General features: G+C 38.8%; 58 protein-coding genes (1 of these 58 running past the window's edge). 31 read left to right on the forward strand and 27 right to left on the reverse strand.

What is annotated here, in order from left to right:
* The first annotated feature begins 322 nt into the window (after positions 1–322).
* The 6 genes from FJR09_RS05635 (at position 323) to FJR09_RS05660 (ending at position 3,690) form a co-directional block, all read left to right on the forward strand.
* On the forward strand, positions 323–523 hold the full coding sequence (locus FJR09_RS05635; protein WP_015081078.1) for a type II toxin-antitoxin system HicB family antitoxin: 201 nt from the start codon (positions 323–325) through the stop codon (positions 521–523).
* Positions 520–729 (forward strand): type II toxin-antitoxin system HicA family toxin, encoded by a 210-nt coding sequence (locus tag FJR09_RS05640; protein ID WP_015081077.1) that lies wholly within the window; start codon positions 520–522, stop codon positions 727–729. Before FJR09_RS05635 ends, FJR09_RS05640 begins: the two co-directional genes overlap by 4 nt.
* A gap of 599 nt (positions 730–1,328) precedes the next feature.
* A complete protein-coding gene (locus FJR09_RS05645) occupies positions 1,329–2,108 on the forward strand; it encodes a hypothetical protein (RefSeq protein ID WP_015081076.1) in 780 nt (259 codons plus the stop codon).
* A complete protein-coding gene (mazF, locus tag FJR09_RS05650; RefSeq protein ID WP_051155201.1) occupies positions 2,062–2,454 on the forward strand; it encodes an endoribonuclease MazF in 393 nt (130 codons plus the stop codon). The genes FJR09_RS05645 and mazF overlap by 47 nt, the downstream gene beginning before the upstream one ends.
* 478 nt (positions 2,455–2,932) lie before the next feature.
* Positions 2,933–3,223 (forward strand): hypothetical protein, encoded by a 291-nt coding sequence (locus FJR09_RS05655; RefSeq protein WP_168653498.1) that lies wholly within the window; start codon positions 2,933–2,935, stop codon positions 3,221–3,223.
* Positions 3,220–3,690 (forward strand): PIN domain-containing protein, encoded by a 471-nt coding sequence (locus FJR09_RS05660; protein WP_168653499.1) that lies wholly within the window; start codon positions 3,220–3,222, stop codon positions 3,688–3,690. The genes FJR09_RS05655 and FJR09_RS05660 overlap by 4 nt, the downstream gene beginning before the upstream one ends.
* Here the strand turns inward: FJR09_RS05660 and FJR09_RS05665 are convergent.
* The 5 genes from FJR09_RS05665 to FJR09_RS05685 form a co-directional block, all read right to left on the reverse strand.
* Positions 3,680–4,273 carry a GTPase gene (locus FJR09_RS05665; RefSeq protein WP_168653500.1) on the reverse strand — a complete coding sequence of 198 codons (594 nt, stop codon included), beginning with the start codon at positions 4,271–4,273 and terminating at the stop codon, positions 3,680–3,682. The two genes, FJR09_RS05660 and FJR09_RS05665, sit on opposite strands and share 11 nt — an antisense overlap.
* A complete protein-coding gene (locus tag FJR09_RS05670) occupies positions 4,266–5,444 on the reverse strand; it encodes a GTPase (protein WP_174782915.1) in 1,179 nt (392 codons plus the stop codon). Before FJR09_RS05670 ends, FJR09_RS05665 begins: the two co-directional genes overlap by 8 nt.
* A 252-nt stretch (positions 5,445–5,696) precedes the next feature.
* Positions 5,697–7,100, reverse strand: a complete 1,404-nt coding sequence (locus tag FJR09_RS05675; protein WP_168653501.1) for an NAD(P)(+) transhydrogenase (Re/Si-specific) subunit beta — start codon at positions 7,098–7,100, stop codon at positions 5,697–5,699.
* Positions 7,097–7,390, reverse strand: a complete 294-nt coding sequence (locus tag FJR09_RS05680) for an NAD(P) transhydrogenase subunit alpha (protein ID WP_015081070.1) — start codon at positions 7,388–7,390, stop codon at positions 7,097–7,099. Before FJR09_RS05680 ends, FJR09_RS05675 begins: the two co-directional genes overlap by 4 nt.
* A gap of 212 nt (positions 7,391–7,602) precedes the next feature.
* Positions 7,603–8,757: a Re/Si-specific NAD(P)(+) transhydrogenase subunit alpha gene (locus FJR09_RS05685; protein ID WP_015081069.1), complete on the reverse strand. Its 1,155-nt coding sequence runs from the start codon at positions 8,755–8,757 to the stop codon at positions 7,603–7,605.
* Positions 8,758–9,319: 562 nt separating this feature from the next.
* Here FJR09_RS05685 and FJR09_RS05690 point away from each other — a divergent pair.
* The gene (locus tag FJR09_RS05690) at positions 9,320–9,832 is read left to right on the forward strand and encodes a DUF2808 domain-containing protein (protein ID WP_015081068.1); all 513 of its coding nucleotides are present in this window, start codon (positions 9,320–9,322) and stop codon (positions 9,830–9,832) included.
* Here the strand turns inward: FJR09_RS05690 and FJR09_RS05695 are convergent.
* The gene (locus FJR09_RS05695; RefSeq protein ID WP_168654034.1) at positions 9,825–10,043 is read right to left on the reverse strand and encodes a hypothetical protein; all 219 of its coding nucleotides are present in this window, start codon (positions 10,041–10,043) and stop codon (positions 9,825–9,827) included. The two genes, FJR09_RS05690 and FJR09_RS05695, sit on opposite strands and share 8 nt — an antisense overlap.
* Positions 9,946–10,296, reverse strand: coding sequence for a hypothetical protein (locus FJR09_RS26105; protein ID WP_371725127.1), 351 nt, complete (start codon positions 10,294–10,296; stop codon positions 9,946–9,948). The genes FJR09_RS05695 and FJR09_RS26105 overlap by 98 nt, the downstream gene beginning before the upstream one ends.
* A 167-nt stretch (positions 10,297–10,463) precedes the next feature.
* On the opposite strand from FJR09_RS26105, the gene rpmH reads away from it, so the two are divergent.
* From rpmH to FJR09_RS05745, 8 genes are all read left to right on the forward strand, one after another.
* A complete protein-coding gene (gene rpmH / locus FJR09_RS05710; protein ID WP_015081067.1) occupies positions 10,464–10,598 on the forward strand; it encodes a 50S ribosomal protein L34 in 135 nt (44 codons plus the stop codon).
* A gap of 27 nt (positions 10,599–10,625) precedes the next feature.
* Positions 10,626–11,015, forward strand: coding sequence for a ribonuclease P protein component (gene rnpA, locus FJR09_RS05715; RefSeq protein WP_015081066.1), 390 nt, complete (start codon positions 10,626–10,628; stop codon positions 11,013–11,015).
* Positions 11,002–11,388: a PH domain-containing protein gene (locus FJR09_RS05720; protein ID WP_015081065.1), complete on the forward strand. Its 387-nt coding sequence runs from the start codon at positions 11,002–11,004 to the stop codon at positions 11,386–11,388. The genes rnpA and FJR09_RS05720 overlap by 14 nt, the downstream gene beginning before the upstream one ends.
* 231 nt (positions 11,389–11,619) lie before the next feature.
* Complete coding sequence (gene yidC, locus FJR09_RS05725; protein ID WP_015081064.1) at positions 11,620–12,765, forward strand: membrane protein insertase YidC; 1,146 nt, start codon at positions 11,620–11,622, stop codon at positions 12,763–12,765.
* A gap of 2 nt (positions 12,766–12,767) precedes the next feature.
* Positions 12,768–13,283 (forward strand): R3H domain-containing nucleic acid-binding protein, encoded by a 516-nt coding sequence (locus FJR09_RS05730; protein ID WP_015081063.1) that lies wholly within the window; start codon positions 12,768–12,770, stop codon positions 13,281–13,283.
* Positions 13,284–13,383: 100 nt separating this feature from the next.
* On the forward strand, positions 13,384–13,887 hold the full coding sequence (locus FJR09_RS05735) for a DUF177 domain-containing protein (protein WP_015081062.1): 504 nt from the start codon (positions 13,384–13,386) through the stop codon (positions 13,885–13,887).
* 290 nt (positions 13,888–14,177) lie between these two features.
* Positions 14,178–14,477 (forward strand): type II toxin-antitoxin system HigB family toxin, encoded by a 300-nt coding sequence (locus FJR09_RS05740; RefSeq protein ID WP_015081061.1) that lies wholly within the window; start codon positions 14,178–14,180, stop codon positions 14,475–14,477.
* Positions 14,461–14,862 (forward strand): type II toxin-antitoxin system HigA family antitoxin, encoded by a 402-nt coding sequence (locus FJR09_RS05745; protein ID WP_015081060.1) that lies wholly within the window; start codon positions 14,461–14,463, stop codon positions 14,860–14,862. Before FJR09_RS05740 ends, FJR09_RS05745 begins: the two co-directional genes overlap by 17 nt.
* 280 nt (positions 14,863–15,142) lie before the next feature.
* Here FJR09_RS05745 and miaA read toward each other — a convergent pair whose 3' ends face one another.
* Entirely contained in the window at positions 15,143–16,033 is an 891-nt protein-coding gene (gene miaA / locus FJR09_RS05750; RefSeq protein ID WP_015081059.1) for a tRNA (adenosine(37)-N6)-dimethylallyltransferase MiaA, read from the reverse strand.
* Between the two features lie 7 nt (positions 16,034–16,040).
* On the opposite strand from miaA, the gene FJR09_RS25010 reads away from it, so the two are divergent.
* The 4 genes from FJR09_RS25010 (at position 16,041) to rpoD (ending at position 22,128) form a co-directional block, all read left to right on the forward strand.
* A complete protein-coding gene (locus FJR09_RS25010) occupies positions 16,041–16,181 on the forward strand; it encodes a hypothetical protein (protein WP_235081862.1) in 141 nt (46 codons plus the stop codon).
* Positions 16,126–16,299: a hypothetical protein gene (locus tag FJR09_RS05755; protein WP_015081058.1), complete on the forward strand. Its 174-nt coding sequence runs from the start codon at positions 16,126–16,128 to the stop codon at positions 16,297–16,299. The genes FJR09_RS25010 and FJR09_RS05755 overlap by 56 nt, the downstream gene beginning before the upstream one ends.
* Before the next feature lie 241 nt (positions 16,300–16,540).
* Positions 16,541–19,783, forward strand: coding sequence for a DNA topoisomerase (ATP-hydrolyzing) subunit B (gene gyrB, locus FJR09_RS05760; RefSeq protein ID WP_168653459.1), 3,243 nt, complete (start codon positions 16,541–16,543; stop codon positions 19,781–19,783).
* A 1,169-nt stretch (positions 19,784–20,952) separates the two neighbouring features.
* Positions 20,953–22,128 (forward strand): RNA polymerase sigma factor RpoD, encoded by a 1,176-nt coding sequence (gene rpoD / locus FJR09_RS05765; RefSeq protein WP_015081056.1) that lies wholly within the window; start codon positions 20,953–20,955, stop codon positions 22,126–22,128.
* A gap of 37 nt (positions 22,129–22,165) precedes the next feature.
* On the opposite strand, the gene FJR09_RS25780 is transcribed toward rpoD, so the two are convergent.
* From FJR09_RS25780 to FJR09_RS05800, 8 genes are all read right to left on the reverse strand, one after another.
* Positions 22,166–22,288 carry a hypothetical protein gene (locus FJR09_RS25780; protein WP_256369731.1) on the reverse strand — a complete coding sequence of 41 codons (123 nt, stop codon included), beginning with the start codon at positions 22,286–22,288 and terminating at the stop codon, positions 22,166–22,168.
* Between the two features lie 539 nt (positions 22,289–22,827).
* Positions 22,828–23,739, reverse strand: coding sequence for a lipopolysaccharide assembly protein LapB (locus FJR09_RS05770; RefSeq protein ID WP_015081055.1), 912 nt, complete (start codon positions 23,737–23,739; stop codon positions 22,828–22,830).
* A gap of 209 nt (positions 23,740–23,948) precedes the next feature.
* On the reverse strand, positions 23,949–25,232 hold the full coding sequence (gene iscB / locus FJR09_RS05775; RefSeq protein WP_015081054.1) for an RNA-guided endonuclease IscB: 1,284 nt from the start codon (positions 25,230–25,232) through the stop codon (positions 23,949–23,951).
* 233 nt (positions 25,233–25,465) lie between these two features.
* Entirely contained in the window at positions 25,466–25,897 is a 432-nt protein-coding gene (locus FJR09_RS05780; protein WP_168651676.1) for a PIN domain-containing protein, read from the reverse strand.
* Positions 25,887–26,144: a ribbon-helix-helix domain-containing protein gene (locus tag FJR09_RS05785; protein WP_015081052.1), complete on the reverse strand. Its 258-nt coding sequence runs from the start codon at positions 26,142–26,144 to the stop codon at positions 25,887–25,889. The genes FJR09_RS05780 and FJR09_RS05785 overlap by 11 nt, the downstream gene beginning before the upstream one ends.
* A gap of 441 nt (positions 26,145–26,585) precedes the next feature.
* A complete protein-coding gene (gene ilvB / locus FJR09_RS05790) occupies positions 26,586–28,478 on the reverse strand; it encodes a biosynthetic-type acetolactate synthase large subunit (RefSeq protein WP_148764448.1) in 1,893 nt (630 codons plus the stop codon).
* Between the two features lie 134 nt (positions 28,479–28,612).
* Complete coding sequence (locus FJR09_RS05795) at positions 28,613–29,869, reverse strand: MFS transporter (RefSeq protein ID WP_168653460.1); 1,257 nt, start codon at positions 29,867–29,869, stop codon at positions 28,613–28,615.
* A gap of 28 nt (positions 29,870–29,897) precedes the next feature.
* The gene (locus tag FJR09_RS05800; protein WP_168653461.1) at positions 29,898–30,458 is read right to left on the reverse strand and encodes a hypothetical protein; all 561 of its coding nucleotides are present in this window, start codon (positions 30,456–30,458) and stop codon (positions 29,898–29,900) included.
* Between the two features lie 209 nt (positions 30,459–30,667).
* On the opposite strand from FJR09_RS05800, the gene FJR09_RS05805 reads away from it, so the two are divergent.
* The gene (locus FJR09_RS05805; protein WP_015081048.1) at positions 30,668–31,648 is read left to right on the forward strand and encodes an aldo/keto reductase; all 981 of its coding nucleotides are present in this window, start codon (positions 30,668–30,670) and stop codon (positions 31,646–31,648) included.
* 86 nt (positions 31,649–31,734) lie between these two features.
* On the opposite strand, the gene FJR09_RS05810 is transcribed toward FJR09_RS05805, so the two are convergent.
* Positions 31,735–32,889, reverse strand: coding sequence for a hypothetical protein (locus FJR09_RS05810; protein WP_015081047.1), 1,155 nt, complete (start codon positions 32,887–32,889; stop codon positions 31,735–31,737).
* A complete protein-coding gene (locus FJR09_RS05815; protein WP_015081046.1) occupies positions 32,886–33,920 on the reverse strand; it encodes a site-specific DNA-methyltransferase in 1,035 nt (344 codons plus the stop codon). The genes FJR09_RS05810 and FJR09_RS05815 overlap by 4 nt, the downstream gene beginning before the upstream one ends.
* Positions 33,921–34,136: 216 nt before the next feature.
* Between FJR09_RS05815 and FJR09_RS05820 the strand changes: the two genes are divergently transcribed.
* From FJR09_RS05820 to FJR09_RS05830, 3 genes are all read left to right on the forward strand, one after another.
* Positions 34,137–35,012, forward strand: a complete 876-nt coding sequence (locus FJR09_RS05820; protein WP_015081045.1) for a hypothetical protein — start codon at positions 34,137–34,139, stop codon at positions 35,010–35,012.
* Between the two features lie 147 nt (positions 35,013–35,159).
* Positions 35,160–36,377, forward strand: a complete 1,218-nt coding sequence (locus FJR09_RS05825; RefSeq protein WP_015081044.1) for a DUF4336 domain-containing protein — start codon at positions 35,160–35,162, stop codon at positions 36,375–36,377.
* 300 nt (positions 36,378–36,677) lie between these two features.
* Complete coding sequence (locus tag FJR09_RS05830; RefSeq protein ID WP_168634012.1) at positions 36,678–37,259, forward strand: Uma2 family endonuclease; 582 nt, start codon at positions 36,678–36,680, stop codon at positions 37,257–37,259.
* Between the two features lie 606 nt (positions 37,260–37,865).
* Here FJR09_RS05830 and FJR09_RS05835 read toward each other — a convergent pair.
* The 3 genes from FJR09_RS05835 to FJR09_RS05845 all read right to left on the reverse strand — a co-directional run bounded on the left by FJR09_RS05835 (position 37,866) and on the right by FJR09_RS05845 (position 41,418).
* Positions 37,866–38,666 carry a hypothetical protein gene (locus FJR09_RS05835; RefSeq protein ID WP_015081042.1) on the reverse strand — a complete coding sequence of 267 codons (801 nt, stop codon included), beginning with the start codon at positions 38,664–38,666 and terminating at the stop codon, positions 37,866–37,868.
* Positions 38,638–39,132, reverse strand: coding sequence for a hypothetical protein (locus FJR09_RS05840; RefSeq protein WP_148279066.1), 495 nt, complete (start codon positions 39,130–39,132; stop codon positions 38,638–38,640). Before FJR09_RS05840 ends, FJR09_RS05835 begins: the two co-directional genes overlap by 29 nt.
* Before the next feature lie 207 nt (positions 39,133–39,339).
* Complete coding sequence (locus FJR09_RS05845; protein ID WP_168653462.1) at positions 39,340–41,418, reverse strand: NAD(P)H-quinone oxidoreductase subunit 5; 2,079 nt, start codon at positions 41,416–41,418, stop codon at positions 39,340–39,342.
* Positions 41,419–41,608: 190 nt separating this feature from the next.
* On the opposite strand from FJR09_RS05845, the gene FJR09_RS05850 reads away from it, so the two are divergent.
* Positions 41,609–41,857, forward strand: coding sequence for a hypothetical protein (locus tag FJR09_RS05850; RefSeq protein WP_254433044.1), 249 nt, complete (start codon positions 41,609–41,611; stop codon positions 41,855–41,857).
* A 66-nt stretch (positions 41,858–41,923) separates the two neighbouring features.
* Here FJR09_RS05850 and FJR09_RS05855 read toward each other — a convergent pair whose 3' ends face one another.
* Entirely contained in the window at positions 41,924–42,325 is a 402-nt protein-coding gene (locus FJR09_RS05855; protein WP_148764424.1) for a co-chaperone YbbN, read from the reverse strand.
* Between the two features lie 452 nt (positions 42,326–42,777).
* The gene (locus FJR09_RS05860) at positions 42,778–43,494 is read right to left on the reverse strand and encodes an NnrU family protein (protein WP_015081038.1); all 717 of its coding nucleotides are present in this window, start codon (positions 43,492–43,494) and stop codon (positions 42,778–42,780) included.
* A gap of 377 nt (positions 43,495–43,871) precedes the next feature.
* On the opposite strand from FJR09_RS05860, the gene FJR09_RS05865 reads away from it, so the two are divergent.
* The 3 genes from FJR09_RS05865 to FJR09_RS05875 all read left to right on the forward strand — a co-directional run bounded on the left by FJR09_RS05865 (position 43,872) and on the right by FJR09_RS05875 (position 46,672).
* A complete protein-coding gene (locus FJR09_RS05865; RefSeq protein WP_168653803.1) occupies positions 43,872–44,888 on the forward strand; it encodes a LysR family transcriptional regulator in 1,017 nt (338 codons plus the stop codon).
* A gap of 78 nt (positions 44,889–44,966) precedes the next feature.
* Positions 44,967–45,551: a 4-Cys prefix domain-containing protein gene (locus FJR09_RS05870; protein ID WP_015081036.1), complete on the forward strand. Its 585-nt coding sequence runs from the start codon at positions 44,967–44,969 to the stop codon at positions 45,549–45,551.
* 47 nt (positions 45,552–45,598) lie between these two features.
* Positions 45,599–46,672 (forward strand): PstS family phosphate ABC transporter substrate-binding protein, encoded by a 1,074-nt coding sequence (locus tag FJR09_RS05875; protein WP_168653802.1) that lies wholly within the window; start codon positions 45,599–45,601, stop codon positions 46,670–46,672.
* A gap of 443 nt (positions 46,673–47,115) precedes the next feature.
* On the opposite strand, the gene FJR09_RS05880 is transcribed toward FJR09_RS05875, so the two are convergent.
* The gene (locus FJR09_RS05880) at positions 47,116–47,835 is read right to left on the reverse strand and encodes a Crp/Fnr family transcriptional regulator (RefSeq protein ID WP_015081034.1); all 720 of its coding nucleotides are present in this window, start codon (positions 47,833–47,835) and stop codon (positions 47,116–47,118) included.
* A gap of 374 nt (positions 47,836–48,209) precedes the next feature.
* On the opposite strand from FJR09_RS05880, the gene FJR09_RS05885 reads away from it, so the two are divergent.
* Positions 48,210–49,022 carry a DALR anticodon-binding domain-containing protein gene (locus FJR09_RS05885; RefSeq protein WP_148279124.1) on the forward strand — a complete coding sequence of 271 codons (813 nt, stop codon included), beginning with the start codon at positions 48,210–48,212 and terminating at the stop codon, positions 49,020–49,022.
* 212 nt (positions 49,023–49,234) lie between these two features.
* Here FJR09_RS05885 and FJR09_RS05890 read toward each other — a convergent pair whose 3' ends face one another.
* Positions 49,235–50,089 (reverse strand): Cof-type HAD-IIB family hydrolase, encoded by an 855-nt coding sequence (locus FJR09_RS05890; protein ID WP_015081032.1) that lies wholly within the window; start codon positions 50,087–50,089, stop codon positions 49,235–49,237.
* Positions 50,090–50,889: 800 nt separating this feature from the next.
* Between FJR09_RS05890 and FJR09_RS05895 the strand changes: the two genes are divergently transcribed.
* Positions 50,890–51,324, forward strand: coding sequence for a hypothetical protein (locus tag FJR09_RS05895; protein WP_015081031.1), 435 nt, complete (start codon positions 50,890–50,892; stop codon positions 51,322–51,324).
* Positions 51,325–51,388: 64 nt separating this feature from the next.
* On the opposite strand, the gene FJR09_RS05900 is transcribed toward FJR09_RS05895, so the two are convergent.
* Positions 51,389–52,408, reverse strand: a complete 1,020-nt coding sequence (locus FJR09_RS05900; protein ID WP_015081030.1) for a tRNA-dihydrouridine synthase — start codon at positions 52,406–52,408, stop codon at positions 51,389–51,391.
* Positions 52,409–52,525: 117 nt separating this feature from the next.
* On the opposite strand from FJR09_RS05900, the gene polA reads away from it, so the two are divergent.
* Both polA and FJR09_RS05910 read left to right on the forward strand, forming a co-directional pair.
* Entirely contained in the window at positions 52,526–55,429 is a 2,904-nt protein-coding gene (polA, locus tag FJR09_RS05905; protein WP_168653801.1) for a DNA polymerase I, read from the forward strand.
* Between the two features lie 121 nt (positions 55,430–55,550).
* Entirely contained in the window at positions 55,551–56,684 is a 1,134-nt protein-coding gene (locus FJR09_RS05910) for a saccharopine dehydrogenase-like oxidoreductase (RefSeq protein WP_371260351.1), read from the forward strand.
* A 426-nt stretch (positions 56,685–57,110) separates the two neighbouring features.
* Here the strand turns inward: FJR09_RS05910 and FJR09_RS05915 are convergent, their stop codons facing one another.
* On the reverse strand, positions 57,111–57,671 hold the end of the coding sequence (locus tag FJR09_RS05915; RefSeq protein WP_168653800.1) for a type II secretion system F family protein. The gene runs 663 nt beyond the window's last position; only the last 561 of its 1,224 coding nucleotides appear in the window; its start codon lies off the right edge, out of view; its stop codon occupies positions 57,111–57,113.

Genomic DNA, 57,671 nt, shown 5'->3' on the forward strand with positions numbered 1-57,671 from the left:
CTTTAGTAGTCAAATGAAAATTAAGGTCTATATTTTTACTGTCTTAATTGCGTATTTATGTTTAACCAGCTATGCTGCTTATCATACTTGTATGTGTACTACAAATTGAAGTGCGGAATGTGGGTTAGAAGTTGAATATTGGGAAGAAATTCGTACTGCTTTGGATGTGGTTTTGGGTTTTGGGGTTTAAGTTGAGCGAACTGACAAGTCAGCGCTTCGCTATCGCACTCCCTCAACTCCCCAAAAGCGATTATTCATCTTTATTAAACTGATACGTCTGACTCCCCCTGCGGTAAAATATCCTTAGTTCAAGGAATTGACTATGAAAATAAAAGCAATTATTTGGGAAGAAGATGGTGTATGGTGTGGTTCTGTACCAGCTTTACCAGGGTGTCATACCTGGGGTGAAAGTTATGAACATTTATTAGAAATGTTGAAAGATGCTGTTCAAGGTTGGTTAGAAGTTGCTAGTCAGCAAGAAGAAATTGAACCAGAAAAACAATTAATTGAGTTATCTTTATGAAATCCGTTTCTGGTAAATCTCTGTGTAAGATTGTGGAACGCTATGGATGGAATCTAAAAAGGATTACAGGTAGTCATCATATCTATGTTAAGGAAGGTATGAGTGTGATTCTTTCTATACCTGTTCATGGAAATCGTGATCTACCTATGGGTACACTGAAAAGTATTTTGAAAGATGCTGGTTTAACTGAAGAAGATTTAGATTAATTTCGCTATCGCACTCCATCAACCTCCCCAAACAGCGAACTGACAAGTCAGTGCTTGCGCTATCGCATCCCCTCAACTCCCAAACAGCGAACTGACAAGTCAGCGCTTGCGCTATCGCATCCCTTCAACTCCCCAAACAGCGAACTGACAAGTCAGCGCTTGCGCTATCGCATCCCTTCAACTCCCCAAACAGCGAACTGACAAGTCAGCGCTTGCGCTATCGCATCCCTTCAACTCCCCAAACAGCGAACTGACAAGTCAGCGCTTGCGCTATCGCACTCCCTCAACTTCTCTTTTTAACGAACCAAAGAGACACAGTGTATTGCACTCATCACCAAAACAATTACGTTTCAGCAAAGACTGCTCGCATCTAATTACGTTTTTACTGTACTTCTTCACAGAGTAAATTACAGTATGCTATCGGTGAAGTTTGTTAGCTATAAAGCCAAACTCATTCAGAAAATTAGTGTTATTACTTGCTGTTATTAATTATACTGGTTAGTTTAGTAATCTTGATAGTCAAAGGTCTTGTTATTTTTCGTCAGAGAAGCTAAGGTAGAGTTAAAATATAATGCGCTTTATAAGCTTAGGTGTTGCAAATGGGTATCCTAGAGGCTATCAAACCTGGTTATTTTGAAGAATTTCGGCTTGAAGAAGCTCAATTATTCTTAGAGCAGTGTTTAGCCTGTGATTCTTCCAATGCTGAATTTTATGAATTTCTTGGAAATATTGCACAACGTCAAGGCATAAACATAGATCAGGTAAAATATAAGCTCTCTGAGGCTCTTCAAGAATTTATAATTTTGTTTGAGCTTCAAGAACAGCTTGTTATTACAGGTTCACAAATCAAGGAGCTTACTAAACGTATTCCTGCTCCTGATTCTGAAAATAAATTAAAGCGTAGTTACGCGCTTGAAGAAAAATTCTTGGACATGGCTTTTCAGAAGTTTGTCGAAAGAGTTTCTGAAATTAATTATGTTCACTCCAGAATCGTAGAGAATTACTGGAACTATCTTCCTGAGAAGCTTCAGGATTTGATTTTGTTTGGTTATATCCAAGAATTATTGGCTCAAGGAAAATATTCTTTATCTGAACTTGGCATTTCTCAAGCTGTTTGCAAAAAACACGAAGATTCGTTTTTGCAATTCAAGAGTTATCTTCTCAATGTATTGAGTGATTCTGATGTTGGTGTACGGTTACCTCAGTTAATAGATAAATATGAGCAAATAGTTTCTAATACCTCTGAAAATAATCCTAGCCAGCAGAAAAAAACACCATGTAAGAGGTATAATTTGGAAGAGTTCTTAGTAAAAATAACTCCTCTAAATTCTCATGGTGAAAGTGACTGGGGTGAAGCAATTGGTAACGAAGTTTGGTAGTAAGGTATATGTGCCGGAGCGCGGCGACATTGTATGGCTAAATTTCAGCCCTCAAGAGGGGCGTGAACAAGCTGGTCATCGCCCCGCTTTAATTATTTCTCCTATGATATATAATGACTTAGGTCTTGCTCTAGTCTGCCCAATAACTAACAGTACAAAAGGTTATCCTTTTGAAGTTCCTATACCTAGCGGTATAAATACTACAGGTGTTGTTTTAGCAGATCATCTTAAAAGCATTGATTGGAAAGCAAGAAAAGCTGAATTTATTGAAAAAGTTTCAGTTGAATTTGTTACTGAAGTCATTAGTATATTATCTGTGATAATTCCCTATCCTCAGCAAGATTAAAAGTGTTGTAATGACTGAGGATAAAAGCAATTAGTAAAATACTAATATCGCACCCCTCCAACTTCCCAAACAGCGAACTGCTTGCAGCAGCGCTTCGCTATCGCTCTCCCTCAAACTCCCAAACATCTTTTTTAACGAACCGCAGAGACGCAGAGGACACAGAGAAAGAGAGATCGCACTCCTTCAACTCCCCAACATCCTTTTTTAACGAACCACGAAGACACGAAGAACACGAAGGAAGAAGAGAAGAGCGATCGCATCCCTCCAACTTCCCAAAAGCGAACTGCTTGCAGCAGCGCTTCGCTATCGCATCCCTCCAACTTCCCAAAAGCGATCGCACCCCCTCAACTCCCAAACAGCGATCACACCCCTCAACTCCCCAAACAGCGATACCTTCGGTGTTTAAATCTGATATACTTTTAATAGATCAAGTTAATCATAAGTTTTACTTGATATTAATTAACTAGAATCTAAGAATGTGAAACAATATAAAACTATACAGCTACAATTGAAACCAGAAATAGAAGCTCGTCTGATTACCCAAGCTACTAAACAAGGTTTATCAATTGAATCTTATCTTGAATCTTTGATTGAAGATAGTTTAAAAAATCAAGAGGAAAAATCTTTTTCTCAAGTAACAACTGAGGAAGATTGGGAAACAGCACTAATGAATTTAATCAATAGTCCTGCTTTTGCTTTAGCACCACCACTTTCAGATGTAGCTATTAGTCGGGATAGTATTTATACTAGAGAAGATGAAATGTTATGAAATATTATTTAGTAGATACCAATATTTTGCTGCGCTTAGTACAAAAGAACAGTCCAATGCACCTTGACACTACAAATGCAATTTTTATGCTCAAAAGACAAGGTAAATTCTTATCTATTACTCCACAAAATCTGATCGAGTTTTGGGCTGTTGCTACACGACCTATTGATAAAAACGGTTTAGGTTTATCTATTAATCAAATAGTAGAAGAAACTGAAAATATCAAAAATATATTTTTGGTATATCGTGACACACATCAAATTTTTACAGAATGGGAATCTCTAGTTATTAAATACCAAGTTATGGGAAAACAGGTACATGATACACGTTTAGTAGCAGCTATGTTAACTCACAATATTACACATTTATTAACATTTAATGTTGAAGATTTTAAACGATTTACTGAAATTGTAATTGTTTCTCCGTATGAAATTCCAAGGTTTCCTGGTAAAAATATCAATCTTTAATATTATTTTCAGCTAAAATAGACATTATAGGAATACTTTTTGAAGCCCAGTTTTTTGAACTATTATCAACTCTTAACTTCACCTGAAATCCTTGAAATGAAGGATTTAGATTATATTCCAATGTAATAGCTTTGACAAACTCTTCAATTTGTAATTTCCTATTTTTTGAAACTATATCACGGTTTTCATTAGGAACTGATCCTGCAAATGTGAAAACTAGCCAAGCATTATTCCAAATAAACGCTCCTAATTTTTCTGTCAACAAGCTTATTGTCGTTTTTTCTTCTGGACGGAATCTTGTTTCATCTAAGCGAGAAACATAAATTAATGTGTTGATTGTTTTTAAATCAACATTATTGATTATCAAATCTAAATATTGTTTGTCGCACTCTAGATCATCTTCTGCTAGTCCTGGTGTGTCAATCAGGCAAATATCACCTAAATGGCTAGTATGATCATAATACCTGATTATTTTGGTACAAGCTTCGTATTTTGACGTTTCCGCAACAGGTTTGCCTAAAATTGAGTTAATAAAGCTTGATTTACCAACTCCAGTACGTCCAACAATTAAAAAATTACGCATTTCTACGATCTAACTCTAACCACAAACCTACTACAGTACCCAGTAAACCTCCAACTATTGCACCACCAGGACCAAGAAATAAACCTACCGCTGTTCCACCAGACGCAAGCCCTCCAATAAGACCTTTATTAATCTTATTTTTAACCTCTTCTTTTTGATTTTCATCTAGTTCAATTCGTGGTTTACCCGATGATGAAGATACACTATCTTTCATAGCTGCTGCAAATGCTAAAGAACCGGATTCAGATGCTCTGACAAAAACTCTTGTAAAAAATTCTCCCAGCCATTTTTTGCCATCTGGTGTTGTTTCACTTAGGTTATCTACGGCTATAGATGGAATTTGATTAGCTGTATCTTCTCCTACATACTTAGCTATTTCTTTGCGTATTAATTCTGTTCTTATCTTGAAAGTTTCCTCATATTCTGAGGCAGTAACAGAATTAGCAAATGTAAAAACAATTACGGAGCATTCCCAAACTTTCTTACCAAATGCTTTTGAAAGACCTTTAATAACTTGTTTTTCATCACTTGTCACTCTAGTATCATCTAGCCTACTGACAAACCACATTGAAACCATTTTTTGGATTTTTGGTTTCATTTCCTTCAAGTATTTTTGGTCATTACCAGCTTCTTCATCATCACGAAGACCAGGAGTATCTACTATGATGCAATTTACGCCATTTAATTGATGTTCATAAGTGTCTACCGAATTTGTAGTGGGTTCATATTTGCCAGTTTTAGCAATTTCACAATCTAATAAAGAATTGACAGTGCTAGACTTTCCTACTCCCGTGCGACCTACTAAAACAAAGATAATCTGTTTATCAATAAATGTTTTTACCTTTGATTTTAACTCATTGCTAATATATGGCAGATTATCAATTTCCTGACAAAGGTTTTCGACATTTTCCTTTTCACTGCGAATTTCATATATACGCATCAAAGCAATTTCAATGCCAAATTTGGCCAGATAATCCGCAAGTATTCCAGATGTTCCTAATGCAAGAATCCCTCCAAGCATACCAGCCGGTCCACCAAGAATTGCTAAAGCTGTTGTGATGGCCGCTGCACCAGTTAACCCTGTAGTAGCCATGACAACTGTAAATATTACTGCGGGTAATCCTAAAGCAGCTACTTTTCTTATAACTTCATCCATAAAGCCAAATTCCAAATTCCTGAAAATTAATTAAAGGGTAGGTGTAACCTTATAATTTTTATTATTGCAAAATCTGGCAAATATTACTTAATATTCCGGGATAGCGTATAAAAAACTTGCCCTAAAAATAGTCAACTCTCTTAACTCTCTCTTTTCTTTGCGCCTTTGCTCCTTAGCGACTTTGCGCGAAACAAACCTCTTCGCGCATCTGCGTCTCTGCGAGAGAAAAAAAGGGGTATAGCAACAAACTACACCCCTAAAATTAACCTAAAGTTGCTTCACCTCACTAACCAACTTAGCCACCATATCCTTAGCGCTACCAAACAACATCGTCGTTTTAGCCTTATAAAACAACTCATTATCAACACCAGCAAAACCAGCACTCATACCGCGCTTAATCACAATAGTTTGCTTTGCGCGATCAACCTCCAAAATCGGCATCCCATAAATAGGACTATTCTTATCACTACGCGCCGCCGGATTGACCACATCATTAGCACCAATCACCAACGCCACATCAGCCTGTTCAAACTGGGGATTAATATCCTCCATATCATACAACTGCGTATAGGCCACATTAGCTTCCGCCAATAATACATTCATGTGTCCCGGCATTCTCCCCGCCACCGGATGTATCGCATATTTCACATCCACACCCATGCGCTCTAATTGATCTGCCAACTCTCGGACGCTATGCTGGGCTTGAGCAACCGCCATACCGTATCCTGGCACAATCACCACAGAACGGGCATAACCCAACATCATCGCCCCTTCTTCCGCATCAATACTGCGAACAGGTTGATCACTAGCACCAGCAGCCGCACCACCACTAGAAGTAGAGACAGAACCAAAAGCACTAAATAAGACACTGAACAAAGAACGGTTCATAGCCTTACACATAATTTCCGTCAGGATAAGACCAGAAGCCCCCACCAAAGCACCGGCGATGATTAACATATTGTTCATCACCACAAACCCAGCCGCAGCCGCAGCCACACCGGAGAGGGAGTTTAACAGGGAGATAACAACCGGCATATCACCTCCACCAATGGGGAGGACGAACATCACACCCAACACCAAGGAAACAGCCACCACTGCTAAAAATACGGGGAGGCTATCTGGTGTCCTGATTAAATAGGCACTTCCAGCTAAATAAGAACCCAAAAGCAAGAGGTTAAAAGGTTGTTGCAAAGGAAAGGTAATCGGTGTACCGCTAATTAAACCTTGCAATTTGGCAAAAGCGAGAAAACTACCTGTTAAAGTCACGCCACCAATTAACACATCCAATAACATGGAAATGTTGACATCGAGGGGGATAGGCTGTGAACTATCTAATAACCGCCAAAATTCAGCAACAGCAATTAATGCGGAAGATGCTCCACCTAACCCATTTAGTAAACCCACCATTTGGGGCATTTCCGTCATTTGCACTTTGTAAGCGATAACAGCGCCAATTACCGAACCAATAGCCAAACCTATCAAAATCATCTCGTAATTTAATACGTGCTGATCTAGCATTGTAGCGACAATAGCTAATAGCATTCCCACCGCAGCGACAAGATTACCATTTCTAGCACTAGCGGGAGAACCCAGCTTTTTCAAACCTAAGATAAATAATGACGCAGCGACTAAATAAGTTAGCTGAATCCCAGTTGGTAAAAAGTCGCTCATGCTTTAACTTCCTTTTTTTTAAACATTTGCAGCATTCTGTCAGTGACTAAAAAACCACCGACAACATTCACCATTGCCAAAATTACGGCAATTAAACCGAGAATTACCGATAAATTCGTGTTTTTCTCCCCCGCAGCCAGAATTGCACCAATTACCGAAATCCCGGAAATGGCGTTTGAACCGGACATTAACGGAGTGTGTAACGTGGGGGGAATTTTGTTAATCACTTCAAAGCCAATAAAAGAGGCTAGGACGAGTACAAATAAAGCCGGAAGTAATGCTTGTGTCATGTTAATTTTGGATTTAAGAGGTTTCGCGCAAAGATACAAAGGAGCAAAGACGCAAAGAGAAGATTTACAACAATCATGGAAAATATCCCTCAAACACTCATTTCTCTGTGAACTCTGTGCCTCTGTGGTTCGTTATTCCGTAATTAGTCCGCGCAGGCGGACTTTGCCTGTGTAGCCGCGAATTATATTCGCCTGGGCTTTGTTTGTATCAACTAAACCGCTACCGCTTGCAAAGCGTCTTTTACTCGTTGGTTTCTAATTTCTCCACCATGAGTAACACAAGCTGCGTCAACGATATCGTCACCAAAGTTGATTTCTAAGGCTTTGTCTTTAATTAACAATTGCATTAATGAGGTAACGTTCTTTGCGTACAGTTGACTGGCGTGTACTGGCATGGATGAGGGTAAATTAATTGGTCCGATAATTGTTACCCCGTTCCAAATAATATCTTTACCCGCTTCTGTACAAGCGCAGTTTCCACCTTGTTCTGCGGCTAAATCCACAATTACTGAACCGGGTTTCATTTGTGCCACCATTTCTTCTGTCACCAGTCTGGGGGCTTGTCTCCCTGGTACTTGGGCGGTGGTAATGACAATATCGGAGTTTTTGACGTGGCTGGCTACTAGTTCTTGGGTACGCTTTTTACTATCTTCTGAAATTTCTTTGGCGTAACCACCGGCTGCTACGGTTTCTTCTTCGAGTTTGACTTCGACGAATTTCGCCCCTAAGCTTTGCACTTCTTCTTTAACGGCTGGGCGGATATCAAAGGCTTCTACTACTGCTCCTAGCCTTCTGGCCGTCGCTATGGCTTGCAATCCTGCCACACCTGCACCCATAATAAATACTTTGGCGGGAGCAATTGTCCCCGCAGCGGTGGTTAACATGGGGAAGTATTTCGGTAATGCCGCCGCCGCAATCAATACGGCTTTATAGCCCGCCAGTGAAGCCTGGGAAGACAAGGCATCCATGCTTTGCGCCCTGGTGGTACGGGGGATTAATTCCATGCTCAAAGCGGTAATTTGCCGATTTGCTAATTGTTGAGCAATTACGGGATTTCCCAGGGGATTAAGGAAGCTAATTAATACAGAGCCAGATTTAAGTAATTCAATTTCTGTTCGGCCGTCTTCTCTGGTTTGCGGTGGGCTAACTTTGAGTAAAATATCTGCTTCACTCCATAATTGGGCAGAATCATGACTAATTTTTGCTCCTGCTGCTTCATAGTCAGCATCACTGAAAAATGCTTTTTCTCCCGCACCTGTTTCTACCCAAACTTCTAAACCTTGTTTGACTAATTTTCCCACGGTGTCAGGAATTAAAGCTACACGCCGTTCACAAACTTCTATTTCTTTCGCAACTGCTATTTTCATGCAATCTCCTGGATATAAATACTTAACATCACCCGTTAACTTTTAATACTTCTTATGTCAAATTAGTATCATTAAGCTGATGGGATGATTAACCATGAATTACCTTTGTAGATAGAATTTCCAAATTTTGTTTTTGCTATCTTCGTTCTCTAGTCACAACTTCAACTTGACAGTATGCAGATATCATCCTCACAAAACAGCTATAAGTAGAATTAGTTATCGCACATCCTCTGCCGATTTCTACATTTTGGATATTGTTCTTTAGATTATTTTATATTTTGGAAAATTCGCACTCTTTTTTTGATTCATTATGGAATTTTTAATCATTTGCGATATATCTGAATATTCATAATTAGCAACAAAAATTATTCTTTTAGATAATAAAATTAAGAATGTTTACACTAAATGCTAAATAACAGTAATTTTGCTTTATAGATGGAACTTTTCACAAGAATGGCACTTTTACCTTTAACTAACGTCTATTGTCAAGCATATAGTAGTAAAGTTTAGTTACAAATACTAACGCTTAGTTAAAAACTATCCACTAGCGGAAACCTAATTTATGAAACGCTTACTTTCTGCCTTAGCTGTTACTAGCTGTTTATTAACAAGTTTTTCCGCTACAACTTGGGCGCAAAGCTTACCTGGTTTGACACTTTTTAGCGGTGTCAAAGCTGATAATCAACTGCCTTACCGCTTGGATTTTGGCGGACAAACCAATAGCACTGATCGTTATATACTAAGAGTTCCTGCCAAAAAAATGAAATTGGCAGTAGCTCAATTTGCCATTACCTATCCTGATTATTACAAGGGAAGTTTTGATACCAAAAGTGTTGAAGTCTTAGTTAAAGGCAAAAAAGTCCCCCTGTCTGAAGTGAAATGGGATAAGGAAGGCCGAGCGATTCAAATATTTCCCGAAGAACCAGTTCCAGCCGGTCAAAAAGTAGAGGTAGTCTTATCTAACGTTCAAAATCCGTCTTTTGGGGGAGTTTTCTATTTTAATTGTCAAGTGCTTTCCCCTGGAGATGTGCCATTATTGCGTTACCTCGGCTCATGGATTATCAGTATTACTTAAAAAGGGAACTGACAACGGACAACGAACAACTGACAACTGACAACGAACAACGGACAACGGACAACTGTACGGGCGAAGCATTTGGAGAACTATTTTTGGCAATGACCGATAATTTATCTTCCAAATGCTTCGCCCCTACTGACAACGGACAACGAACAACTGACAACTGACAACGAACAACGGACAACGGACAACTGTACGGGCGAAGCATTTGGAGAACTATTTTTGGCAATGACCGATAATTTATCTTCCAAATGCTTCGCCCCTACTGACAACGGACAACGGACAACGGACAACGAACAACTGACAACTGACAACTGTACGGGCGAAGCATTTGGAGAACTATTTTTGGCAATGACCGATAATTTATCTTCCAAATGCTTCGCCCCTACTGACAACGGACAACGGACAACGAACAACTGACAACGAACAACGGACAACGGACAACTGTACGGGCGAAGCATTTGGAGAACTATTTTTGGCAATGACCGATAATTTATCTTCCAAATGCTTCGCCCCTACTGACAACGAACAACTGACAACTCCATCCAGAAATATGTTTTTGTTGCCTGTAAAGTGGTAAAATATCAGATTGTGACTTTTTATGAAAATCGCCTAAAAGGAGAACAGTATGCAAAGAACCCTGGGCGGCACTTGCCGTAAGAGAAAAAGAACATCTGGATTTCGCGCCAGAATGCGGACACCAGACGGCAGAAACGTGATTAGTGCTAGAAGAAAAAAAGGACGGCATCGTTTGAGCGTGTAGGGTAAAATTCAGCAATTAAGAACTGTTGTGGCTTTGCCCAAAGCATATCGTCTCAAATCCCGTCAGGATTTTCAGGCAGTTTTCCGGGAAGGAATTCGGCGACATAGTTCTCATTTCACTTTGAGAGCTTTAAAACCTACTCTTTTGACAGAACCTTCTTTGGATACTGCCCCCCCTGCCACAAAAATTGGTATCGCCATTAGTACAAAGGTCAGTAAACGCGCCGTTGTTCGTAACAAAATCAAAAGACAAATGACAGCAGCATTACATCAATTGCTACCTAAATTAGTCCCAGGATGGCGGCTAGTATTAATTGTGAAACCAACAACAACAGAATCTGAGTGCGAAACTCAGAAATTTCTGCAAGAATTAGAGCAGTTGTTGGCACAAACTGAGGTATTAAATGGGCATTCGTGAAGAAGTTTTTTATGAGGGTGGTCCCCACATTGGGGATTTAATTCTCAATCTGCTGATTGGACTGACAGTGGTGGGTATCCCCTTAGCTGTGGGGGCAATAGTCAGGGCTATATGGCTGCGCTTCCGGATCACAGATCGAAGGATATGTGTAACTGGCGGTTGGATGGGACGCGATCGCTTTGATGTAATTTATTCAGAAGTGGTAAAAGTTGTCAAAGTTCCCCGTGCCATCGGCCTATGGGGAGATATGGCAATCACTCTCAAAAATGGTACTCTCATCGAAATGCGGGCTGTTCCCAATTTTCGGGGAGTCTATGACTACATTAACGAAAAAGTTGCTGCTAAAAATCCCCAATATAGCAGTTCTAAATAAGTCATTTGTCCAGAGCGGCAACATTCAGATTTTTAGATAATGTGCGGCTATCCGTAGCTTCCCTCGCTGGCGTAGCTTGTGGATAGTCACAGCAATGCTTAACAAAAACCTCTACAATATAGAGCAAAAGCTTGGGAGAGAACCCCCTCTAGTCAGAGGATAGGCTCAACTAAGCATCCCATTCCTCACCGGGGTGGGAGTGTCAAAGTACCGCAGGTTGAATTCAGAATAATGGATTTTGGTATCGGGTTTCTCTCGAACAACGTGATGTTGCCAATCATAGACCTTTTCTATGGTTTTGTCCCTAGCTATGGGTTGGCGATAGTAGCCTTAACATTGATTATCCGCTTTGCACTCTATCCCCTGAGTGCCGGTTCTATCCGTAGTATGCGACGGATGAAAGTCGTGCAACCGCTGATGCAAAAGCGCATGGCAGAAATCAAAGAACGCTATAAAGACGATCAGCAAAAGCAACAAGAGGAAATGCTCAAGGTCCAAAATGAATTTGGTAATCCCTTAGCAGGATGTCTCCCTCTACTTTTGCAGATGCCAGTATTACTAGCACTGTTTGCCACTTTGCGGGGGTCGCCTTTTTCCGGCGTTAACTATTCCGTTAATCTGCAAATCTTCCCTCAAGAACAAATTGAGCGCATTCAACCCCAAGCCTTTGCCACTTCTCCGCAAAATATTTATATTGCTGATGGAGAACATACTCCCATTTCTGCCATCTTACCAGGCGGTAATAAGTTAACAGTGGGAGAAAAAACTAAGATTCAATATCAAACCGTAGAAGGTAAATCATTTGATTCCCTCTTAGTAGAACACCCAGAAGCTAAGTTAACTCCTCAATGGAAAATCATGAAAGGGGAAGAGAGGGTCAAAATTGATGCCCAAGGCAATATAGAGGCTCTAGAACCCGGAGACGTGACCATTCAAGGCACAATTCCCGGACTAGCCGCAGAGAAAGGATTTCTCTTTATTGATGCTTTGGGTCGAGTCGGAGCTATTGATGCCGATAACACAGTCCACTGGGATATTGTGGGGATGATTGTCTTCTTTGGTATCAGCCTTTATGTGAGCCAAATGCTGTCTGGACAAAATTCCAGCGGTGGCAACCCTCAGCAAGATACAGTAAATAAAATTACCCCTGTGCTGTTTTCTGGGATGTTTTTATTCTTTCCTCTACCGGCTGGAGTTCTCATGTATATGGTAATTGGTAACGTTTTCCAAACCGTCCAAACCTATATTCTCTCCCGTGAACCTCTACCAGAAGAAATTCAAAAAATCGTAGATTTACAAGAGAAAGAAGCCCAAACTATCGAAGTAAAAGCGTTGCCATTTGAACCCAAAAGTTCTAAGAAAAAGGCTAATGGTTGATTATGAGCGACATTTCTATGCAAAGTAGTGAACAATGGTTACAGAATTTGCTACTTCTGACTGGTGTATCTACCCAAGTACGGGCTAATTTAGAAACTACCCCATCTTCTGAGCAAGATGTCCCAGCAGGAGCAAGCTACTGGTTGACAATAGATCAAACTAATTTAACATCAGAACAAATTAGGATTTTAATTGGTGCTGGTGGTTCGGTGCTAGACGGAATTCAGTATCTAGCAAATTCCGTTCTCAACTTAAACCAACCAGAAGACAATCAAACGGCTTACACGGTTGAATTAAGTGGTTATCGGGTGAGACGAGAATCTGAAATCCGCACTTTAGCCGAAACTGCTGCCGCAGAAGTCCGGTTTTCGGGCAGAGAGGTAGAACTTCAATCTCTCAGTTCTTCAGAACGTCGCCAAATCCACACGTTATTGCAGGAATTTTCTGATTTAGAAACCTTCAGTCGTGGTAAAGAACCTTATCGTTATTTAGTTGTTCGTCAAGCAGTTACACCATAATTAGGTAATAGGGAACAGGGAACAGACAAGAATATTACCAGTTACCCATTACCAATTACCAACTACCCATGCTCAATTTTAAGGGTATTTCACAAATCCTATGGACGCTATTTTTATTCCGCAGCTAACTAAAGCCCCGGAGCGGACAGAGGAAATTCAAGTTCAAGAGTTTCTGCCTGGACTAGAAACGTTGACACCAGTTCGCGGAGTTATCCAGGTTAAACATCAGGGTAATTATTTAGAAGTTTCATCTCAGGCAGAAACAATTGTTACCTGTACTTGCAACCGCTGTTTGCAGCAGTATAACCATCGTTTGGTTCTGAATACTCAGGAAGTTATTTGGTTAGACGAAACCGCTAATCAAACGGAAGATTTGCCTTTAGAAATGGAAGTCGCTGTAGAGGATTTACTGGAAACTTTAGCACCTGATGGTCATTTTGATCCCAGTGAATGGCTCTATCAGCAGATGTGTTTAGCATTACCTCAGCGTCAATTATGCAATGTTAATTGTCCGGGTATTTTAAATACTGCTGTTTCTGAACCACCTACGGATAGCCGTTGGGCTTTATTAGATGCGTTGAAAAAGCAACTTCCAGATAATTAGTAAATTTACTATTTGGTGTGTTATGGCTTAATTCTTTATGGCTCGGTAAAAGCTGTTAATACTCTCTCAAGCTCCTCAAGGATTTTTCATCTTTGTGGAGTTTTTAATTACAGAGAAATTTTGTATAAGTCCTAATTAGGACTTGACAATTTACTCTCATTTTGAGAGAATAGGGCAGGTGGCAAGCACAAACACAAGAATACACAAGCACAAACACAAGAATACACAAGCACAAACAAGGAGTCAAGCTATGTACACCAATCAATATTATTTCAAACCCCAAATATATTATGCACTTAATTTCAATTCGCAACCTCCGCGAAGAAGCAGCAAAGTACCCTGATATCAAAAAACAAATTGAGAGTTGGTATGCAACTGTTAAAAAAGCAGAATGGCAAAATTTAGAAGATGTCCGCAAGAATTACCGAGATGCTGAAGCTGTTGGTAATTTCACTGTTTTTAATATTAAAGGTAATGATTATCGTTTAATTGTCGGGATTAATTATGAAACAAAAAAGGTTCACTACAAATACTTGTTGACTCACGCCGAATACAATAAAGATAAATGGAAAAATGACTATTACTTTTGACGATAAAACTTATAGTCAATTATTAGCTGAAATAGCTCCTCAAGTAATTGAAACTGAAGCAGAGTATGAACGGCTTTTAAAAGTTGCAGAATTTCTAACTTTTAAAAAGAATCTTACTCCAGAGGAGCGAGTTTTAGATAAATTGCTAGTCAAACTAATTGAAGATTATGAGGAAGAAAATTATCCAATGGATGAATCTACACCTCATGATATATTGCTACATATCATGGAATCTAGCGGAATTCGTCAAGCTGACTTAGTACGTATTCTTGGTTCTAGCAGCGGTGTAGTTTCAGAGGTTGTCAACGGTAAACGTTCAATTAGTAAAGCACAAGCTAAAGCCTTGGGAGAATATTTTAAAGTGTCTCCTAGTTTATTTATTTAGAGTGCGGTTTTTCAAAAATTTACAGAATTTTTGTCTGATAGCGTAGCGTGGCGTTAGCCATATCAGGATATCCAGGATTTAAGGATTTACAGGATTGTTATTGGTATCTTATTCAAGAATAGTAAGATATTAAGAATAACAAATTAAGAAAAATAATATCTTGTAAATCCCTAAATACCTAAATTATCAAAATCCTGATATCAACAAAAAAATAAAGAATAACATCCTGAAAATCCTTAAATTCTGGATATCCTGATATGGCTAACGCCACGCTACGCTATCAGACAAATTGATTAATTCTTTGCCAAACACTTTCTAATAAATCAGGATTATTCATGTCAACATATTCAAGATCAGGAGATTGTCTAAACCAAGTTCGTTGACGTTTGGCGAATTGTCTGGTATGTAAAACAATTAATTCTTTAGCTTCATCTAAAGCAAGTTCACCAGTTAAATATTGCTTGATTTCTTGATATCCTAATGTATTTAATAAAGATAAATCAGTACCATATTTTTGACAAAGATATTCAACTTCACCAACTAAACCATCAGCTATCATTTGTTCAGTGCGGTTGCGAATTCTCACATCTAAATGTTCGGCATCAGAATCTAAACAAATTTGTAAAATTGGATAATTCGGAGGATTTTCTCCTTGTTGTTCAGAAATGGGAATACCAGTTGTATAGTAAACCTCCAAAGCTCTTAAAGTTCGCACCAAATCGTTAGCATGAATTTTTTGAGCAGCGATCGCATCAACTTGTCGCAATATCTGGTAAAGTTGAATTTGCCCAAGAGATTCTAATTGCGATCGCAATTCTGGCTGTGGTGCAACTCGGGGAATCTTCATTCCTTGCACAATGGAACGAATATATAAACCAGTCCCTCCAACTAACAACAGTGTTTCAACTCCCAAACTAGCAATTAAAGCTTGTGCTTGTTCCTGATAATCTGCTAATGTCATTATTTCAGTTGGTTCACAGATATCTATCAAATAATGGGGAACTGATTTTTGTTCAATCACATTTGGTTTAGCTGTACCAATATCAAACTCACGATACACTTGACGAGAATCCGCACTAAGAATTACAGTATTTAATCTCCTCGCTAAACTCAAAGCCAAACCAGATTTACCCGTCGCTGTTGCCCCACAAATTACAATTAATTTAGTCATTAGTCAGTTGTCAGTTGTTCGTTGTCAGTTGTTAGTAGGGGCGAAGCATTTGGAAGATAAATTATCGGTCATTGCCAAAAATAGTTCTCCAAATGCTTCGCCCGTACAGTTGTCAGTTGTTAGTAGGGGCGAAGCATTTGGAAGATAAATTATCGGTCATTGCCAAAAATAGTTCTCCAAATGCTTCGCCCGTACAGTTGTCAGTTGTTCGTTGTCAGTGGGGAAAAGAACGAAAAATAGGGAATTTTCTTGCCAATTATCACTAGTACATCACGGCGTAAATAAAGCAACCATATTCAATCGCCAAAAAGCCTACTGTATATTAGTTTTGACTTTTGACTTTTGACTTTTGACTTCCGCCCTGCGGTACTAGGGTGATAACCCCTATATAAACTTCTCATTAAATTGCGCTACAGACGGCAGGAAGGCTTTTGTGATATACTATTGGGGTGATTTAACTTTTTTCGCCTTTTGGCGATATTAACCCCAAGCATCAGGAGAATTTTCATGACGAGCAGTTACAGTGCCGATCAGATTCAAGTTCTGGAAGGTCTGGAAGCCGTCCGCAAACGACCAGGGATGTACATTGGTACTACAGGTCCGCGAGGACTCCACCATTTAGTTTACGAGGTAGTGGACAACTCTGTTGATGAAGCTTTAGCTGGTCACTGTACCCATGTTGAAGTGGATATCAATGCTGATGGTTCTGTGACAGTAACAGATGATGGTCGGGGTATTCCCGTAGACATCCACCCAAAAACCGGGAAATCAGCTTTAGAAACAGTGTTAACTGTTCTCCACGCTGGTGGTAAGTTTGGTGGTGGTGGCTACAAAGTTTCCGGTGGTTTACACGGGGTGGGTATTTCCGTTGTTAACGCCCTGTCTGAGTTTGTAGAAGTTACGGTTTGGCGTGATCACAAGGTACATAACCAGCGATATGAACGCAGTTTCGCCGTTACGGAATTGGTCGCAACGCCTTATGAAGAAGATAGAACGGGTACTTCTATTACCTTCAAGCCAGATACACAAATTTTTACCACCAGCATAGAATTTGATTACATTACTTTATCAGGTCGTTTGCGCGAGTTGGCGTATTTGAATGCAGGTGTCAGAATTATTTTTACGGATCATCGTTTAGAAATCCTGAAAAGCGACACACCGAGAATAGAAACTTACGAATATAAAGGCGGTATTAAGGAATATATCGCCTACATGAATCGTGAAAAGCAACCACTTCATGAAGAAATTATCTATGTGCAAGGGGAACGTAACAACGTCCAGGTAGAAGTTTCTTTGCAGTGGTGTACGGATGCTTACACAGATAATGTCCTCGGCTTTGCTAATAATATTCGGACTATTGATGGTGGTACGCACTTAGAAGGTTTAAAGGCAGTTTTAACTCGGACATTAAATGCCACCGCTCGCAAACGCAATAAAATTAAAGAAGGTGAATCTAACCTCAGTGGTGAACACGTTCGTGAAGGTTTAACGGCTGTAATTTCTGTTAAAGTCCCTGATCCTGAATTTGAAGGACAAACTAAAACTAAACTGGGAAATACTGAAGTTCGCGGGATTGTTGATTCTTTCGTGGGTGAAGTTCTCACTGAATATCTAGACTTTCATCCCGCGATCGCTGATGCTATTTTAGATAAAGCTATCCAAGCGTTTAAAGCTGCTGAAGCTGCCCGTCATGCGCGGGAATTAGTCCGTCGGAAATCAGTATTAGAATCTTCTCCTCTACCTGGTAAATTAGCAGATTGTAGCTCTCGTGACCCTGCCGAGTCTGAAATATACATCGTGGAAGGCGATTCTGCTGGTGGCTGTTTTCATGGTGATACATTAGTAGCATTAGTTGATGGGCGATCGCTCAGTTTTAAAGAAATCGTCGCCGAACAAGCAATCGGCAAAGAGCATTTTTGCTACACCATTCGTAATGATGGCACTATTGGGGTAGAACGGATTATTAACCCCCGCATGACTAAAGCCAATGCTGAAGTCATTAAGGTAACATTAGATAATGGCGAAACAATTGTTTGCACACCGGATCATCGCTTCATGTTACGCGATGGCAGCTACAAGCAAGCTGCATTTTTAACCCCTGATGATTCCCTCATGCCCCTATATCAGCAAATATCTGATATAAACAATCCAGGGATTACCATTAATGGTTATGAAATGGTTTGGAATCCCCGTTCTGATTCTTGGTTGTTCACCCATACCTTAGCGGATTGGTATAACCGTTATTTAGGTGTTTATCAGCTAACAGACGGAGAACATTGCCATCATATTGATTTCAACAAACGCAATAACAATCCTACCAATTTACAGCGGTTATCGGTTGAGTCCCACTTAGCTTTGCATCGCGCTCATATTGAAAAAACATTACATCGTCAAGATGTAATTGAAAAGAGCCGGAAAACTCGTCAAGGTAAAGAATTTCGTGCCAAGATGAGTCAAAGAATGCAGCAGCCGGAAACGCAGCAAATTTTGTCAGCACAAGCTAAGGAACAATGGCAAGATGAAGCTTATCAAAGCTATATGCTGGGCAAATGGAGAGAGTTTTATGACAATAACGAAACTTATCGTCAGGAAAACCATGAACGCCTCAATCAAGCACAGCAAGACTATTGGAGTGATGAAGCCAACCGTTTAGCCCAATCCCAAAGAGTTAGCACCTATTTTGCGAATAATCCCCAAGCCCGTGAAACTCAATCAGTTTTGGCTAAGGAACAATGGGAAAATGAAGCTTTATTGACATGGCGGCGAGAAAAAACACAGCAACAATGGACACCTGAATTTCGCGCCCAACGTCATGCTACTTTGCAGCAAACCTACTATCGCAAAATTATTACTGTCCTCAAGCAGATTGAAGTTGAGCAAGGTAAGCTTGATTTAGAAGCTTATAATACTTACCGTCAACAGACAAAAGACAAGTCTTTATTACGGTTTGATAGTTTTTGTCAACGTTACTTTGATGGTAATCCAGCATTAGCTTATGAAGCTGTTGCTAATTACAATCACCGCATTGTCAGTATTGAACGTTTAGCAGAACAGGTAGACGTTTACGATATCGAAGTTCCGCAAACACATAACTTCGCTTTGTCCAGTGGTGTATTTGTTCACAATAGCGCCAAGCAGGGACGCGATCGCCGCACCCAAGCAATTCTGCCCTTGCGTGGTAAAATCCTCAACATCGAAAAAACCGACGACTCTAAAATCTATAAAAATAACGAAATTCAATCGTTAATTACTGCACTCGGTTTAGGTGTAAAAGGTGAAGAATTTAATGCTGGACAATTACGATATCATCACATAGTCTTGATGACCGATGCTGACGTAGATGGAGCGCACATCCGCACGTTGTTGTTGACTTTCTTCTATCGTTATCAACGGGCATTGATTGAACAAGGTTTCATCTATATTGCTTGTCCTCCACTGTACAAAGTAGAACGAGGAAAAAATTATCAGTATTGTTACAGCGAACGGGAATTGCAACAGCATCTAGGTACTCTTCCCAGCAATGCTAACTATACCATTCAACGTTTTAAAGGTTTGGGAGAAATGATGCCAGAACAACTGTGGACAACCACCATGAATCCAGAAACCCGTACCCTCAAACGAGTGGAAATTGAAGACGCAGCCGAAGCTGATCGGATTTTTACCATCTTAATGGGCGATCGCGTCGCACCAAGACGGGAATTCATTGAAACTTATGGTTCTAAACTGAATATGACAGATTTAGATATCTAAGGTAATGGGTAATGGGGAATTGGTAATTAAGTTTCTACCTCCCCCGTTCCCTGTTCCCTGTTCCCATAACTTTTTCACTAAAAATCACAAATTTTCTCCACAAATAGGGAAAGCATTTGCTATGCTTAGAAAGCGCAACTAGATATTATCTACAAAGCAAAGATTGGTAAGCATACACAAAACTTTTCATAACCAGATGACAGCCGCTTTCTTAAAATCAGAAGTATTCAGAATCACAATTGGCATACGCAAAATTACTTAAATAGATCATTAGGTAACTTTAGCAACAATATTATTTATCACCTGATTAAAATATCGTTGTATACAATAGGAACAGTTTGTCAAGTTGCACAGGGTAGAAATCTCAACTCTGCGCTAATGTGTGAATAAGGCTAAATTGAGAGAAATCTCAATTCATCTTTTACCCAGCTAAAAATATGCCATAACTTTAACTCCTTAGTTCAGGTTCTTGGTATAGCATATACAAGGGTTAGTTCCTGGAAACAAAAACCAATCACTAGCGCCAAAGTGAATATGTCCAATTAGTTCAACCAGAACTAATTTCTGTAAACAATTACCCGTCCTCGGGTGAAGTTACAACAGAACATAAATACTATTTGTGCGGTTGGGAACAATTTGTGTAAGTTTTATAAAAGTGTGCCTACCTTTTAATTTAATGAGAATGCCACTGTCAAACCAAAAAGTTTTCAACAAGATTTAATGGTATCACCACCATTTTTAATGTCTTTTTGATAAAGGTGGCTTAATCTTAGTAAATGAGTTCATAAATAATGCACAAAAAGAGGGCAATTTTTGTGAAACAGGCTACAATTGGAACAGTATTTACAGTTAAATTTGCCAAATGTCATATACTTGTATCTCCATCAGGAAACTTTTTGAAAAAAAATGGATCTAGGCTATAGATTTGCTCAATCAAAAGTGACATGGGGAATTACCAAGAATGACAATTTAAAAAGCGAGCAATTCACTAAAAAGTGATATTTGCCACTTTTACTAAACCATCCTGCATAAAACAGGAAAAAAATCACCGAAAATATTTTGAGGGTAATCAGCCAAACCCTAATTTTCGGTTTTAGAGATTACTTAATGCCAAAAGTAATCAAAATGTCTTGAGTAACTGATTCTGCAAGGAGCATGAGGAACGCGGCATGAACCAGGCTAACAACGTACTCGATAATATTTATCAGCCTGACCTAGAAATGATAAATCCGCCTGAGATCGAATTACAAGCACTCTTAATAGAAGAACAAGAGGACTTATTGCTGACTGATGACGGCGAAATTGATGATTTTTTAGAGCCTCAGTCTGATGAGGACGACGCAAAGTCTGGAAAAGCCGCTAAATCGCGTCGTCGGACACCAATTGCCAAGAAAAAGCACTACACCGAAGATTCCATTCGTTTGTATTTGCAAGAAATTGGGCGGATTCGTTTGTTACGCGCAGACGAAGAAATTGAATTAGCGCGGAAAATTGCTGAATTACTGGAACTAGAACGAGCGAGGGAAAGGCTTTGTGAACGCCTAGAACGCGATCCTAGAGACAGTGAATGGGCAGCAGAAGTATCCTTACCATTACCGACCTTTCGTTATCGGCTGCACGTTGGCCGCAGAGCGAAGGACAAAATGGTACAATCTAACCTGCGGCTTGTAGTTTCCATTGCCAAAAAATACATGAATCGGGGCTTGTCCTTCCAAGACTTGATTCAAGAGGGTAGTTTGGGTTTGATTCGTGCCGCTGAAAAGTTTGATCACGAAAAAGGCTATAAGTTTTCTACCTACGCTACATGGTGGATACGTCAAGCAATTACAAGAGCGATCGCTGATCAGTCCCGCACTATCCGTTTACCGGTTCATCTCTACGAAACCATTTCTCGGATTAAGAAAACTACCAAACTCCTCTCCCAAGAAATGGGACGCAAACCCACAGAAGAAGAAATTGCAACTCGTATGGAAATGACCATCGAGAAACTGCGGTTTATTGCCAAATCTGCCCAGTTACCAATTTCCTTAGAAACACCTATCGGTAAAGAAGAAGATTCCCGTTTAGGTGATTTTATCGAATCTGATGGCGAAACACCAGAAGATCAAGTTTCTAAGAACCTGCTGCGGGAAGACCTAGAAAAAGTCCTAGATAGTCTCAGTCCCCGTGAAAGAGACGTTCTCCGACTTCGCTATGGTTTAGATGATGGTCGCATGAAAACTCTGGAAGAAATCGGCCAGATTTTCAATGTTACCCGCGAACGCATTCGCCAAATCGAAGCTAAAGCACTCCGTAAACTACGCCATCCTAATCGGAATAGTGTACTGAAAGAGTATATTCGTTAATTGTTAGGGGTGGGTATGAACCTGCCCCCAGCATTAACTACATCTTGCCTTGCTGCATAACTTCTTGCAGATGATGACGAATTTCGTGTGCTTGTTCAATTTCTGATTGCCGTAATTTTTGGAACAGTTCTACACAGGGTTGAGAATTAGCTTCCGACACGAGCGGTTTTAACCGCTGTGGATATTAAAATTGAAACCAGATTTTTGATTGGAACCTGGAAACCAACTCCCATTTCTGGGGTAATGTTAGCTAGATGCCTCCGGCACGCTGGCGCGAACGACCTGTTATAAGAGCTTGCTTGAGCTTGCAACACTGTTCCAGTGACCTTAGAACTGTTTAATCACAAGCGACAGAGCAGGGAACTAGCTACGTATTCCGGGGTGTCGTGACTCAAATAACGGCTACCCTTAGACTAGGCTCAGGGTGGTCTGGTCAGTACGGCTTGCTTGATTTCTCTTACAAGCCCAGTCCCTTTAGGGTTGGGTTACTGACAAGCTTGAACTGCTACCGATTCAGTATGCAGCACACTAATAAAATCAAACTCTAAGTTACTAATGGGTTCTTGAGTTTTGGTTTTAGTCATTTTTCGACTCTGTTGGTTATTTAATTAATTTCTACTTATTCCCTGAGATTTATTCATCTGTCTAAAAGCTGATAAAATCCTCTGTTGTGAGTAGAGACGTTTTGTCAAAATGCCGCTACTTATTTAATTTTCGCGCTTCTTGTAATAACTGCTGGGAATTTTTCACCCACTGCAAATTACCTTGAATATTATATAAATCTCTGGCATATTGGAAGACTTGCACAGCTTCTTTATGCTGCTTTAATTGCATAAAAACTAACCCTGCACCATAATAAGCATTAGCATAATTAGGGTTAGCTGCGGCTGATTTTCTGAAAGCTGCTAAAGCTTCGCTTAATTTACCCTGGTTAAATAAAATTGAACCAAGATTATAGTGTGCTTCTGCGTATTTAGGATTGATTTTAATTGCTTGATTAAAAGCTGCTTTTGCTTGCTCAATTTTCCTTTGTTGCAAATAACAGATCCCTAAATGATAGGCTGGTTCAGGAGCATTTTGACTCATTGTTCTGGCTTTTTGAAAAGAGGCGATCGCACTTTCCCAATTTTTTTCCTGTTCCTTAACTAACCCCATGTTATAGTGGGCAAAACCCAGATTTGGATTTAACTTCAAAGCCTGATTTAAATAATCTTGCGCCAATTTTAAATTATTTCCTTCTAATAACGCTCCACCTAAATTTGCAAAAGCTAAAGCAAATTGAGGATCGGCTTGGGTAGCTTGATAAAAAGCATCTGCCGCAGGTTGTAACTGTCCCGATTGTCGTAGTGCTAAACCCAAATTATAGTGCGCTGCTGCTAATTTAGGATCTAGTTTAATAGCTTGACGAAAAGCGGTAATTGCTGCTTCTAATTGTCCTAGTTGAATTGCTTGTAGTCCTTGATTTAACGATTCTGTAGCTGCTTTGCTATTTGAGTTTTGTGCCAGTATTAGAGTAGGGGGAGAATTGGAAAATACGGGTTGAATATTAATACTTAATAATAACAGACTGATTATCCCCAAAATAGGATATTTAATTAATGGTAATTTCATGGATTTATTTCGCGCAATCTCTCTTAGAGATCCCGCAGGGTAGGCACAAAGGAGCAAAGACGCAAAGGAAGATCAGGAAAAATCAATGTTGTTCTGGTAAACTTGGACTTTCGATAATTAATCATAAGACCTCGCGGTAAGTGGGAAACGAGCGCGTCTTTAGACCTGAGAGGGAAGCGACACGAGCGATTTTAATCGCCGTGGTCTTTTTAATTGGCATAACTATATCCATCCTTTTTATGAGTTGCTAAACAATATTTGTGACTAATTCCTTGAACTAATCCGCTATTGGTCGAGATATTAAAAGTTCCACTAGTTCTAATAGCAACTCTCCCAAAATATTCACCTACTTTCTTGCCCGCTGTTACTACTGCTTTTACAATGTCGCCAGTTTGAAAACCTTTAACAAACTTAAACCGTGGAACGTATCTAGAAGGAAAACCAAACTTGTCTGTTCTACAAGATTGTCTAGAACCGTGACCATTAGCAGCAATCAACAATGGTTTAATCCCCTTGATGGTTAGAATTGGGGTTGATTGACCAACACAAGCCGCATCAATCCAGTGAGTTTTTGCTAGATTTTGTTGACTACGATTAAACTTTGTTAAACCTCCTGAACCTGTTTCTACTGGTAGTCCTGTATCTTTCAAAACTCTAAATAATGCCCATCTAGTCGCGTTTACTGCGGCTGCATCAGCCAAAGGACGTTTAGCTTGTTTCAAGATTTTCTGTAATCTTGTTGGGTCTTTTTTGAGGAAGTCTTTAATATCCTTAGTTCCTTTTTTGGTATTACATTTCTCGCAACTCAATGTCAGATTTGTAATTGAATTACTACCTCCTTTTGCACGAGGATGAATGTGTTCTACTTGGAAGGGAACGTCTTTCACTCCACAGTAGGCACATTGTCTATTCCACTTTTCTAGTAAGTATTCTTTAGTTTCGTAACCAGCAAGAGTACCTTGCTGATACTCCTTACCTTGAATATCAGGATTAGCCATTAACTGCATATCAAACCGTACCAATTCTTGACTAATAGCTTCAATTGGTGCGAATTTCCGTAACTTCTTAACCCAAGTTTTGATGTTCTCAACTCGACTTTGTAAACTTGGTGCTAACCATCCATTTGGACGGGTTCTATTCAAGAATCTTGGTTGTCTATAACGGGTTTTCCTGGCACGTCTAGAACGTCTTAGTTGTCGTCTAGAAGTTAAAGCATCTCGAATTACAAAACCTCTATGCTTTAATTCGGCTGCAAATACAACCTCTCCAGTCGAGTCGTTAACTAATGCCATTCCTGTGAATTTTGCACCAGGGTCAATCTTTAATCTTAGAGGTGATACTGGTGAATCTGGACGTGATTCTTTGAGGATAATTGTGAATGGGAATTGTCTGAATACGGCTGCTTTTTTGTTTCTTAATAGTTGTCTAGCTTGCGCTGGATGAATTGGATCTAATGGTCTTTTGTTTGTGTCTAATACTAATGTTTTGGACATAAGTCCCTCCATTTCTGGGTAATGTTAGCTTCGACCTGTTATAAGAGCTTGTTAGGCTGTAAGCACTGTTTCAGTGACTTTAAAACTGTTTAGCTTACAGCGACAGAGCGGGGAACTAGCAACGCATTCCGAGGTGTCGTGACTCAAATAACGGCTACCCTTCGACTACGCTCAGGGTGGTCTGGTCAGTACAGCTTGCAATTTCTTACAAGCTCAGTGGCTTTAGCCCTGAGTTACTGACTCAGTTTAAAAGGATTTGTAAACTTTACACCCTCAACAGTTGCACCTGATGGAAAATCTTCACTGTAAATTTCTTCAATTTGATTGAGTCTTGCTGTTGCCCAAATTTGCGCGTCCCAAAAACTAAAGTTATGGGTTTCTAGTCCACGAATCGCTTCTAGGGAGATTAATTTTGTCATATCAACAATATGGCAAATAGCTAAGTAGTTACGCATTCGCACCAATGCCTCAGCAGGAGTTAAAAGCGAGCGTCTAGTGCGGGTTGTAGCCATAAAAAACTCCCCTATCACCTGGGTACTAATTACTGCTTTCCCCGAACGAATTAACCTATCAACAACTGCGATCGCTTGTTCCTGTTTTGTGGTATCTAATGGATCGTAGATGTACACTAGCATATTAGTATCAATAAAAACTCTACCGTTCATAAAGGTCTTCCCGCTTCCAGTCTCTACCTCCAGCTTGAACAGGTCGAGTTTTGATTTGTGCAATAAATTCTCTTTCGGCTTCCCACAGTGAGATATCGGTTTGGGGGACAGTGATTTCACCAAGATGAAGGTCAATGGCTTGACGGATAATCTCGGCTTCACTTATACCTGTTTGTTGTGCAATCTCTTTGAGTAGATGTTCTTGACGTGGTTGGATATAAATCTGCTTGCGAATTTTGGTTGACACAATTTAGAAGTATATTTAGTGTATACATTACATTATACATTATTTATGGGAAAATTGTGATGCCTTCGTTAATTGAGGTGTTAGTTTTTTCCCTTGGAAGATCATCTGTAAAAACTTCTGGAAAAGCAAACTAAGCTCCTAATTTCTGTACCTAACTCAGATGAAATATGCTGTAAATTCTTCCTTATGTTATTCCAAAATTGTCGTTATCGGTTCTGAAAAGGGAGGAATACCTATTTTAATTCAGCCAGAGTCAGGAGTATCAAAACCTTAAAAGGTTCTCTATTTTTGGACTTTACTTTTCGTTACATATTACTCTTCGAGAAGCCGCTCCGCGTCTACGGTTTTTTCCGTTCACCTACTTAATTGATGTTGCTTAAAATCATAAATTACAATTCTGTATAAGGGTAAAGCATCATGCTAAACCCCTACAAAATCTAACTACAACTTTGTTCCACAATCAGAACAGAAATTATGGTTAGGTTGGTTTTGAGTCCCACAATTGCTGCAAGAAATTGATTCAACTGCGGTTCTTGGTGTTGGCTTAGGTAAACCAACCATTTGCGAGTTATTCTTACCAGGCGCTACCATGGGATAGCAATTTTCATCTCTGGTAATGTGGACATTCACAATTACAGGGCCATTGTGTGCCAGCATTTCGGCAATTTTATCTGCCAATTCTTCCCGCTTAGTAATTACCATCCCCTTGATGCCATAAGCCTGTGCTAAAAGCTCAATATCAGGCATTCCGACTTCCATGTTAGAAGATGAATAACGCTGTCCATAGAAGGCTTCCTGCCACTGCCGCACCATGCCCTGCCAACCGTTATTTAAGATCAAAGTCTTGACATTAATGCCATATTGTGCTAACGTTCCCAACTCCTGCAAACACATTTGGAAACTGGCATCACCGCTGATACAGATTACTTCTTCGTCCGGGAATGCCACCTTTGCACCCATAGCCGCAGGAACACCAAAACCCATTGTTCCTAAACCCGCACTAGAAATCCAGCGTCTTGGACCATTTTTGAGGAATTGGGCTGCCCACATTTGATGTTGACCAACATCTGTAGTATAAAATGCGTGGGGGGCTTGACTACCAACTTCAACAATTACCTCTTGAGGAGAAATGCTGTCGGCATGATGGGGGACAATCAGAGGATAATCTTGTTTCCAACTGTTAATTAAGTTTAACCATTCTTGGTTTTGGTTAGGTGTGGCTTTGGTATTTGCGTCTTGACATCGCCGTAATAAGTCTTTTAAGACGTTTTTGACATCCCCCACAATGGGAACTTGGGGAACGCGGTTTTTACCGACTTCTGCGGGGTCAATATCAATGTGAATGACTTTGGCTAAAGAGGCAAATTCGTCTAATTTACCTGTCACGCGGTCATCAAATCTCGCCCCAACACAAATTAATAAATCGCAATCTGTAACGGCAAAGTTAGCGTAGGCTGTGCCGTGCATTCCCAACATTCCCAAGGACAGGGGATGATGTTCATCAAATGCACCGATACCCATTAAGGTAGTAGTGACGGGGAGATTAAATAATTCTGCCAGTTGTTTGACTTCTTCGTGGGCATTAGCGGCGATCGCTCCTCCCCCAACATACAACAATGGGCGACGACTTTCTCTAATTAATTGAATTGCCGCATTAATTTGGCGCGGATTTCCCTTGACTGTGGGACGGTAGCCAGGTAACTTAATTGAACCCGGTGCCACAGGCACATAATCAAATTCTTCTAACGCTACATCTTTGGGAACATCAATTAAAACAGGTCCAGGTCTACCAGTGCTGGCAATGTGAAAAGCTTCAGCCACAATCCGCGCCATATCTTTGGCATCACGGACTACATAAGAATGCTTAACAATGGGTAAGGTAATTCCATAAATATCTGTTTCCTGAAAAGCATCTGTACCAATGGAAGCTCTTGGTACTTGTCCCGTAACCACAATCATGGGGATAGAATCCATGTAAGCCGTAGCAATACCCGTAACTAAGTTGGTTGCCCCAGGACCGGAAGTACCAAAGCATACTCCTACTTTACCAGTAGCACGGGCGTAACCGTCGGCGGCGTGGGAAGCACCTTGTTCATGTCTAACTAAGATATGTTTGACCGTACCCCCAGCTTCTATTTTATAGAGGTCATCATAAATCGGTAGAATCGCACCACCGGGATAACCAAAAATATGCTCAACACCATGACGGATAAGACTATCTATCAACGCGAAACCGCCAGATGCCCGTTTTGGTGAGGGAACTGACGAATTAGATACGGGAGACTGCTGATTATTTTCAGATTTTGGGAGACTGATTTGAGAAGACGAAACCACAGTTAACCTCAAAGTATAGCTAAAATTAACGCTTAGATTCTGTATTTAAAACTTCATTTTAATGTAAAAATTCTCACAATTGCAGAGAAAGCCGGATTTATTAGCGTTAAGAATGGATTATGATTGTACAATTTTTAGATCACATCTTGCAATACCCGCCGAGTATTTTGCCAAGTCCAGACACCAACAGCCCCGACAACTATACTCATTCCCAACAATACCGCTGATAATCCAAAGGCATTAACTAGCTTTGTGGTAATTAACAAGGGTGCTGTAAGAGCAATATTAATGGCATGATTTTGAAAGCCAAATACCTTACCGTGCATTTCTGGTGGTGTTTGTTGTTGAATCAAAGTTTGCATTGGCACGTTGACAAAAGCTGCACCCACGCCTAAGAAAATACAAAGTCCTAATGCTAGGGGTTGGTTATCAATAAAAATGAATAAACCTAATGAAACCGCCATCATCAAAAATCCGATTAAAGGCAAGGGTTTATTGTATAGTCTATGTCCAAAATTCCCCAAAATAGCCGCACCTATTACCATACCCACCCCAGCCGCAGCTACGAAAGAGCTAAATTCTTCTGGTGCTAAATGTAACCTAGCCGCCATACCAATGGCTAATTCTATCAGGGCGGCAAATACGCAGTATAATGTAACTATTTGTAGCATGGCATTCCATACCAGCCGATTTTGTTTGAGATAGCGTAGTCCTAACAAAAATTCAGCCCAGGGATTAATTGCGGCTGTTTCTTCGTGAATCCGTTTGTGTTCTTGAAACTGAATCGGCATCATAATCACGGCAGAAATTAGATATAAGCAGCCAACGACCAATTCTTTACCAAAGCCCTTATTAAAGGTTTCAAACCAATTCAACATCGGAGTAGCCACCGCATTACCAATAATTAATGCAGCCATCATTGTGCTGCTAAATAAGGCATTGGCAGCCATTAAACCTTCTTTTCTTACCAACAGGGGAATTGAAGCCTGTTCTGCTGGGGCAAAAAACTGGGTAACGGTGGAGATAGAAAAGGTGAAGAATAAAAGTATCCCAAATTCTCGTGGCAGGAAGGGAATTAACAGCATGAATATCCCCCGTACCACATCTGAACCCACCATAATCAGTTTTTTTGGCACACGGTCAACGATCACACCACCGGCAGAACCAAACAATATTGCGGGTACGGTAAATGCCATATACAAATAGAAGCGTGCATCACCGCCTATCTGATTCGGGGGTAAATAGAGTTGCAGTAAGGCAATCATTAAGACAAAGAATACCTTATCAGCTAATTGGGAAATTAGTTGACCAATCCACAGGAGCATAAAACCCCGGTTTTTCAGCAGTCCGGTAAAACCGTTATTAACAGCAGTAGGTTCAGTGGGAAACATCAGATACTTGGGAATGGGGAATAAATAGTCAATATTTCTTGTTATAACGTTCTAAGAGGAAATTGAGAAATTCAGATGCACTGAGGTAGTTTTTGGTGGGAGAGAACCCCAATGATGGATTTACCCATTGGCCTGGGACAGATTGGGGGGAATGCCACATTGATAAATGGTCAACTGCTGGCTCGGCATAAAAGTTGTTTTCTCCCATACCGAGATAAGCTGAAGTCCAATGGGTGTAATAATCATGACTTAAACGATGAATCGGGAAATTGCCCGCTAGAGGGACTCCCCAACCATCAATAGCAATGAAGGCTTGCACATGACCGCCCAAAAGTTGCCACGCTGTGGCTGCACCTATGCCTCCAATTACACCAGCACTAAAACATAAGAATATAACAGGCGATTTTAACTTATTACCGAGGCGATTGTGCAAAAAATGTAAAATATGAAATGTTGATAAAGTTAAATAACCCTGTTCAGGATAAACCAGTATATCTACGGAGTTTTGATGACTTTGATTCAAGCACCCTTGGATAAAGCTTTTAGTTAATTCTGGTTCATGGATTCCCGGACAAATAATAATGGGCATTTATTTTTTATCTTTGAAAAGTCTGCAAAAAATTAAAGGTATTTTCGCGCAAAGACGCAAAGGAGCAAAGACGCAAAGAAAGAGATTAACTCAGATTGTGGTCTAATACATGAAAACTGCTGTAAGAATATATTACATGAGTGGTATAGTATTGACCTATTTATTCCTTGATAATGAGTTTTGGGACAACTTTAAACAACTGCCTAAATATGCTAACTAACAATTTATTAAATCTCCCTCTCATGGGTTGCGGTACTTGGGCTTGGGGGAATCAACTACTCTGGGGGTACGATGAAAGTATGGATAACCAATTACAAGAGGTTTTTAATCTCTGTATTGGCAATGGTATTACATTATTTGATACGGGTGATTCCTACGGTACTGGCAAGTTAAAGGGACGCAGTGAGTTACTTTTAGGAAAATTTGCCCAAGCATATCAAGGCTTAAATCAAGAGCATATTTGCATTGCTACTAAGTTAGCTGCATACCCTTGGAGATGGACTAGAAATTCAATTATATCAGCTTGTCATGCCTCGGCAAAAAGATTAGGACGCAATGTTGATTTGGTGCAAATGCACTGGTCTACTGCTAATTATGCACCTTGGCAAGAGGTGGGTTTATTAGATGGTTTAGGTGATTTATATGAGCAAGGTTTAGTTAAAGGTGTGGGTTTATCTAATTATGGTACAAAACGACTTTTATGGGTACATAAAAGATTTCAGGAAAGAGGTATACCGATTAAAACTTTGCAGGTACAATATTCGCTTTTATCTACTTATCCTGTGACGGAATTAGGTTTAAAGGAAGTTTGTGATGATTTGGGAATTGCATTAATTGCTTATAGTCCTTTAGGGTTGGGTTTATTAACCGGGAAGTTTTCGGAAAATGGCAGTTTTCCTAAAGGTATTCGCGGTTTTTTATGTAAGCAGCTATTACCAGGAATGAAGCCGCTTTTAGGCTGTTTGGGAGAAATAGCAAATACGAGAAATAAAACTATGTCTCAAGTGGCTATTAATTGGTGCATTAGTAAAGGCACAATTCCCATTCCTGGGGCTAAAAGTTTGAAACAAGCAAAGGAGAATATTGGGGCTTTGGGGTGGGTTTTGAGTGATGGTGAGGTGGTAGAGTTGGATAATGCTGCTGATAGGGTAGAGAAGAAAATGGTGCAGAATATTTTTCAGACAAGGTGAGATAAAAACAAATATCTAAAAAATAGAATAATGTTAATGCGTCCTAATCCACTATTTATTAGTAATACTGATTGTGGGTCACACTACTATATATATTTTTGTAAAATTATTTGCCAAGCTTGAATATGAGAATCTTTAACTTCTGTTGAATTTTTAGCATCTTTTACTAATTCTTCTGTATATGTTTTGATAAATTCATGATAATCTTCTATAAAACGCAGGTAATATTTTAAGGTGTTCACAATACCATTAGCAATAATTTCTAACCCACGTTCTCTTTTAATTTTCAAAATCAATTCATTAATATATTTTTCTTCATCTTTATTAAGAAAACAGTCTTTGTATGTAGTTAGAATATAATACCTTTTTATTGTTGTATTTGCAGATTTTTTTACTATATCTAATATCATATTTCTATCAATAGGAATATTGTGTTTTATCTCTAATATTTCAAAGGGATTGTTATGGTTATCCCTTATTTCTATATCACCATAACCATGTTTATCAGCAGAAGTATGAACATTTAAAGGTAGTAATACTTTATTTTCAAATCTGCGGACAGTTTTAAATATTTGTTTATAGATAGCAAAAATTACAATTACTGGTAATCTAGAACTTAAAGGTTCTTCAAAATGTCTTTCTACCATTTTCAGCACTGTATTAATATTGATAATATTTACAGAATTAACAATTTCTAAAGTTTCTGTAAAAACTATTTCTTGAGATTGGGAAATAAGATATAATTGTGCTAAGATATAAACTAAACAATTTTCAATATCAATTGTTTGATTTTCAATTTTATCAATTAGTTGTAAAAAAGGTGTAACTAAGCTTTTACTCCTTAATGGTAATTTAAATCCCTCCTCAAAATTCCAGATAATGTCTGCGCGTGTTGCTTTAGTTAAAAAACCAGTTTCCTTATTAGCATATCTTGGAAAATATTCTTTAAAGAATGGAATAGTTACTTTGTTATCAAGTCCTCTAGCATAATATCCATTAGGAAATTTCTTTTGATGTAATCTGATATCTTGCTCTGGTTTAATTATTTTCTTGAGTAAACTGGTAATAATTACCTGAATTAAAGATTTATCGGTTTCTATTTTTTGAATAAAAATATCTACACAAGTTCTTATTTCTTGATCAAATTCTGTAAATGATTGATTTTTAACTAATTCAAGTGCTTGCTGATAGCATTTCTCTAATGCGGCAATTTCTTGACTATATTTATTTTTATTTTTCATATAAATAATTCCTGCTGCTGAGAATCAGATTCTTCCATACGGTTATTAGCTAAGTTTACATAATCAGGATTGATTTCAATTCCTAAATAATTTCTATTTAAATTTCTAGCTGCGATACAAGTTGTACCACTACCACAAAAAGGATCAAGGACAAAATCACCTTGTTGAGTTAATAATTTAATCAGTTCTTGAATAATATACATCGGATAAACTGCTGGATGATGATTATTTTTAGTAATCTCTACCGGACTTTCAATAATGTCTTTTTTCATCGTGTTTCCTAAAATTCTAATAATAGTAAAACCATTATTCTTGATTTGGTTATTTCTTCCTCCATCTTGTCCACCATAAGCTAATTTATGTACACCATGAATTTTCATTCTAAATCCTTCAATTTCTCCATTGTGTACTGCTAAAATAGCTTGATTTAATGCTTTAATAGCATTATTTTTTTGTTCTTCACTTAAATCAGAATTTTTGATTAATTCCACATATTTTTTACCTAATTTATCAGAGGGTTTACTTTTAACGCTTTTGTTAAAACTATCCAAGTGTTGTAAATAATTATCCAAATTAAAATAATAATCTTTTGATTTAGCAAATATGAAAAAAGGTTCTGTAGCTTGTATTAATTTTCTTTTATCTTGACGTGGTGTAGGATTGAGTTTTGACCATGTAATTTGATTAATAAGAAAAATATTTTGATTTTGGGTGGCTTGAATTGCAAATTTATAAGGAATTAGAGATAAACTTCCGTTGATATATTTATCTCCTAAATTAAAAACTATTACTCCAGTTTTTTTTAAAACGCGCACACATTCCCCAAAAACTGTGAGGATATTTTTTAAATATTCTGATTCAGTTGTTTCATTACCAATACCTAAATCACCATTTCCATAATTACGTTGCTGAAAATATGGTGGTGAAGTAATGATTAAATCAAAAGTATCATCTTCTATTTGTTTGAGTACAGATAAATTATCCCCAAGAATAATTTTATTTTTGAGGTCTGATATTGCTCGTAATTTCATGTGACTTTATGCAATTTAAATTTAATCTCTAATTATGTATTTCAGTGTAACAGGTTTTGTATTTTTTAAAACATTCTCTCAATAAAATTTAATAATTTAACTTTTCAAGCATCAATCACACGCACATAAGCACTACATCAGAAAAACGTGATATTTTGAGTATAATGTAAGTTACAGGTTAAATACTCAATATTCAAGAATACTATAAAATTAGCAATGCTAGAAAAATCAAGATTATATTTCCCAACTCTTACCAAATCCAAGTATCAACCCCAAAGCCAAGATACAGCAATAGAAGCTGATATTTATTTCTTTCAAAAATGGCGACAACTATCATTAAAACAACGCATAGAAAGATTTATTAGCCATGAACGAGGAGTAAAAAAACTATGTCTGATAGGAATTAAATCTCGAAATCGCAATTCAACTATACAGGAAATTCGTAATTTATTTACCCGTGCTGTGTTAGGAGAAAAATTTACTCCTGATTTTCAACCAAAAGGTATTAAGGAAAATATGTGGATTCAAGATTCAATTTCTTTAGCAGGAGAACTACATCAACTTTTTGAATCAATTAATATTGATTATTATGTAAGTGGAGGTGTTGCTAGTTCTATTCATGGAGAACCACGTTCTACTCGTGATTTAGATTTGGTGATAGAATTTAAACCAAATCAAATAGATTTACTGGTAAAAACTTTAGAAGCATCTGGATATTATTGTCCAGCAGGTGCGGTAGAAGATTTGCAACAAGGTTTGGGAAATATGTTGAATATTACCCATACAGAAACTATTGCTAATGCTGATATATATATTACTGACAATTCACCTTTTGCAATATCTCAAATGCAGCGGAGAATATTAGTTGATTTAGATGGAATACCTGCTTTTTGGATAGCTTCAGCAGAAGATATTATTTTACAGAAACTTCGCTGGGGAAAGGGAAGTAAATCAGAAAAACAATGGCGCGATGTTTTGGGGATAATTAAGTTACAAGCAGAAATTTTGGATTATGGTTATTTAACAGAATGGGCGGAAAATTTAGATTTAGTTGTTGATTTAAGTGAGGTATTAACTCAAGCTGGGATATGAAATAAATATAAAAATCTCTCATGCTTAGAAACCCAACTTCTCTAAGAAGTCAGAAATCTTATGTTGATCACCCCCATAATTTGCTAAACTCCAATTTTGTCAAGGCAACAAAAATCTGAGTATTGGGAATTGAGAGAGGTTCGCAAAGTGGTGGAAAGTGAAGACGTAGAACAAATTTATCCCCAGGATTTTTCATGGCGGTTTTGGCCTGTTGTGCCAATTTACCCTTATGGTCAACGGCATACTATCCGTAAAGAAGTTGTCAAAGATACCATCTGGACCTTTGATCAATTGCAGGGAATTTTCTATGTAGTTGTGCCAATTCGCATGACTGTAGTTAAGCTGGAACAGGGCGGTTTGCTGGTTTATGCACCTGTCGCACCAACGGGAGAATGTGTTCGCTTGCTGAATGAGTTGGTAGCAGAACACGGTGATGTTAAGTATATTATTTTGCCCACGATATCAGGAATAGAACATAAAGTATTCGTTGGTCCATTTGCGCGACGCTTTCCCACTGCACAGGTATTTGTCGCTCCCGGACAATGGAGTTTTCCGATCAATCTGCCTTTGAGTTGGTTGGGTTTACCCGGTAAACGGACTCATATACTGCCTGAAAATAGCCAGGAAGCCCCTTTTGCTGAAGATTTTGATTATGCAACCATCGGACCGATTGATTTGGGTTTGGGTAAGTTTGCAGAGGTGGTTTTTTTCCACAAGCGATCGCACATTCTCTTAGTTACAGATACCATAGTTTCAGTACCAGCAGAGCCACCTGCAATTGTCCAACTTGACCCCTATCCCTTACTCTACCACGCGAAGGATAAAGCCTTTGACATCGTTGCAGATACCTCAGCAAACCGCCGTAAAGGGTGGCAGCGAATCACATTATTTGCCTTGTATTTCAGTCCCAGTGTGTTAGAAGTACCTACATGGGGTGAAGTATGGCGTGATGCCGAAAAAGCTCCAGAACGTTCGAGAAAAGCCTATTTCGGGTTTTTCCCCTTCCAATGGCGGGAAAATTGGCAAGATTCATTTGATATTTTACAAGGAAATGGGCGGATATTTGTTGCCCCAATTTTACAAAGTTTGATTTTAAATCGCGCACCCACAGAAACAATAAATTGGGCTAATAAAGTTGCCAGTTGGGATTTTCAATGGATTATTCCCTGTCATTTTAATGCCCCGATTAAAGTCGAACCACAACAATTTCGTCAAGCATTTGCGTTTTTAGAAAAACAGCCTGTTGGGGGTTTAGTTAGTAGTAATAGCTATTCTTTGCCGGAGGATGATTTTAAGTTATTGAGAGATATTGATTCAGGTTTAAATAAGTTGGGTATTGTGCCACCAGCAAAAGAGAAAGTGTAATTATAAATAAACTGACAATGAGGTAGGTGTTTCAGTCTGTACACTTAGCATAAATAGACATCAGGATTTTTTATGAATATTTATCTGGGAATATTTCGGGTTTTAAAAATGAGTTTTTTTCTACATCCTGTACATCCTTAAATCCTGGAAATCTATCATTTGTCAATAGGTAAATGACAAAAATACCTTTGTTTCGGGTTTGATTTTTAGTTTGCCCCTTTGCCTTTGCAAGAAATAAAAAATATTAATAATTGCTATACTAGAAAAATTACAACTATCTCATAGTAACCGTAAAAATATATGACTCTTAGCCAATTTCAACCCTATATTTCCATAGAAGAATACTTACAAGCTGAAAAATCTAGCCCTATTAAACATGAATATATCCAAGGGCAAATTTACGCAATGGCTGGTGCTAGTGATGCCCATGTAACAATTACTGCTAACTTAGTTGCCCTTTTAAGAAATCATATTCGTGGTACAGGATGTCGGCTTTACGTCGCTGACATGAAAGCAAGAATTGAATCTCTAGATATTTTCTATTATCCTGATATTATGGTAACTTGTGATTCAAGAGATACACAATTTGAATATTTTAAACGATATCCGAGTTTAATCATTGAAGTTTTATCACCTTCTACAGAAGCCTTAGACAGAGGTGATAAATTTAGTGATTATCAAGAATTAGACACTTTACAAGAATATGTTTTAGTTAGTCAAAATCGGCAACGAATTGATTGTTTCCGGCGCAATTCCGAAGAAAGATGGGTTCTTTATAGCTATAGAGGAAATCAACAATTAGAATTAACCAGTGTGAATTTTTCTTGTCCTCTCGCTGATGTTTATGAGGATGTTGCTTTTCCTCCAAATTTAAGTAAATAAAATTCTAAAGATGAGTTTTTTCTACATCCTGAAAATGCTTAATTGTCTGATAGCGTAGCGTGGCGCAAGCCATATCAGGATGCTCAGGATTAGAGGATTTACAGGATTTTTTATGAATATTTATCTGGGAATATTTCAGGTTTTTAAGATGAGTTTTTTCTTCATCCTGAAAATGCTTAGTTGTCTGAATCAGGATTTCCAGGATTAGAGGATTTACAGGATTTTTTATGAATATTTATCTGAGAATATTTCAGGTTTTAAAGATGAGTTTTTTCTACATCCTCTACATCCTTAAATCCTGGATATCCTGATTCAGACAGTAGGGTGTGTAAGAGGATGTTTGAAAAGTATCAGAATTAATCGAGATCCCCCCAACCCCCCTTACAAAGGGGGGCTAAATTCCTCAAAGTCCCCCTTTTTAAGGGGGATTTAGGGGGATATGCGGGTGTCAGATCCCACACGAGAAAGTTTTCAAACATCCTCTAAGCGAAGCGTAATGCACCAAAATTGATTAAATTTAATCTCATGAATTAATGTGAGTTACGTCGCGCTCATAATTTAATCTATATTTCATAATATTTTCGCGCTTCTAACGCATCCTACAAACTATTTTTTTGTATTAATTTCAATAAGACTAACTCCATCATTATTGATGACTAATGAACAAAATATTCCTACCTTTTGATATTTATCCTGATTAAGGAAATCATCTACGGCAAAAGATGTCATTATACATACATCTTTTAGTATTGTGCCTTCTACTTGCCAGTCCCAAATTCTACACCTTAAATCTCTGGGTACATCAACTAAAGAAATAGCCCTAATCAAAGGATCAACTGGTGAACCATAACAAATTCTTCCATTGTAAATCCTTCCACTTATATGATGACAAGACCTTACGTCTTGACTACAAATATTACAGATTGATTTCTTCATCAAAATCTCCGGGCTTATATATTTTCCAATTCCAAAAGAAACTTCAAAAAATTTATCTATTGATTGTATATCATTTAACACAATATCTATTATTTCAGTTTCACTTAGGTACTGATAGACAAAGCCAAGTCTATCTTTACAGTCTTGCAATACTATCCAATTGTAATTAACTTCTTTGTGAGACTTATTCCATTCCTTATCTCTCATTATTTGTTTGAGATATGAAAATTCTTGCAAACCTCTAAATAGAATTGCAGAAATAAGAAGTTTGTTATAATTAATATTTATTTCTCCCCAATAACTAAGTTCAATAGTAGTTTTACAAAAATTAATAAAATTTAGGCATAATTTTTTTGCTCTTTCATATTTTTTATTTATAATTAATTTATACCACTTATAGAAATATTTATAAGTTTCTTCATCTAAATTATCTTCATTGATTTTAGTTGTTATTATCCTTTGGATTGACATTCTTAATATCATTGATAATTTTCTGAAAGTCTTCAAAATTTCCATCATAGTTTATAGAACGATATATATTATTTCCTTCTATTATTCTCAATTCAATATGAATTTTATTATTATTTTCCCCTTCTATACTTTTTGTTGAAAAATTTTGCTTTTTCTGAAGTTCAAGTGTTAATAAACTGGATATAACCGCAGTTAAGACTGGTATGGCTAGTTTATCTAAAATATAGGTTACACCAAACCATAATTCTATACCTCTACGTTCCAATTCTACCGTTTCTAACCCCAGATCATAAGAATTTGCACACTTAATTCCTGCTTCTCTTAAAAGTTTGCAAAAGTTTGCATTATGGGCAGTATCTATTAATTCTTCTTCTGTTGAAGCTGTTTCTATATTCTCAGGTAAACAAAGTACCTGATAGGCTTTAATTTTTTCAAAATCTAAACCATGTTTTTCTAGTTGTTTCATACTTTTCATTATGTATTTTACCCTTTTGATATTTTTGTCAAGTTAAAGTTCAGTAACATTAGTAATTTAAGTTTATCACGCAATCACCCTATTTCTTCCTTCGCTTCCTTCGTCCCTTCGTGGTTCATTAACTCTGCGCCTTTGCTCCTTAGCGACTTTGCGCGAAACCTTCATAATCCAGGGGCGGACAAACCGCCCCCATTAAAATCAGGTAACACCAAAAACAATCACCAAGCCCAAAACAGCCCCAAAAACGATCAGAGCATAGAATTGAACCCGACCACTTTCCAAGTATTTCAAACCTTCACCACTGACAAGAGTAAAGAAACCCGTGAGATTAACAGCGCCGTCAACAACACGGAAATCAACTTCCATAACTTGTCTAGCCACACGACGCAAACCGAGAACAAAGACACGATGATAAATATCATCAAAGTACCATTTATTCAAGGATAAATCATAGAGTGGTTGAATATTTTTAGCGATCGCACTAGGATCAATTTTACGAGCCAAATACATCAGCACCGCCAAAGTAATCCCAATCACAGAAACAGCCACAGAACTACCCGCCATAATGTAAAACTCATGGGGGTCAAATTCCGCAGCCTTTTCCATAACTTCCGCCAAAGTTTCGGTAGGAGGAAAGATAAACTGCTCAAAATAATTGGCGTAGGGAGTCCCCACCAAACCAATCAACATCGAAGGAATAGCCAACACCACCAACGGTAAACTCATCGTCCAAGGAGACTCATGAGGCTCATGGCTGTGGGAGTCATGGGAGTGACTTGCCAATTCTCCCTTTTTCATCGCCCCAGGTCCAAAATTAGGCACTAGTTCTAATGTCCCTGACTTTTCAGCCAAAGCAGCAGCCGCATTTTTGAGTTTTACCTTGATTTTCTCGTCATTACCCCGGAATTTACCTTCAAATGTTGAGAAATACATTCTAAACATATAAAAAGCTGTAATCCCTGCTGTCACCCAACCAATAAACCACAGGAAAGGGTTAGCAGCAAAAGCCGCGCCGAGAATTTCATCTTTTGACCAGAAACCAGCAAAGGGAGGAATCCCCGCAATGGCCAAGCAACCAATCAAAAACGTGAAACTTGTCACGGGCATATATTTCCGCAGTCCCCCCATTAAGCGCATATCCTGCGCTAATACAGGGTCATGACCAACAACTGCTTCCATGCCATGAATTACCGAACCAGAACCCAAGAATAGCATCGCTTTAAAATAAGCGTGGGTCATGAGGTGGAATAATCCCGCACTGTAAGCGCCCACACCCATAGCCATGACCATGTAACCAAGTTGGGAAATGGTGGAATAAGCCAAACCCTTTTTGATGTCGTTTTGGGTAATGGCGATAGTTGCTCCTAAAAACGCTGTAAATGCGCCAGTATAAGCAATTACGTTCATTGCGGCTGGGACATTTTCAAATACTGGGTACATCCGGGCAATTAGGAATACACCCGCCGCTACCATTGTTGCCGCATGAATTAGGGCAGAAATAGGTGTAGGACCTTCCATGGCATCTGGTAGCCAGACATGGAGGGGGAATTGGGCAGATTTAGCTACAGGGCCAAGGAAGACGAGAATTGCCAACAGAATGGCGAGGAAATTGCTAATAGAGCCGGTTTCTACTAGGTTGGATAGGCGATCGCCCATCACCATAAAATCAAAGCTGCCTGTCGCCCAGAACAGCCCCAAAATGCCCAATAGTAACCCGAAGTCACCGACGCGGTTGGTGACAAATGCCTTTTGACAAGCATCTGCTGCGGCTTTGCGGTCATACCAAAAGCCCACTAGGAGGTAGGAACACATCCCCACCAATTCCCAGAAAATGTAAACTTGTACTAGGTTGGGACTGACCACCAAACCTAACATGGAAGAGCCAAACAAGCTGAGATAGGCATAAAACCGCACATAACCCGGATCATGCGCCATGTAGCCATCGGTGTAAATCATCACCAAAACGGCTACTGTGGTGACAATCACCAGCATTAGAGATGTCAGGTGGTCAATAGTGTAGCCCATCGTCAGGTGAAAATTCCCGGCTGATGCCCATTCCACAGTCCAAAGATAAGACGCATGGCCTTGAAATTGACTCCACAGCAAAGCCAACGACAGTGCCATAGAAGCTCCCATGAGGGAGATAATAACTACAGCATTCAACTGTCGCAGGCGGTTTGTCACCTGATTTATCGAGATTAGCCCTAGACCGACCAGCATTGCTCCCAAGAGAGGTAATACTGGAATCAGCCAGGCATACTGATAGATTACTTCCATCACTAACGCCTACTTTTAGAATTCTGTACAAATATATTGAATTGAGAAGATGCCCAAAAAATGAAAATTCAATTGGGGATTGCTGATTGAAAAGAAATAAGCTACTTCTGATAGCCCAATACTTTCAAGTTAGCTTGAATTTTCCCACTTCAAACTTGAGTTAACTGAATAATCAGAACTGCTAATAATTGTGACACACACCCTTGAGGATAAAATACCCCACCTGATACCCTTTAGGTGGAGTGTTAAGCATGGTTTTATATTTGGTCAGTTGTTAGTAGGGGCGAAGCATTTGGAAGATAAATTATCGGACATTGCCAAAAATAGTTCTCCAAATGCTTCGCCCGTACAGCGAAGCATTTGGAAGATAAATTATCGGACATTGCCAAAAATAGTTCTCCAAATGCTTCGCCCGTACAGCGAAGCATTTGGAAGATAAATTATCGGACATTGCCAAAAATAGTTCTCCAAATGCTTCGCCCGTACAGTTGTCAGTTGTCAGTTGTCAGTTGTGATTGGAATAATTCTTTCCCCCTGCTCCCTGCCCCCTGACTCCTGCTATATCTATTTTCTCGTGACTTGTATAGGTGAATTTAATTGCTTCTAAGGCTTGACGTAAATCGTCTTTACCGGGAAAACCTTCTAAACGTTGTTTGACTATACCTTTTTCAATTAATAGTAAAGTCGGTAGTGATTTCAGTCTATAGGTATTAGACAACTTAAAATTTTGGTCAGCGTTGACTCCCACCAATTTAAGTTCATCACCACATTCAGCCTGAAATTGTAATAATAGCGGGTGAATGATGCGACATAGTCCACACCAGGGTGCTTCAAAATTAACCAAAACAGGAACTGAAGATTCTAAAACTTCTTGAGTAAATGTCCGTTCATTAACCGACAACACCATGATGCCTCTCGTGATTATAAGGTTTTTATCTCAAAATTAGCTGTCAGCAGCAGCAAATTGGTAAGTTATCCCATTTTGGGGTTTAAATTTTAAATTGAGGATTTTCATGTTTTCCTGCTGACAAAAAAGCCACCGTGATTGTCGCGCTGGCTGTTCTCCATTTCCAATCCTGATTGCTATTGCTTCTGAAAAATTTTACAATGCTGAGAGCGCGGCTGGGTGCAATCTATACATTGCTATTTATTTACCGTTTCCACTAAGGTAGATGGTGACTTTTTGTCTACGTCCATAAAACCCACTTCAGCCTGGCGGATAAATTCTTTCCCCAATCCCAGTTCTCAACAGTTTAATGATATATGTTTGGGTCTATCATACATTGTTTTGGTAGCAAGTGATCAGCACAAAGTTTTATTAGATTTATATGTTTTGTTGATCTTGGGGATCAGACTAAACTACCACATTATCCTACTTGTTGCCACTAATAACAAGGGGTGCGACCACCATAATAGACCAGTAAAAATGGCAACTCCTAAATAAGCAGGGCGGAGAAATTCTTCCCAGTTCCAAGATTGACGTCCATCAATAATCGCTTGAAAGGGGATAATCGAAGTCCGTTGTTTGACCATCTCAAAAGCTTCTCCATAGCGTTGACTTAAACGGCGATCGCCATGCCATACTCCAAATAGGTGATGTATTACTAAACCGATTGAGGTAACAAGAGTGAAACTAGTTCCTAACCACAGGGTATGGGCTACACACCAAATAACCTGTCCTACCATTTGGGGATGACGGGTAATACGGATAATCCCTGTTTCATAAAGATGAACTTGGGGCTTTTGAATAGCCGCAATTTCTAGTAGATTGAAGGTAGCAGGATATAAAAATAAAAAGGATATAGCTGATAGTACCCAAACTAATGCCCCCACTCCTGGTATACCTTGTACCTGCCAAAGTTGCCAGCCATCGTAACGGTGATTAAAAAAGTAAACAATTAAGATCACAGCCAAAGGCAGGCTAATTAATGCAAAGATAATGCGATAAAGCCTCGGTCCAAGGTATTTTTCTGCCCAAGGACGCACAGCAGCCCCCCCGCTATGGGCGATCGCAAAAACTAATTGTAACCCTAGTATGACAAAATGACTGGAGGTAAACCAAGGATTGGACATCATATATACAACTCAATTCAAAATTCAAATTCAAAGAAGCTACTATTGGTAAACATCTTGACTGGTGTAAGCTATTAGCTATCAGCTATCAGTAGTCAGCCAAGAACAGGAGTAAAGAAGACGAATTATTCATTTTCTTGAAGTTACACCCAGGCAATTAGTTTTAATTACCTGTATTTCCGTCTTAAAATCTGATAGCTGAAGGCTGACGGCTGAATGCTTGATTATACACAGGAAGATTTTTGTCAAGATGTTGTGGTAAGTATTTTAGTTAGTTGTTCAAATCTTAACAATGCCATAAATCATGCTTAGTCACCAAACTATTCATTTTGATTTATTTTTAAAGTTGCTCATGAATCCCAGGTTGTGGGTTAAGCCTTATGTCTGACCTTCCTTTTACTTTAGATCAGTTACGAATTCTCAAAGCGATCGCCCAAGAAGGGAGTTTTAAGCGGGCTGCTGATAGCCTTTACGTCTCCCAACCTGCTGTGAGTTTGCAAGTTCAAAACCTGGAACGACAACTGGATGTTCCCCTATTTGACAGAGGAGGCCGTCGCGCTCAATTGACTGAAGCGGGACATCTACTTCTGAGCTATGGGGACAAAATCCTCAGCTTGTGTCAGGAAACCTGCCGCGCCATTGAAGATTTGCAAAATCTCCAAGGAGGTACATTGATTGTTGGTGCTTCCCAAACCACTGGCACTTATCTGTTACCAAAAATGATCGGCTTATTTCGCCAAAAATATCCAGATGTAGCTGTACAATTGCACGTCCATTCTACCCGTCGCACGGCTTGGAGTGTATCTAATGGCCAGGTTGATCTAGCAATTATTGGTGGGGAAATTCCCACTGAATTAGCGGAATCTTTAGAAACTGTTCCCTATGCTGAAGATGAATTGGTACTCATTTTACCCACATCCCATCCCTTTGCCAAATTAGAAACAATTCAAAAAGAAGACCTATATAAACTACAATTCATTGCTCTTGACTCCCAATCAACTATTCGCAAAGTCATTGATCAGGTTTTAGCCCGTTGTGATATTGACACTAGGCGGTTTAAGTTTGAAATGGAACTAAATTCCATAGAAGCTATTAAAAACGCTGTCCAATCTGGCTTAGGTGCTGCCTTTGTTTCTACTTCAGCGATCGCTAAGGAGTTACAAATGGGTGTTCTCCATCGTGCCCCCATCGAAGGAGTAGTGGTGAAGCGGACACTCTGGCTAATATGTAACCCCAATCGCTATAGATCCAAAGCCGCAGAAGCTTTTAGTCAGGAAATTTTACCTCAGTTTGCTAACCCAGCCTGGACACAGGAGGTGTTAAAATTATCACAAATCAATCAAGTGATAAATAGTACATTGGATATAGCAACATCTAACGGTTCTGATGCCAATTAAAAACCTTGTTACCAGTCAAAAGTCATTAGTTAACGACAAATTTCTAATGACCAATGACTCATTTGAATAACAAACAATATGGAAGTCTGCTGCACTCGTCCCCACTGTCAACATCCTAAAAATCACTTTCCTGATTTAGATGATATTAAAACACTAAAAACAGTACCGCAAAAATTTTGTACTAGCTGCGGTATGCCCCTGATTTTACGTGACCACTATTTGCCAATTAAACTTTTGGCTACCGGAGGATTTGGTGCTGCTTTTTTGGCAATTGATCGTGATACTCCGAGAATGCGTCAATGTGTAGTTAAGCAATTTCAACCAAGTGGTAATTTAACGGAAGATGCCTTAGAAAAAGCCAGAATTTTATTTACACAAGAAGCAGGAGTTTTAGAAGAAATAGGTAATGAACATCAGCAAATACCTAAATTATTTGCTTTTTTTACGATTACAGTTCCTAACCTAAAAATAAATAAGTCAGAGCAGTTTTTTTATTTAGTTCAAGAATATATTTCTGGACAAACTCTAGAAGAAGAATTAGTTGAACAGGGCAATTTTTCTGAGATAAAAATCCTAAAAATACTCAGGGAAATTCTCCCAGTTCTCCAGTTCATCCATGACAAAGGTATTAGCAGTAACAACATTATTTCGACTTATTTATAAATTAATGTCTTCAATTCTTTAGAAAAAAAGCACTAAGGAAACCACCCATGGCTCAAAAAAAAGAAACCCTGTCACTGCTCTTATCTCTTGTTCTTACCTCTGGATTAAGCTTGGTTTTGCTGTTGCTTTCTTTAATGGAACATTGGGGACGAATTAACAATAATTCTAGTACCACTAACTCTGCTAATCAGAATCTCACTCAGAACCCCAGTAACAACATTATTAACCCTAATCCGTCACCAGTCAGTAATTGTAAAATCCCCAATTTACCACAAGGTATATTTAGTTATGGTGGTAGTACAACATGGGCTCCTATCCGTCGGGATGTAGACTCAGTCCTCAAAAATAGTTGTCCTCAGTTTGATTTACGTTATACCCAACCCATTAACGAAAAACCAGGTTCAGGAACTGGGATTAAAATGTTGATAGCAAATCAACTAGCTTTTTCTCAATCTTCTCGTCCCGTTAAACCAGAAGAAAACGAAACTGCCAAAACCAAAGGATTTAGCTTAAAAGAAATTACTGTAGCCATTGATGGAATTGCGATCGCTGTTAATCATAACCTAAATATTCCAGGATTAACAGTTTCTCAACTTAAAGATATTTACACTGGCAAAATTACTAACTGGCAACAAGTAAGTGGTACAAATTTACCCATTATTCCCCTATCTCGCAGCAAAGAAGCCGGTGGCACAGTAGATTTTTTTGTCGAAAACGTTCTCAATAAAGATAAATTTGGCAACAATATTAATTACATTGGTACAACCACAGAAGCTATCCGCAAAGTAGCTATTGCTCCTGGTGCTATCTATTATGGTTCTGCTCCAGAGATTGTCCCTCAATGTACAATCAAATCCCTACCAATAGGACGGACAAGTGAGCAATTAATAGCACCTTACCAACAACCAGAAATAACTCAATCTCAATGTGCCAACAAGCCTAACCAGTTGAATTCTCAAGACTTTCGCAGTGGCAACTACCCAATCACCCGCAATTTATTTGTGATTATAAAACAAAATGGTCAATCAGACCAACAAGCCGGGGAAGTGTATGCAAATTGGTTAGTTACATCTCAAGGTCAAGAACTGATTGAAAAAGCTGGATTTGTCAGAATCAAATAAAAGGAGTCAGGAGGAAGAAAGAAGAAAGAAAGAAAAGAATTATCTATAACCTGGAAAAGTGCCTGAGTTTTCATGATACCAAAAGCCGAGATCAATAATTGGAACCAGGTGGGTGGCCCCAATTTGCTGATCTAGCGTTATGAGTGCCTTCATCATAAATGCGGCACTAGAGAACATTTTGTCCAGGACATCTTCATTTCATACCCGATTACCCAAAATCTGTTTGTGGTGGTCAAACAGATTCGTAAAATTGACACTCTCAGGGCTAAAGCCCCTGAGTTTCCGACTTACCGCGAGATATTATGAGGAGCAGGCTCACAGAACTAATTACCCAATTTGGACTATTTAGAATCCGCTGATACCTGCCATTGGTGTGTCCGAGAGTGGCAAGCTCTCAGTCAACATCTATCAATTTGCTGCTCATTAAAGATTTGAACTAGATCCTAGCTGACTCTATTGATAGATTCAGCGGGTAGGCAAATCAGATTATCTCCTTGGGTCAGGATTAAGCCCCGTTGACGTAATTTACCCATTAAACGAGTGACAGTAACACGGGTTGAACCAATGGCGCTGCCTATTTGGGCATGGGTGAGGGGGAAGGGCAAGGAATAACCACGAATGACATCAGGATCAGTTTCGCTCATTGAAGGCTCTCCATATTCCTCAATCAGTAGGGTGAGAAATCCTAAGAGTCTGTCAATTGTCCGACGTTGTCCTAAAGCACTCAACCATAGCAACTTGCGCTGGTGCTGATATCTAAAAGCATCCATAACTTCACGGCGGAAGTGAGGCCAGTTGTCTAGGTCATGCCAGTACATCCACAGCACTGCTGTTTGGTCAACGTGGGCGTAGGACTGGAGTGTAAATGGAGATTGAGCAACAATTTCAAAAGGTTGACCTGCTCCCACAAAACCCAAGAAAGCTTCTTCTGGAGTTCTGTTAATCCGTCTAGATGTTAACTGACTAGCAGTAGCACTGACTTGGGCAGTTCCTACCATGCGAATAGCACCTCTTTGGACTAAATAGAGCAAACCAGGTCTAGCTGGAATTCGCTCATCTTTACTGAAGGTGCGGCAGCGGTAGTGTTCTTGGGCCCAGTCAAGGATTCGCTGCCAAGTTAAGAAAGGACGTGAAGCTTCGGAAAAGGAGGATTGAGATTGCATAGGTAACAAAGAGTGTTTGGCTGAGAACAAAGACGTGATAAGAAAAGTGCAAGGAGTGTCTTTGTGTTAACGGGGTAGGCATAACGCCTAACAGCGTCAGCCCTCCAATGGGATAGAAAGCTAAATTGCTCTCTATTTTTTCTTATACTTCCTACTGTACAACAAGGGTAGTAAAGATTACCCATTTTTTATACATTATTCATCAAATTTTATCCTACTCTCATTTTTCCTTACATAGACTAAACTTCTGTCTGAAGATAGATGGAACAGGATAAAATGATGCACACCATAAATTTTTTACAAAGAAATACGTGTGTTATAGACTACTTTTAGCTCAAAATAAAGCAATTGAGCATTTAATAACTGGATATTTAGTGTCTTTCTTCAGTATTTTTACCAATAGTGGGGAAATTACAAGCATAAAAGGGAAAAAAGTTCCTCTCTATCAGGGAGGATATAATCAGAAAATTTTATATATCTCTGGTATGGCTATGAGCATATCAAAATCTCAGAATTCACCAGCGATGGAAATTGCTCAGGCGATTGTTGAGCATTTATCCCGAAATAGTGCTAGTTTATTTAACGTTAAAGTAGTTCCCCCCGGTTGGATTCATATAGAACTCGTTGACTCTACCTTAGCGGCTTGGTTACACTGTCTCACTGTCAGCGGAAATGAGGAATGCTCACTAGAACAAAGTGAACAGGCAAAAAGTAAAATTTCTGTTCCTAATCGCCAATTAACCAACTCATTAACAATTTTTAAAATTCAATACGCTCATTCACGATGCTGTTCTTTGTTGTGTATAGCAGAAAAGGAAGGATTAATTGAACTTGATAGAACAAATATTAAAGGTTTTGTATCTGTAAACGCTATATCTTGGCTTAATTGTGATCAAAAACTTCGCATTAATCACGCTGATGAGAGTTTTCTGATTTACCAATTAGTCAAAGTGGTAGATGATTTGGTTTGTGCTGATAGTGGTAGTTCCATTAACTGGTCAAAAGCAGGTGAGAATTTGAGTCAAGCTTTTGAGCGGTTTTGGTGTAATTGTCGGATTTGGGGGGAAGTGAAAATTCATGATCCAGAATTAGCTCAAGCAAGATTAGGATTGCTGATAGCGACTCAATTGGTTTTAAGGTCTGTGTTAGAAGACAAATTGGGGATTGTCGCACCTGTAGAACTTTAATATGTGAAATTCAAAAATTCAGATCCCCCACTTCTTTGAGAAGTCGGGGATCTATCTTTCTATCTTGTCGGAATTTTACAAAAACTTTGAGAAATTCTCTTGACAAAATAAATATCTCCGACTACAATCGCAGGTGTGTGAGGAGCGAAATTAGGAAAGACACCGAGACGAAACACGGCCAGTCGTCGGTGTCTTTTCTTGTTTTTGGATTTTTATTTAAGTAAGAATTTTTCCATTGCTATGGCTGCACCATCTAACTCTACACTAGGTGCTACCCAATCAGCGATCGCTTGCACTTGGTCTGGTGCGTCACCCATAGCGACACTAATGCCAGCATAACTGAGCATTTCTACATCATTGAAATTATCACCGATAGTCATGACATGATGACTTTCTAAACCTAGCATTTCTTCAGCTAGATAACGGACAGCATTGCCTTTATTAACATGAGTGTTAGCTGCTTCTAGGAAGGTGGCTACAGATGTTGTCATATATAATTCTGTGGGTTTATATCTATGGCGTAAATTAGTCAAAAGTTGTTGAATTAGACTCGTATCATCACACAAAGCTAAAATTTTAGTGGGTTCATGATCTAATAATTGACGTAAATCACCAACGGGAATAGCATTCACACCACAGCGTTGTTGATAACTTTCCGTTTCTTTGGTAATTTCTCGCACATAAAGCTGGTCGTTGATGTAAAAATGAACTGAGAGGAGCGATCGCAAATCTGGCTGTTCAAAGTATTCTAGGAGTTGCAGGGCAATTTCTCTAGATACAGATAAATGACGGTGAATTTCCTGAGTATTTGGATCTTGAATCCAAGCTCCCTGATAAGCTACTAAAGGCAGCGTAGAGCCAATTTCTTGATGAAACCGCAAAGCTGAACAATACATCCTTCCTGTGGCTATAGCTACCTTAATTCCCTTGGCTTGTACAGCAGCAATCACTTCCTTGACAGGATGACTGAGAGTATTGGATTGTCCCGCAATTGTCCCATCTATATCTAAAACCAACAGTTTAATATCTTTTTCGTCTTGACTCTGATTTAAAGGCATTGTATCCATAAACTCCCCAGTTTTTAGTATTGTTTAAAATTATACGGGTATAAATAGCTCATTTAACCCAACACCATCCCAAATTTGCCCTAGAGATAAGCCATTTCATTGATATACTAAACACGGGTGAGATTTAAACTTTTGCCAAATGACAAAGAACCCAGATGTGTAGGGGTAAAGCAAGAGCTAAACCCCTACGTTTATAATCAAACAATCAAGCCGTTTTGAGTATAAACGCAAGTAACTGATTCGCATTACCGCAGAATCAGGATTTATTCCTTAACGAAATCCCTCAAGAATGTAATTTGTTAACTAAGGGACTTCCAATTACAATATAACTAAAACTTATAGAAACCCAATAATAGTTTTAATATTCATAACTTATGATAATTCAGCTTTAGATTTTCTTAAGAATTAATTGAGAATAATTTTTATTTAGTAACGAGCTTGCAATACTTTTGAGAGTTTGCTACAATTATCGAGAATTTCATAATTGGGTTATTCTTGTCAATTTTCTAATTGACTGACAAGGCTATTTTGAAAAGCCTTTATTTATGGTTATTACAGAAATAAATCCCGAAAAATAATACAAAACTTTACAAATTAACAGCAAGTTCCGAGACGAATTTTTAGACAGCAATTATCCAAAGAATTATATAGAACAAATATACTATTGACATACAGAATATTTTATGATAAGCGAGAGTAATTTTCGGTTGGATATAAAACCTTTAAATCACTATGTTGTATATTAAATCTGGAGAAAAAAATTAGAATAGACAATTACCAAAAACCAGCAGGAAATAACAATGGATAATTTTTCGTTTTTGACCAATGTATTCCCATCAGTTGATATTTTTATAGGATTTAAACCAGCTTTAAAAAGAAATACAAAAGGCAAAACAATTTTTACTTTTTCTGATGTTGATGACAATTTATTAGGGAGTCGGGTATTAAAAGAAGCAAGAGGTCTAAAAAAACTCGCAGTTCCTTCCATAACTCATAAGATACATATTAAATCATTCAATGAAGATTACTATCTCGCTGATGTCAAATTAATGATTGAGGACTGCATTAAAGATAAAATTGCCTATGTCAAGAGAGATTATGGGTTAACACCTGAAGAATATTATCAAGAAATACTAGAAACTCGTGCAAAAGCAAATTTAATTAAAGAGGCTGCTTTAAAAATTGATAAGTCTAAATTTCCCAGTGGTGAGGAATTTGAAGTTGAAACTGAGTAGTTGACACTCTCAAGGTATTGTCTCTATGCTGTACTGATAAATCCAAACTAAATAGTTGCCATAATTACACGCCCAAAGAGGGTGCTAGGGCTAAAGTTTTTGTCAGATCAGCAAGGAGAACGAGATCGCAGAGGTTAAACAGTTCTACCTCAGTCTGCGCCCGTCTCATCAGCCGCAGGAAATTACCTTCAGTGTCAACACTTAAAGCAATGTAGTTAAGGAACATTTTCAGGTAACCTACCCGCGCTCGCTCTGGCATAGTTGAGGCTGTGGGAGTTTGACATAAACGATCAATATAATTGCGTACATCTGCTAAAGGAACAGGTGTGATCTGTTCTCCTCGCAAAGCCTGGCGAATTTGATTAAACAGCCAAGGATTGCCAATTGCCCAGCGTCCCACCATCACACCCGCTGCACCGGTTTGCGAAAGCACTTCCAGGGCAGTTGTCGCCGAATTGATATTACCATTGGCAAGCACTGGACAATCTACCCGTCTTACCGCTTCCGCAATCAAATCATACTTAACTTCCCCGTGATACATATCTTTCACCGTGCGACCATGTAAACTGAGCAAATCAATATTGTGGCGATTGATTATATCGAGAATTTCGGAAAAGTTATCTGTATTTTCAAAGCCTACACGCATCTTCACGGTTAAAGGTTTATCATTCACAGCAGCACGCAGTTCTCCCAAAATCCGCTCGACTTTTTCCGGTTCTCTCAGCAATCCACCGCCAACATTTTTGCGATAGATTCTCGGCGCGGGACAGCCCATGTTTAAATCTACTCCCGCGATATTATATTTGCAGAGTTCCTTTGCTGTTCTCACTAAATCGGGAATACTTTCGCCAATCATTTGTGCAAAAACAGGGCGACCGGTATCATTTTCGGTAATTGCTGCCAGAATTTTAGAATTGAGCCGTGAGGTATCATTGACGCGGAAATACTCGGTAAAGAAGTAGTCAGGACTGCCGTAGTGGGCAATAACTTTCATGAACCACAGGTTTGTCACATCTTGCATGGGCGCAAGAGCAGTGAAGGGTAGGTTTTTCTGAAGCGATTGGGGGAGCGATACCTGGAACATAGAGATGAAGAGCTTTCAACAAAGCATAACTGGATCAAAAAATGGTGACTTAGCTTCTTCAACATAACGCATAAAAAAAATTAAAATAGATTATAGTTTCCCAATTCGGTTAAGCAGTTGACTTTTAATTCTTCAGTTATCAACAAGCCTACATTCATCTTAATTGATGGACACTCACTAGCTTTTCGTTCCTATTTTGCTTTTGCTAAAGGTAGAGATGGTGGACTTCGTACAAAAGCTGGCATTCCTACCAGTGTTTGTTTTGGTTTTTTTAAATGTTTGTTAGAGGTAATCGCTACACAACAGCCCCAAGCAGTAGCTGTGGCTTTTGATTTGGGTTCACCTACTTTTCGTCATCAAGCTGATGATACTTATAAAGCTGGACGTGCAGAAACTCCAGAAGACTTTATTCCCGATTTAGAAAATCTCTATGAGTTACTGCAAAGCTTGAATTTGCCTATACTTACTGCACCTGGTTATGAAGCAGATGATGTATTGGGAACATTAGCACAAAAAGCCGCAGCGTCTGGGTATCGAGTTAAAATACTTTCTGGGGATAGAGATTTATTTCAATTAATTGATGCTGATAAAGAAATTACAGTTTTAAATTTTACTCCAGAAGCTTTAAAACGTTCTACAAATAGTATTGCTGAATTTAAAGCAGAAGAAGTTAAAGAAAAATTAGGAGTATTCCCGACACAAGTTGTTGATTTTAAAGCCTTATGTGGTGATAAATCAGATAATATTCCGGGAGTAAAAGGAATTGGTGAAAAGACAGCAGTACAACTATTAAATACTTATAATTCCCTGGAAGAAATTTATGCAGCTATAGATGATATTAAAGGTGCAACTCAGAAAAAACTAATTACTGGTAAAGAAGACGCGGAAAAATCTCGCTATTTAGCCAAGATAGTTTGTGATGTTCCTTTAGAAATTGATTGGGAAGATTGTCAATTAACAGGTTTTGATAATAGCTTACTCATCCCAATTTTAGAGAAATTAGAATTTAAAAGATTTTTAGAGACAATTAATGAGATTCAACTAAAGTTTGGTGGAGAAGTTGTAGAAAATAAAGTATCGGAAATAATCGCCGAAACAGAGGATGATTTGTGGTTTTTTAGTGCAGAAGACACAGCACAAGAAATAAAACAAAATGCTTCACCAATTCAACCACGCATTATTAATACAGAAGCTAAATTAACGGAATTGGTAGAACTTTTAAGAAAGTTCACAAATTCAGAAATACCCGTTTCTTGGGATACAGAAACTACTGCACTAGAACCACGAGATGCAGATTTAGTGGGAATTGGTTGCTGTTGGGGAACAGAACCAAATGAACTTGCTTATATTCCTATTGGTCATAAAAACGGTGATAATTTAAATCGAGATTTGGTATTAGCAGCACTGCGGCCAATTTTGGAAAGTGCTGATTATCCCAAAGCTTTACAAAATGCTAAATTTGATCGGTTAATTCTGCGGTGTCAAGGCATTAATTTGGCTGGAGTGGTGTTTGATACTATGTTAGCCAGTTATTTGATTAATCCCGATAGCAGTCATAATTTAACTGATTTATCTTTGCGATATTTGGGATTAAGTGGAAAAAGTTATGGAGATTTAGTTCCCAAAGGGAAAACTATTGCTGATATTAGTATTTCTGCGGTTGCTGATTATTGCGGAATGGACGTTTATTCCACATTTGGCTTAGTACCAAAATTACGGGAGAAGTTAGCAGAAACGCCAACTTTATATAAACTGTTGAATGAAGTTGAACAACCGTTAGAAGCAGTTTTAGCGGAACTTGAATATACAGGAGTTCGCATTAATTCAGCTTATCTCAAAGAACTTTCACAGCAGTTGGAAATAGAATTAGCAAGGTTAGAAATAACAGCTACCGAAATTGCTGGGGAAAAATTTAATTTAGGTTCTCCTAAACAACTGAGTCATATTCTCTTTGAGAAATTAGGTTTAAGTACGAAATATTCTCGCAAAATTCAAACTGGTTATTCTACAGACGCTGTAACTTTAGAAAAACTTCAAGAAGTTGATAATACTGGTTTTGTAGAAGCGATTATTGAAAATCGGACTTTATCAAAATTAAAATCTACCTATGTAGATGCTTTACCAGCTTTGGTACATCCCAAAAGCCAAAGATTACATACTGATTTTAACCAAACTGCAACTTCTACGGGTAGGTTATCTTCTTCTCATCCCAATTTACAAAATATCCCCATTCGGACTGCTTTTAGCCGACAAATTAGAAAGGCGTTTTTACCGGAATCAGGTTGGTTAATGGTAGCTGCTGATTACTCACAAATTGAGTTAAGGATTTTGGCGCATTTGAGTCAAGAACCTGTATTAATTCAAGCCTATCAGCAAAATGAAGATATTCATACTGTAACGGCAAAATTAGTCTTTGAGAAAGAAGATATTAGTTCAGATGAAAGACGTTTTGCGAAGACGATTAATTTTGGGGTAATTTATGGTATGGGAGCGCAAAAGTTTGCCAGAGAAACGGGAATAAATCCGATAGATGCGAAATTGTTTATTGAGCGATTTAATGAAAGATACGCTAATGTTTTTGCATATTTGGAGAAAGTGAAAAAAGAAGCTATTGCTTATGGTTATGTGGAAACTATTTTGGGTAGACGACGTTATTTTGAGTTTACTAGTAATAGTTTACGGCAGTTAAAAGGTAGTAAGTTAGAAGATATTAATTTGCAGAAATTAAAGAATTTAGGTCAATATGATGCTGGGTTACTCCGTTCTGCTGCCAATGCACCAATTCAAGGTTCTAGTGCGGATATTATCAAAATAGCAATGGTGCAATTACATGAAGTTCTGAAGAACTATCAAGCGCGGTTATTGTTACAAGTTCATGATGAATTAGTCTTTGAAGTTCCTCCCCAAGAGTGGTCCCAATTGCAACCACAAATTAAGTCGGTAATGGAAAATGCTGTTTCTTTATCTGTTCCTTTAGTCGTTGATATTCATGCGGGGGATAATTGGATGGAAACTAAGTGAACTACCTATATCCCACATTCCGTAATCTCACTTTCACAATTGGTAATTATTGCCGAAAAAATGTAAATCAAGCATAATTAACCCTCAATACCTTGGCCATTTTTCTGCTGTGTTGGGTTTCATGCTATTGCTTTGTAAACGTTCCACAACCCAATCTATAAATCAATATTTTTTTCAATTTGGTAAAGGTATTGATATAATAGTGGTTTTATCTGAAAATTTAGGTTTATGCCACCTTACTAAACTAACTATGAACACACAACCAACAAACCAACCTATTCGCGTCGGAGTTCTGGGATTTGGTGGACTCGGACAAGCAGCAGCAAAACTCCTCGTCAGCAAACGAGAAATGATCTTAGTTGCAGCCGCAGACCAAAAGGGCTACGCTTATTCCACCCAAGGCTTAAATACCCAAGCTTGTATTACCACTTACCAAAATCAAGGGACAGTCGGTTATTTAGAACCAGTTGGGACATTAAGCAATAGCAGTATTCAGGATTTAATCGCCACCGGTCAACCTGTAGATGGTTATTTTCTGGCTTTACCCAACCTTCCTAATGACTTTATTCCCTCGGTAGCCAAAGAGTTTATTAAAGCAGGTTGGCGCGGTGTCCTAGTGGATGCCATTAAACGCACCAGTGCAGTCGAACAACTCCTGGCCATGAAAGACGAACTGCAAGCAGCGGGAATTACATACATGACTGGCTGTGGTGCTACTCCTGGACTGTTAACCGCCGCCGCCGCTTTAGCTGCCCAAAGTTACGCCGAAATTCACAACGTGGAAATTACCTTTGGTGTGGGAATTGCTAACTGGGAAGCCTACCGCGCCACTGTTCGGGAAGATATTGGTCATATGCCAGGTTATAGTGTAGAAGCCGCTAGAGCCATGACTGACGCAGAAGTAGAAGCATTACTCGATCAAACTAATGGTGTGTTAACTTTGGTAAATATGGAACACGCCGATGATGTCATGCTAGAAGTCGCGGGAATTTGTTCACGGGATAGAGTCACAGTTGGTGGTGTTGTTGATACCCGCAACTCTAAAAAGCCCCTAAGTACCAATGTGAAAATTACAGGACGTACCTTTGAGGGGAAGATATCCACTCACACCTTTACATTAGGCGATGAAACTAGCATGGCCGCTAATGTCTGTGGTCCTGCCTTTGGTTATCTCAAAGCCGCTCAGGAATTGCATCAACGCGGCATTTCTGGCTTATTCACGGCTGCGGAAATCATGCCTAAATTTGTGAAATAAGTAGGTGAACACAATAAAACCAAACTGTGTAAAGAAACGTAAAATCGCTGAAAACTTCTTTACTCTTTACTCTTGCCTCTTGCCTTGCTATAACGACAATTTTCAACGCCAACCTACTTAGGTCGGTTGTCAGTTGGAGAAATCTACCATCTACTCCCTGCGGCTGCTTCTTTCTCTAAGGGGGTGTTTGAAAAGTCTAATTTATTATACCCCTAGCGACTAAAAGTCGCGGCTACACAGGCGAAACCCACACTATGGCTAACGCCACGCTACGCTATCGACAAGTGTTACAGTGAGCTTGTCGAACTGCTCAGTGACCACCTGCGTGGGTTGGAAAACCTTAATTTTGTGTTAGGTGGACTTTGCTTGTGTAGTAGCGATTTATAATCGCAGGAAACTTTTCAAATACTTTCTGGCGACCTTTCCTTAACCGATATTGTCATATACTTTGAACATCGGCAAATACATAGCCAGCAAAATTGTCCCCACCATTCCCCCCACTACCACAATCATTACTGGTTCTAAAATACTGGTGAGTGATTTAACTGCCTGTTCTACTTCATCTTCATAAAAATCGGCAACTTTCATTAACATTGCATCTAGTTGTCCCGTTTCTTCACCAATACTCATCATCTGAATTGCCATAGCTGGAAAAACGTTTTCTGTGAGCAAAGCAACACTAATCATCCCCCCTTGTTGAACCTCTTCACGGGCAGCGTCAATGGCATTAGCAATAACCTGGTTTCCTGATGTATCTCGCACAATTTCTAAACAAGTTAAAATCGGGACTCCAGAGCGAGTCAATGAACCAAAAGTCCGACTAAAACGGGCAATAGCAGATTTTTGAATCAAATCACCAAATAAAGGTAGCTTTAGGGCAATACCATCAATCTGTAACCTACCAACAGGGGTTTTGTAATACTGCTTATAAAGAAACCATAATACAAATAAAATCCCAATAACCAACAAAGACCAATAGCTTCGTAA

Origin of the sequence: Dolichospermum sp. UHCC 0406 (assembly GCF_009712025.1) — a bacterium.
Classification (GTDB): Bacteria; Cyanobacteriota; Cyanobacteriia; order Cyanobacteriales; family Nostocaceae; genus Dolichospermum; species Dolichospermum lemmermannii.

Excerpts from the sequence above, each read along its gene's own strand:
- yidC (WP_015081064.1), top strand. The coding sequence starts at position 11,620 with ATGGATTTTGGTATCGGGTTTCTCTCGAACAACGTGATGTTGCCAATC.
- FJR09_RS05865 (WP_168653803.1), top strand. The coding sequence starts at position 43,872 with ATGTCTGACCTTCCTTTTACTTTAGATCAGTTACGAATTCTCAAAGCG.
- FJR09_RS05770 (WP_015081055.1), bottom strand. The coding sequence starts at position 23,739 with ATGAAATTACCATTAATTAAATATCCTATTTTGGGGATAATCAGTCTG.
- FJR09_RS05910 (WP_371260351.1), top strand. The coding sequence starts at position 55,551 with ATGCTATTGCTTTGTAAACGTTCCACAACCCAATCTATAAATCAATAT.
- mazF (WP_051155201.1), top strand. The coding sequence starts at position 2,062 with ATGGTGAAAGTGACTGGGGTGAAGCAATTGGTAACGAAGTTTGGTAGT.
- FJR09_RS05805 (WP_015081048.1), top strand. The coding sequence starts at position 30,668 with ATGCTAACTAACAATTTATTAAATCTCCCTCTCATGGGTTGCGGTACT.
- rpoD (WP_015081056.1), top strand. The coding sequence starts at position 20,953 with ATGAACCAGGCTAACAACGTACTCGATAATATTTATCAGCCTGACCTA.
- FJR09_RS05795 (WP_168653460.1), bottom strand. The coding sequence starts at position 29,869 with ATGTTTCCCACTGAACCTACTGCTGTTAATAACGGTTTTACCGGACTG.
- FJR09_RS05900 (WP_015081030.1), bottom strand. The coding sequence starts at position 52,408 with ATGTTCCAGGTATCGCTCCCCCAATCGCTTCAGAAAAACCTACCCTTC.
- FJR09_RS05840 (WP_148279066.1), bottom strand. The coding sequence starts at position 39,132 with ATGAAACAACTAGAAAAACATGGTTTAGATTTTGAAAAAATTAAAGCC.
- FJR09_RS05870 (WP_015081036.1), top strand. The coding sequence starts at position 44,967 with ATGGAAGTCTGCTGCACTCGTCCCCACTGTCAACATCCTAAAAATCAC.
- FJR09_RS05845 (WP_168653462.1), bottom strand. The coding sequence starts at position 41,418 with ATGGAAGTAATCTATCAGTATGCCTGGCTGATTCCAGTATTACCTCTC.
- FJR09_RS05810 (WP_015081047.1), bottom strand. The coding sequence starts at position 32,889 with ATGAAAAATAAAAATAAATATAGTCAAGAAATTGCCGCATTAGAGAAA.
- FJR09_RS05820 (WP_015081045.1), top strand. The coding sequence starts at position 34,137 with ATGCTAGAAAAATCAAGATTATATTTCCCAACTCTTACCAAATCCAAG.
- FJR09_RS05690 (WP_015081068.1), top strand. The coding sequence starts at position 9,320 with ATGAAACGCTTACTTTCTGCCTTAGCTGTTACTAGCTGTTTATTAACA.
- FJR09_RS05720 (WP_015081065.1), top strand. The coding sequence starts at position 11,002 with ATGGGCATTCGTGAAGAAGTTTTTTATGAGGGTGGTCCCCACATTGGG.
- FJR09_RS05685 (WP_015081069.1), bottom strand. The coding sequence starts at position 8,757 with ATGAAAATAGCAGTTGCGAAAGAAATAGAAGTTTGTGAACGGCGTGTA.
- FJR09_RS05800 (WP_168653461.1), bottom strand. The coding sequence starts at position 30,458 with ATGCCCATTATTATTTGTCCGGGAATCCATGAACCAGAATTAACTAAA.
- FJR09_RS05835 (WP_015081042.1), bottom strand. The coding sequence starts at position 38,666 with ATGTCAATCCAAAGGATAATAACAACTAAAATCAATGAAGATAATTTA.
- FJR09_RS05635 (WP_015081078.1), top strand. The coding sequence starts at position 323 with ATGAAAATAAAAGCAATTATTTGGGAAGAAGATGGTGTATGGTGTGGT.
- FJR09_RS05890 (WP_015081032.1), bottom strand. The coding sequence starts at position 50,089 with ATGGATACAATGCCTTTAAATCAGAGTCAAGACGAAAAAGATATTAAA.
- FJR09_RS05860 (WP_015081038.1), bottom strand. The coding sequence starts at position 43,494 with ATGATGTCCAATCCTTGGTTTACCTCCAGTCATTTTGTCATACTAGGG.
- FJR09_RS05660 (WP_168653499.1), top strand. The coding sequence starts at position 3,220 with ATGAAATATTATTTAGTAGATACCAATATTTTGCTGCGCTTAGTACAA.
- FJR09_RS05830 (WP_168634012.1), top strand. The coding sequence starts at position 36,678 with ATGACTCTTAGCCAATTTCAACCCTATATTTCCATAGAAGAATACTTA.
- FJR09_RS05875 (WP_168653802.1), top strand. The coding sequence starts at position 45,599 with ATGGCTCAAAAAAAAGAAACCCTGTCACTGCTCTTATCTCTTGTTCTT.
- FJR09_RS05675 (WP_168653501.1), bottom strand. The coding sequence starts at position 7,100 with ATGAGCGACTTTTTACCAACTGGGATTCAGCTAACTTATTTAGTCGCT.
- FJR09_RS05855 (WP_148764424.1), bottom strand. The coding sequence starts at position 42,325 with ATGGTGTTGTCGGTTAATGAACGGACATTTACTCAAGAAGTTTTAGAA.
- FJR09_RS05755 (WP_015081058.1), top strand. The coding sequence starts at position 16,126 with ATGCTTCGCCCGTACAGTTGTCAGTTGTTAGTAGGGGCGAAGCATTTG.
- FJR09_RS05730 (WP_015081063.1), top strand. The coding sequence starts at position 12,768 with ATGAGCGACATTTCTATGCAAAGTAGTGAACAATGGTTACAGAATTTG.
- rpmH (WP_015081067.1), top strand. The coding sequence starts at position 10,464 with ATGCAAAGAACCCTGGGCGGCACTTGCCGTAAGAGAAAAAGAACATCT.
- FJR09_RS05880 (WP_015081034.1), bottom strand. The coding sequence starts at position 47,835 with ATGCAATCTCAATCCTCCTTTTCCGAAGCTTCACGTCCTTTCTTAACT.
- FJR09_RS05745 (WP_015081060.1), top strand. The coding sequence starts at position 14,461 with ATGACTATTACTTTTGACGATAAAACTTATAGTCAATTATTAGCTGAA.
- FJR09_RS05815 (WP_015081046.1), bottom strand. The coding sequence starts at position 33,920 with ATGAAATTACGAGCAATATCAGACCTCAAAAATAAAATTATTCTTGGG.
- FJR09_RS05735 (WP_015081062.1), top strand. The coding sequence starts at position 13,384 with ATGGACGCTATTTTTATTCCGCAGCTAACTAAAGCCCCGGAGCGGACA.
- FJR09_RS05780 (WP_168651676.1), bottom strand. The coding sequence starts at position 25,897 with ATGAACGGTAGAGTTTTTATTGATACTAATATGCTAGTGTACATCTAC.
- FJR09_RS05645 (WP_015081076.1), top strand. The coding sequence starts at position 1,329 with ATGGGTATCCTAGAGGCTATCAAACCTGGTTATTTTGAAGAATTTCGG.
- FJR09_RS05665 (WP_168653500.1), bottom strand. The coding sequence starts at position 4,273 with ATGCGTAATTTTTTAATTGTTGGACGTACTGGAGTTGGTAAATCAAGC.
- FJR09_RS05695 (WP_168654034.1), bottom strand. The coding sequence starts at position 10,043 with ATGCTTCGCCCGTACAGTTGTCCGTTGTCCGTTGTTCGTTGTCAGTTG.
- FJR09_RS26105 (WP_371725127.1), bottom strand. The coding sequence starts at position 10,296 with ATGCTTCGCCCGTACAGTTGTCCGTTGTCCGTTGTTCGTTGTCAGTTG.
- miaA (WP_015081059.1), bottom strand. The coding sequence starts at position 16,033 with ATGACTAAATTAATTGTAATTTGTGGGGCAACAGCGACGGGTAAATCT.
- gyrB (WP_168653459.1), top strand. The coding sequence starts at position 16,541 with ATGACGAGCAGTTACAGTGCCGATCAGATTCAAGTTCTGGAAGGTCTG.
- iscB (WP_015081054.1), bottom strand. The coding sequence starts at position 25,232 with ATGTCCAAAACATTAGTATTAGACACAAACAAAAGACCATTAGATCCA.
- FJR09_RS05895 (WP_015081031.1), top strand. The coding sequence starts at position 50,890 with ATGGATAATTTTTCGTTTTTGACCAATGTATTCCCATCAGTTGATATT.
- FJR09_RS05680 (WP_015081070.1), bottom strand. The coding sequence starts at position 7,390 with ATGACACAAGCATTACTTCCGGCTTTATTTGTACTCGTCCTAGCCTCT.
- FJR09_RS05740 (WP_015081061.1), top strand. The coding sequence starts at position 14,178 with ATGCACTTAATTTCAATTCGCAACCTCCGCGAAGAAGCAGCAAAGTAC.
- FJR09_RS05640 (WP_015081077.1), top strand. The coding sequence starts at position 520 with ATGAAATCCGTTTCTGGTAAATCTCTGTGTAAGATTGTGGAACGCTAT.